We start from the raw sequence: 53,831 nt of genomic DNA, 5'->3' as shown, positions 1-53,831 counted from the left end.
CCACCATGGACACATCCAGCCCATCCAGGGCCAGGACGGTGCAGACAACCATCAGCAGGAGCCACTGGGCACGGGTCCAGCGGACGGCCGTGGCGAGGGGTCCGGCAGTTCGTTCGAGGGTGGTGGGTGATGTCATGTTCAAAAATCTATATGACGCGTCATTCAATGACAAGGAATATGACGCGGAATATTATGACGTGGACTTTAGTTCGTGTCTCGGCTAAAATCAGTCCATGGCTTCGACGACGGACCGCCTGCTGGTTGAGCAATGGCGCAGCATCCAGGACGCGTACTTCCGCACATCGTGCGCCCTTGACCGCGCCCTTGAGGCCGAGTTCAGCATCGGCCTGAACGAGTTCGAGATCCTGGACCTCGTGGCAGAGGACAGCAAGGCAGCGTGCCTGATGAAGGAACTCGGCGAGCGCACCCCCATGAGCCAGAGCGCCGTCTCCAAGGTGGTGGACCGGCTGGAGAAGGCCGGGCTGCTGACCCGACAGTCCTGTGCGCACGACCGCCGTTCGCTCTATCTGGAGCTCACCGAGGCGGGCCGGAAGCTCCACCAGGCCGCCGCCGTCGAACACCGTGCGCTCCTGAAGGAAAACCTGGCCTGACCCCTTCTTACTGCTCCTTGACGGGGCTACCTCCTGCGCGTAAAACCAGCCGTATCGGTCCAGATGCGGGCCGTTGCACAACGAGGTGTGAGGAGCAGAGATGGCAGTCGCGGTCATTATGGAATTCAAGGGCGCCACGCTGGCGCAATACGACCAGGTCATCGAAAAAATGAACCTGACCAAGGGCGGCCCTGGTCCCGCCGGCGCCCTTGGGCACTGGGTGGCGGCAACGGACGATGGGCTGCTCGTCACGGACCTCTGGCAATCCCGCGAGAAGTACGAGGCCTTCGCGCGGGACCAGATCGGTCCGTACAGCGCAGAGGCCGGGATACCGGAGCAGCCGAAAATTACCTATCACGAAGCGCACAACTACTTCACTCCTGGCGCTGACGCCTGACAAGTGACGGACGGCGCGGCGGCGGTGCCTGACCCACGGGCGCCGCCGTCGTCAATCCCCGGGCGGTACCGGGCTGGTGGCGTGGCCCAGGATGTGGGCTACCGGCGGCGTCACCGACTGGACGGCGAAGCCGAACCGCTGGTTGTCCTGGATGGTGAATCCGGCCGCGGTGATGGCGCCGAGCGTGTCCCGGTTGGGGTGGCATCCTCCGGCCATGCGCTGCCACACCGGTGTGAGTAGGTCTTCGACGGCGGCCAGGACAGGGCGCTCGGAACGGACGTGCTCGTAGTAGGCCAGGGTTCCGCCGGGGCGCAGGACGCGCCGGATTTCCGCAAGGGCGGCAGCCTGGTCGGCGACGCTGCACAGCACGAGGCTGGCGACGACGGCATCCGCACTGCCGTCGTCGGCCGGGATGCGCTCGGCCGCGGCGGGCCTCACCGTCACCGGCACGCCGGACGTGGCGGCGCGGTGCAGGGCAAGGCTTCTGAGGTAGTCATCGGGCTCGAGGGCCAGGACGTGGGTGACTGCCACCGGGTAGAGCGCAAAGGCCGATCCGTCCCCCGCGCCAATCTCGATGACCGTCCCGTGCAGGCCGGCCAGCATGCGGCGGCGGTGTTCTGTGGCGCCACGGCGGTTCATCCGCCCGACGGCGCGGGCGTAGGCGCGGGCGAAGCGGGGATGCTGGAGGTGCTTCAGCGTATTGCTGCCGTCCCCTGCACTGTCCATGCCGTTCACACCTTCCGCAGCATCGCTTCCATCTCGTCGAGGAGCCCGTCAACACCCGGGGAAGCGGCGATCGCGGCCCCGATCCGCTGGCTGCCGGCCCGGTACCGGCCGTCGGCCAGCACCTTTCGCACGGCGTGGCGGATGGCCGCCGGCTTGGGCCGTCCCGTTTTGAGATTGATTCCGACGCCGGCCCAGGCCACCCGGGCGGCCCCCTCCGGTTTGTCCTCGGTGTCCCCCGCAACCACGATGGGGACGCCGTTTTCCATCGCGTAATGGAGGCCGCCGTAGCCGCCGTTGGTGATGTAGACGGCCACCTTCGGCAGGAGTTCCGCGTCCGGCAGGAACTCGGCGGCGCGGGCGTTGGCCGGGAGCGGCGGCAGGGCGGACAGCGGGCGGCGGCCGGTGCTGACGACGACGGTGACGTCCTCGTCCGCGAGCCCTTCGAGCGTGGGGCCCACCAGGGCGGTGAAGTCCTCGTTGGATACGGTCCCCTGCGTCACGTAGACCACCGGGCGGGAGCCGTCCAGCTCCCACCAGTCCGGTTTCGGGGTCACCGAAGCCGAGGCGGCGTGCCGGGACATCGGCCCGAAGAAGCGGAGGTTGTCCGGCGCGTCCGAGCGCGGGTACTCGAACTCCTGCACGGTGAACTGGGCGATGAGTTCCGCGCGGCGGGCCCAGTCGAGGATGAACAGCCCGTCCAGCCCCACGCCCACGAGTTCGCGGGTGAGGGCGTCCACCTGCTGCTGGCTGTCCTTCAGCACGACGTCGGAAACCATCCAGTTCAGCACGCGGTTCCGCAGGCGGGCTGCCTTTCCCTTGCCGGGTGCCAGGCCCGAGCCATAGGGGGCGCAGTCCGGGCTGGACAGTGTCAGCGGCAGGATTCCGCAGGCGATGACGGCGGGGCGCTGGTGGCGCGGCAGCCTGGACAGGGTGGCTGCACCCATGAAGGTGACCTCCGCCAGAACGGCGTCCGTGTGCTCGGCGGCGATCGCCGCCTCGAGCGGAAGGTACTGGCCGCGGGCCGGCTCGATCACCAGGCCGCGGATGCCCTCGCGGATCGCCTGCACGCCGGTGGCCGCGCTGGGCTCTGTACCGTACTCCGCGCCGGGACCCAGCGGAAGGAACTCGGCCCCGACGGCCTTCACCGCGTCCTGGTAGGCGGGACCGGTCAGGAACCGCACCCGGTGACCGCGGTCAATCAGGTGGCGGGCGACTCCGAGCATGGGCGAAACGTGGCCGTCGTGGGGGCCGCTGCAAACGATGACTGATGACATGCTCGGAGCTTATGGCCTGCGGGGGCCCGGGGATAGGGCAGGGACCGGCCATTTCGGCCCGGTCACTTCGCCTGTCCCTCGATCAGCGCGCCCGGTTCTCCAGCGCCACGGCAGCGACGGTCCAGCGGCCATCGAGTTGCTGGCTGAAACGCCGCGACCGCCGGGTGCTAAGAAGCTCCCTGGCAGTCGCAACGACTGGCGAGTCCGGACCGGCGATTACCGGATCATCTACGAAATCCGGGATGCGCAACTAATCGTTCTAGTCGTAGCCGTCGGTCACCGCCGGGAAATCTACCGACACTGAATCATGGCACCGCCGACGTCGGCCAGCCTCCCGCCGTCGAACGTATTCCTGACCCGGCCAGGGCGTAACCGACGCCTTCAGTCCTCGAAGTGGGTGGCCGCCGCCGGCGCGCCGGAGAACCCCCCGACTATCTCCTCCGCGAGGGCGCGCAGCTTCTGGTTCCGTGTGCTGGAGCCGCGCCGAAGGATCTCAAAGGCTTCGTCATGGGAGCAGCGGTTCTGGGCCATGATGATCCCGCAGGCCAGATCGATCGCGGTCCGGCCTTCCATGGCTGCCCGGAGGTTCTCGGCCAGCTGGTCGGCGGCGGCTATCCGCAGCGCCAGATGGAGCGCCTGCCCGGCCATGACGGCGAAAACCTGGGCGTTTGCGATGGCGTCCTCGGTGAACAGACCGGTGGCCGGGGCGAAAAAGTTCAGAACCCCGGCGGCGTCCGGCCCCAGCTTGAGCGGAATGCCCAGCGCGCTGCGGCACCCCGCCGCCTCGAGGGTCTCGCGGTACTGCGGCCAGCGTCGATCCGTGGCGACATCACCGAGGAGCACCGGGGCCCCGGTCTCAAGCGCTTCCTCGCAGGGCCCCTGGCCCAGGCGCTGTTCGATTTCGTCCAGCACCACTGCCTCGTCGCTGCTGCCCGCGATCGACGCGCTGCGCTTCCGCCGGTGCAGGGTCACGGCGCACTCGATCCGGTCGCCCGTGGAACGCGACATCATTGCGGCCGCGAAACCTGTCATCCCGTCCAGGAACCCTTTGATGTCCTCACTATTGGTGATCAGGGCATGCAGCTGCTCAAAGTCGTCCGACTGATCTCCGGTGCTCATACCCTAAAACGTTAAGAGCCGCGGCACAGCAGAACAAGGCCACCCTCGGCACAAGATCGCCCCTGGGCGAGCAACAACCGCGTCGCCGGCGGCATTGACAGGCTCTGTCATGGCCCACTTCAGTTGTGTCGAATGTGGCATAGATTGGTTTCCGTGAACTTCAGCTGGGGACGGACAACAATAGCGGTGGCAGCGGGCCTGGTGCTGGCAGGGTGCTCCCCTGCGCCGGAAACCCAGAAGGCTCCGTCGCCGACTGTGGCCGCGTGCGAGGTGACGTCCGGAGCCAAGCTGGCGCCGGCGTCGGGCATTCTGTCCGGGGTGAACCTGGACTGGGAGCACGAGACGCTGCAGCAGTACGCCGGCGGGCTGGGCCGCAGGCCCGCCGTGGTGGTCAGCTTCACGCAGTTCCCGTTCACGGCCGCCGACGAAGCGAACCTCGAGGCGGCCTACGGGCAGGTGCGGGGCGACGGTGGCATCCTGCTGCTGACACTGGAGCCGCGGAAGGGCCTCGCCGCCGTGACGCAGGCGGCGACGGACAAGCTGGCCGGCACGCTGGACCGGTTCAACAAAGCCGGCGTTCCGGTGATCGTCAGGTTCGCTCATGAGATGAACGGTTCCTGGTACGAATGGGGCCAGCAGCCGGCGGAGTACAAGGCCGCGTTCCGGCGGGTTGCCGGCTCGATCCACCGGCTCGCGCCCGGCAGCGCCACGATGTGGGCGCCGAACTACGGCGGCGGCTACCCGTTCACGGGCGGGGCGCACCAGGCGGTCGCCGGCACCGCTGCCTACACGGCGCTGGACACCGACAAAAACGGTGAAGTGACCGGGGCGGACGACCCCTACGCGCCCTATTACCCGGGCGACGACGCCGTGGACTGGGTGGGCATGTCGCTCTACCACTGGGGCAACACCTACCCCTGGGGCGCCAACGTGGTGCCCGAGCCCGGCAAATTCCTGCAGCAGCTGACCGGCACCTACAACGGCGCAGGCGGAAACGACCTCGCCGTCCCCGACTTCTACGGCGAGTACGGCAAGCGCCGGGGCAAGCCGGTGGCGATCCCGGAGACCGCCGCACTCAGTGTTCCAAGCCGCGGCGGTGCCAAGGAACTGGCCATCAAGCAGGCCTGGTGGCGGCAACTCTTCGACGCGCGGATCCCGAAGGACTACCCGCAGCTGAAGATGATCAACTGGTTCGAATGGAACAAGAACGAGGTGGAGGTCAAGGCCGTGGTTGACTGGCGATCCGCCGGGACCCCTGCGATCGCCAAGGCCTACACCGCGGATCTTCCCGACTGGTTCCAGTTCGCCCAAGAGCCCAAGGAATGCACGCCGGCGCAGTGACTTGGTTTATGGGGCCGCTTTTGTGCCTCGGCGGAGGCCGCGGACGGTTTTCAGGATGAGGACGATCCCGTAGCCGATGAGGACGACGGCGCCGACGCTCAGCCAGAGGCCACGGTCGCTGTTGCCCACGGCGTTGGCGAGGAAGCCTGCGTAGGGCACGGCGTAGAGAAGTTTGCCCTGCACCTGCACTTCCCGGACGGGGTTGGGATCGTCGACGTCGTTGTTGTCGCCCTTGGTGATCAGGGTCTTTTCGCCGGTCTGGGCGGAGCCGAACCCGACGATCCTGTGCGTCTCCACAGCCGGCTTGCCGGACTCCAGCTGGAAGGTGACGATGTCACCGTAGGTCAGTTCGCTGTACGCTGCGGGCCTGGCCACCAGGAACGTGCCCGGCGGGTACTTCGGCGCCATCGAGTTGGTCAGGACCGTGTAGGTGTGGGAGCCCGTAACCCGCGGAACGATGATGAGCACCAGGGCGGCAAACACCATGACCGTCAGCACAACGATGCTGGCCAGCCGTCCCGCCGCCGACCACGCGCGTTTCCCACGCGACGGCGCTGTCCCTTCCGGGCCCGCGCTGTCCGGGGTGGCCGCTTCCCCTGCCGGCTGGCCCTGTCCTCCGGGTACTCCCCCGCGATCCGGATTGCCCATGAACGGAAGCGTATCAAGACGCCGTCCCCGGGCTGCCCAGTCCGGGCTGCCCAGTCCTGGCTGCTCGGGCGGGGCTGGCCAGTCCGCGGGGCCGGCTCAGAGCTGGGAAGCGGTGAGGGGAACTGTGATGGTCACGGACTGCCCCTTCACACTCGTCGGGGCGGACGCCGAGAGCGTCACCTCAAAACACATCACGGTGGTTCGGGTCTTGGCCACGGGTCCCGAGGTGATTCCGGCACCGGCCGGCACCTGATATCCGGCGGCGGAGGTGCAGTCGGCGGGAAGGGAGGCGTTCTTGACCCTGACCGTCAGATAATCGGCCAGGGTGCCGGACCCGGCGTTGACCTTCTGGGGTATCCCGGCGGTGAGGCTGATGCTGAACGGGCCGCCGGCGTCGGAATTGTTGGCCGCGGTGACGCTGGCGTACGCGGCAGACCCCGGGGTCAGCGCGGACAACCCGTTGGTCTGCGTGGTCAGCGCCAGGGACGCCTGCTGCCCTGCCGGCGTCGTCATTGTCATGCTCTGGGTTGACGGTGCGCCGGTGATGGTCACGTCGAAGGATGCGGCGTTGACGGTTCCGGGCGCCGCCGGGGCGGTGGCGTTCCACAGCGCATAGCTGCCCTGGACCACCAGCAGGCCCAGCAGCACCGCGGCGGCGGTCAGCGCCGCCGCCTGCAAAGCCCGCGGAATGCGCATCACCCCTCCTGCCGCCTCACTGTTTGTCCGGCCGGGAACTGGCTGTCCCCGGTTTAAAGCCTGTGGGCGGCCATCCGCCGGCCGGACTGGCCGGCCGCACCGGATGGCCGCGATCAGGTTCTTGCTCCGTTAAGCCTAGGACAGGCCGGTCTGGGTGACCTGGTTCAGGTCGAAGGCGACGTTGCCGAAGTCGTAGGACTTGGTCACGTCTGAACGGTTCGCGGTGCCGGACTTGAATTCGAACGTGATGGTCGCGGTGACCGTTCCGGACGTCTTCAGCGGATTGCTAACAACCGTCGTAGAGGTACCCGCCGTCAGGACCGGGGCGGAGACGATGACGTTTGCGGCGTTGAAGCCGTTGTCCGCGCCGGTGCCTGTTGCGGTGATGTCGGCGGCCATCTTGTTGCCTGTCAGGGTGACGTTCAGGACCTGGCTGTAGGTGAGCTTGTCGCCGGGGACAACCCTGTAGTTGGAGATGGTGACCGGGTTGCCCAGCCGGTCCGTCCAGACGCCCGTATCTGCCGCGACGTTCAGGTCGCCGGCGACGATGGTGCCGGGGGTGGCGGTCTGGGATGCGTTCCAGGACGCCAGGGTGCCGCCGCCGCCCAGCAGCAGTGCCGCGCCAACGGCGATGGCGGCGGTTCCCTTGATCAGTGCGCTGTTCTTCATGATGAGACCCTTCGGGTGAATGCTGAGTGGATTTCCTTCTGAAATGAACAATGCCGTGGCCGGCTCAGGGATCCATGCTGAAGACCGTCAAGAGTTACTCAAGAATTCAACCAATGCGCGTCACCTCGTTAGCTTCCCTGGACCTCGTCTGATCCTGTGCCAATCCTGTGGCTTACCCGCCGGCAGTCCTGAGCTGGAGGGAGAACAATGGGAGGCGAAATCGTCGCAGCCAACCGAGGAGCAGAATGAGCCGTGTGGACCGGGTACCGGGAGCCAGGACTGCGATGATCGCATTCGGACTGACGGTAACGCTGGGTGCCGGCGGCGCGGCCGCGCACGCCCTGTGGCAGCAGTCCGCCACGGCCACCATGACAGTCTCTGCTGCATCAGTCTGGCCCGGCCCGGCCGTGACCGCGCTGACGTGCGCCAACAACGCGAGCCAGAAGATCGCGACGCTGACACTGCAGCTGCCCCAAAGCGCGGCCGTTACCTACGGGGCGCTCCAGAGCAACGGCTCCATCCCCAAAACGTATACCTGGGGAACAGTCAACGCCGGTGCACCCGGGTCCAGCATCAGCCTGGACATCAACTCCCAGATCATCAAGGACAGCCCGGCCGGAGCCCTGACCTTCAAGGTGACGGCCGCCTACGGTGACGGGACCACGGCATCAGCCCAGCTCGTCCTCACACTGTCCGACTCGAACAACAAGATTGCCTGCCCCTGACCGGCCGCGGCTTCGGCGGTGGCCAAGGCGCCGCCGTCGTGCTTTCGAGCCGCGGACTACCGGCAACCAAAGAAGGTCAGGACGTGCAGCAAGAAGCAGGCTCGAACAGGCCGGCCTGGAGTTTTTGTCCATTTGTCGCGACTTCCGGGGCGTTTAACCCCCATTATCTGGACAAAAACTCCTGACGTTTGGGGACGGACGACGGCGGCCGGTCACCTTGGGGACAAAAGGTAACCGGCCGCCGTCGTTCTCAGAGCTTCCGGCCGCCCTGAGCGGCGGCCGGAAGCTGGCTAGGACAGACCCGACTGGGTGATCTGGTTCAGGTTGAAGGCGACGTTGCCGAAGTTGTAGGCCTTGGCCACGTCGGAGCGGCCCGTGGTGGTGGACAGGAACTCGAAGGTGATGGTGGCCGTGACCGTCTGCGTGGTCTTCAGCGGGTTGCTGACAGCCACGCCGCCCACCGTCAGGGCGGGCCCGGTGACGGTGACGTTCCCGGTGGTGAAGCCATCCGCAGCGCCGGTGCCGGACGTGGTGATGTTGGCCGCCATCTTGTCGCCGGTCAGGGTGACGCTCAGGACCTGGGTGTAGGTCAGCTTGTCCCCGGGCACAACCTTGTAGCTGGCGATATCGATGGTGGCGTTATTCCGGTCCTTCCACACGCCTGCCGCTGCGGCTACGTTCAGGTCGCCGGAGACGATGGTGCCGGGGGTGGCGGAAGCGGAGGCGTTCCAGGAGGCCAGGGTGCCGCCGCCGCCCAGCAGCAGCGCGGCGCCAACTGCGATGGCGGCGGTTCCCTTGATCAGTGCGCTGTTCTTCATGGTGAGACCCTTCAAATCTTGCGGGTGGATTTCCTTCTGAAAAGAACAATGCAGGGGCAAACTCAGGACTCCATGCGGCAAACGGTCAAGAATCAGTCAAGAAAAAACAGCCTGTTTTCGGGTGGTATCTTGAGTCACCGCCACATTCGGGCGGACACACTTTGGCGCCTGCCGCGTACTCCGACGTGCGTTGCCGGCCGCCCGTGCAACCGGAAGCTGGGGCTTGTATGCACTTTTTGAAGAAACTGCGCGCTTTGAAGAAATGGCGCGCCGGCAGCGGTGCGCTGGCCGTTGCGGCCGTTGCCGCAGTGCTGGCCGTGACCACGGCGGTGCCGGCCGGCGCAATCACCGGCGACTACGTCAAGGACACCGAGCACCCGTTCGTGGGGCTTATTGTCTTCTACGGTCCCGACGGCGGATTCCACCATAGGTGCTCAGGATCCCTGCTGACGCCGACGGTCTTCCTGACCGCCGGGCACTGCACCGCCGGTGTTTCCTCGGCCCGGGTCTACTTCCAGCAGGATGCCGGCGTGGACTGGAGCCCGGAAACCGGGACGGATCCGGACACCGGCTACCCGGGCGCCTGCGCGGAGGGAACCCTCGGAACCCAGTGCGCCACCTCGCACAAGATGTACAACTACGGCTACACCAGTATGGACGCGGTCCCCGAGACCAAGGACGCCGGCCTGGTGATCCTGGACCAGCCCATCGTGCTCAGCGAATACGGCCGCCTCGCTGCCGCCGGGACCCTGGACGCACTGGCCACCAGACGCGGGCAGCAGGAAACCACCTTCACCTCCAGCGGCTTCGGGATTTCCGCGGCCGGCCCCGCAGCAGGCGAGACCTCGTTCCGGGAACGGCTGATGGCCCAGTCCAAGCTGACCAACCTCAACAGCGCCAGCACCGACGGCTACAACGTCCAGACCAACGGCAACGGCAACGGACTGGGCGGCACCTGCACAGCCGACTCCGGCGGACCGCTGTTCTACGGCACCGCCGAGTCCAACATCATCACCGGCATCACGTCGTTCAACCACAACCGGTACTGCAAGGGGACGAACTTCTCCTACCGCACCGACCGGCAGGAGGTCATCGACTGGATCCGTGCCACCACCGGAAGCGAGTTCGGCCGGATCGACTTCGCACCCGCCCCCTGACCCGGCCTGAACCGACCCGACCCAAACTGGCAGCCATCCGCCTGCCGGCCAACCGCCGTCGGACGCGTTCGACGTTGGACGCGTTCGACGGCGGACGTGTTCGACGCTGGACGCGTTCGACGGCGGGCGCCCACCCGCCGTCGGACTGCTCACCTTCTCAACGCGGCCCGGCCACGGGCCTATGCCAGGAACTCCGCGGCCACTTTGGCCGCCACCGTCCGCACCGCGTAAACGGGTGCGAACACCGGCCGCTTCGGCAGCGGAGGTTGGGGCGCCGGGTGCTCGTGGGCGCCCGGCAGGGCAAGGCGCTGCAAGGCAATCCGCTGCCACGCCCACGGCAGGAAGTAGTTCCGTGCCCAGGCCAGGTCCCCGGCCCTGGCGTCGCGCCAAGTGCTGTCCGGTAGGGCCTTGGGCACCAGCGGCTGGAGCGAGTGCTGCACCTGAAGGGTGTCCAGCACCTGCATGGCGATGGTGTGGTGGCCCAGCGGCGAAAAGTGCAGCCGGTCCGGGTCCCACATCCGCGGATCCCGGAGCTGCCGCAGGGTCCACAGGTCCACCAGCAGGCAGTCGTGTGCGGCGGCGACGATCCGGATGTTCTCGTTGAAGATGGCCACCCTGGAACGGCTCCGTCCCAGGAACGGCGTGTGCCGCCAGTCCGGCCCGGCGAACAGCATGATCGTGGCGCCAGTGCCCCTCAGCCGTTCTACCCCGGCCTCCAGCCTGGCCGCCAGCTTGTCCGGATCGGTGCGGTGGAACACCATGTCATTCCCGCCGGCCGACAGCGTGATCAGGTCCGGTTTCAGCTCCAGTGCCGGCTCCGTCTGCTGATCAAGAATCTGGTCCAGGAGCAGGCCGCGAATGGCCAGGTTGGCGTAGGCGAAGTCTTTCCGCTCCGCGCTGAGCTCCTCAGCCACCCGGTCCGCCCAGCCCCGGAGCCCTCCGGCGCAGCGTTCCTCGGGGTCGCCGACGCCCTCGGTAAATGAATCTCCGATTGCCACATACCGGCTCCAGGGGTGTGGGGCCGTCGCGTCCGCAGCGGAGTTTCGGGGTCCAAAGTGGCCGATGTGTTTCATCGCCTCGTCCTCTCCCTTGCGCCCCTGGCGCGGTACGCCTGTGGCGTTATCCAAGGAACGTCCGAGCCCCGCGGGAAATTCCTAAAAAGTCCCGCGACTTGTGAATATTTTCCTTCCCCCACCCGCGCGAACGAACAGTTAAGCCCCACTTCAACGAGGAACCGGGGCTTAACTGTGCGTTCGCGCTCCACCCGGGTTAGTCCATTCGGTGTACTATTTGTGCTTCGATGCCATTTCCGTGCGCGTGTCCCAAGGAGCAACCATGAGCCTGCCCGATCAAGCGACACGCCCCCTTGAACCGGCGGGCCCTGCTCCCGGCCGCGACGCCGCGCTGGGCTGGCTGCTCGGAATCCTGGCGGGACTGCTGGGCCTGGGACCCTGGCTGATCACCGGGCTGCAGCTGCCGCTGCAGAACCTGTGGGGCATCGAGGTCCTGCCGGAACAGATGCCGGTCTCGCTGCTGCCGCTGAGCCAGTACGAACTCACGGCACTGGTGGTGCTCCTCACCACGGGCGGCGCGGCGGCCGGACTTGCCGTGCGCATTTGGAACCCCGCCCGACGGCGGCTGGTGACGTGGTGCGCGGCGGCCGGCGTTCTTGCGGTCCAGTTCACGGCGGCCGTCCAGTCATTCACCGTGCTCGACGGCGGCCTGACGGACGGGACGATGGCAGGCATCTATTTCGCCGGGCTGCTGGGCGGCGTCATCGCGTGCATCGCCGCGAGCCTCGTGGCGTTCGTGCTCCTTGCTTCGAGGCGAAGGGCCCTGGTTGCTCTGGGCGCCGGCCTGATGGCGGTGCCGCTCACTTCGTGGGCGATGGAGTGGGTGGTCGGTTCCGTTGGCCAGACCAACATCCCCGTTTTGGTGCCTTCAGTGGCGCGCTGGGTCCCGGCGATCCTTGTGGGCTGCGCCCTGGCGTGGTGCGGCCTCCGCCCTGCGCGGCGGGCCGTTGTGTGGCTGGCCGACCTCGCCCTGCTGTGGGTGGTCCCGGCCCTGTTTATCTCCGTCAACTACGTCCTCGGGACACGCGCGCTGGCCGGCGACCTGCAGGAGATGCTGCTGATGAGCCGGCAGATCCTGGCCGCAACCCTTGGACCCGACGGCGGCGCGCTTCCCACCGTCCTGCTGGCCCTGGCCATCGCTATGGCCGGGCTGGGCATCCGGTCTGTTGCGGCCCGGCGCCGGCCCGGCAATCCGTCCGTCAATGAGGCTGGCCCTCAGTCCGGCGATCAGGCAGGTACCCAGGCTAGCCCCACCCCATAGGTCGCCGGCTCCCCCGGTGTTAGATTCAAGGTGCCTTCGCCCCTCTGACCTGCAAGGAGCTTCCTGTGTTACTGATCGGCGGCCTTCCGGCCCACATTCTCCTGGTCCACGGCGTCGTCGTCTTCGGGCCGCTCGCCGGCCTTGGCGCCGTGGTTTACGGCCTGGCACGGCCGACCCGCCGGTACCTCGCCTGGCCGCTGGGCGCGCTTGCGCTGATCCTTGCACCGCTGGCGCTGATCACGGCTGCCGTCGGTGAGCAGCTGCAGTCAACCCGGGGTGCCACGGACGCCATCGCGGCCCATGCCCGGCAGGGCGACATCCTGAAGGTGACCGCCGTCGTCTTTTTCTTCCTGGTGCTGCTGATGCTCGCGGCAACCTTCACGCCGCTGGCCGGGCGCATTCCGGCGCTGGCCGCACTCCAGCGGTCCCGTCCCGCCCGCATCGTGGCGCTGACCCTGGGCGTGCTCGCCGGCCTCTTCGTCATCTACCAGAGCGTGATCACCGGGCACTCCGGTTCGTTCTCCGTGTGGGGTGGGTAGGGGCAGGGACTTGCCATCTTTCCGTTGACGGTTCCGCGCGCGTAGCCGAAACTTAGGCGATGAGCGGCAGCGATGAAGAGAAAGAGTCCACCATCGATCAGGTGGTGGAACGGCTTGCCGGGCGCTTCCCGGATGCCGACCGTGGGCTGATCGCAGGGATAGTGTCCGAGGAGTATGAGGCGCTCGATTCCGGACGCATCAGAACATTTATCCCCACTCTGGTGGAGAAGGGTGCGAAGACCCGGCTCCGCCGTGAATTCGCACCTGAGGGTTCCGGGGCCGGCACCTAAGCTACGGCGTGAAGCGGGCATTGCAGGATGCGCAGCTGGTCAAGATCGAGCAGCTGGCGCGTGCCGGTCCGGGCATCATCGATCCAAAACAGCTCCAAGGCCGGAACCACGGCCAGGACCTTGCCCCGGTGAATCAGCGTTCCGTCCCGCCACGCCTCGACCCGTTCGCCCGGGGACAGCTCCGAACACGCGCGGATCTCCCTGTACATGGCACTCACGAGCAGCTCCTTTCAGCGCCCGACCGGTCAAGTCCCAGTAAACAGGACCCGGGTTTCTGCAACGTGTCGCCGGGGTGACTTTCCTGCGACCGGGCCGGCGCCGCCGTCGAAAACCGGCTGGCCTAACGACGCTGACTGTTGAGGTCCCCAAGCTACTCCCAGCTTTCTCCAAGGCAGGCGAGACAGATTTGGCTTACGCAGAACAGGCCAGCCGTCAGGGCAAGATGGCTGGCCCGGTCGCCGGGCCCGGAACGTCCCCCATGCATTCCGGGCCCGGCGGAAAGGGCCTTCCCGAACGTACGCCGGGGTACCGCCGCCGATGCGGCACGCCTAGGGTTTTTCCAGGGTTGACTGGCGAGAATTTTTCTTGCCGGACACTCGTCTGCCGCGCGACAACCGGCTGGCACCGGGAACGGCGGAGCCCTCCCCGGGCCCGGTGCCTTACAAACCGGCACCTCACAAAAACCCGGTGCCCCGCGGCTGCTTGGATGCGCCTTACACCCCGGCCCAGCGGCGGAGCGTGCTGTTGACCAGGCCGATGAGGACGGCCGTCCACCAGCAGGCCTGCGAAACACTGAGCGCCACCATGAGGCGAAGCCGCAGCCTGCGGCCGAGTTCCCCGAAGCGGGTGTGCGCGGGCAGGGCCAGCAACTGGTGCATCGCCGGCGCGATGCTCAGGCCGTTGAGCATGAGCACCAGGACGCAGGCGAGCTTGATGGCGGTGACCGGATTGGTCAGGTCGGGGTCGATGAGCGCGCCCGACACCAGCAGGAGGGCCAGCCCACCCCAGATCAGCGGCTTCGAGGCGGCCTCCAGCTTTCCGGATTCGTGCATCTGCACCTTTCCCAGCAGCCACAGCAGGCCGAGCCAGTCGACCACCAGGATGGTGCCGAAGGAAAGCACCAGGGCAAGGATGTGGACGGCGAGCCCTATCCGGTGAAGTTCCGGCCCGCAGTCGACGAAGTGCCCCACGAGCAGTGAGGCCGTCCATCCTGCCGTGCACAACGCTCCGAGCAGAACCAGTCGGAGCCGCAGGCTTTTCCGACCGGCCGTGGCTTGCATGACCTGCCGTTCGTGAAGGGCTTGCGGTCCGTGGGCGGCCTGTGGTTCGTGAAGCGCCGGGACGGGCGGTGCTGCTGGGGACATGGAGCTGCCTTTCACGGGGACGCCGGCGGTGCGGGCCGGCGGTTGGCCGCCGCGCTGCGATGCGCAGGCGGCCGTGCGGGGAGAGAGTGATGGTGCATAGTTGGCTTAGTTAGGTAAACCTAAATCGGGAGATTACAGCCCGCGGGCGGAATTAGGCAAACAAAATGTTCGCTAATTTCTCCAGTGGTTTTCCTAAGTCCGGGGATTTCCGAATATGCGGTCGACGGCGGCTTATCTTCCGGGTGCTCAGCGGAGCAGGTCCTACCGGTTGACGGTGACGCTCTCCGTTGGGACCGGCGGGAGCGGCAGCCGCGCAACCGGCGTCGGACTGGCAGCGGGTCCCAGGTCAACCACAATGCCAGGCAGTACCGTGGCCGGCGGTTGGGCGCAGGCTTCATTCCAGACCTGGCCCCCTGCCACGGCGAGTACGGGAATGAACAGCAACGGAAGCCACTTCCTCACCACACACCGCCCTCCGCTAGCAATTGCCCCCAGCCTCGCGGTTCCACCATGGAAAAAATGAAACCCGAACGGCCCCCACGCCGCTGCCGGACCCCCTGACTCGGGGGTGCGCCCGCTAGGTTTTTCTAGGCACCCGCCGCCATGGCCGGCGCGGCAAGCCCACGTCCAAATCCCAAGCGCCCCCTGCGGCTCGGAGTTTTCGTCCAGATATCGCGACTTCGGGGCCCCTGAAGTCGCGGTATCTGGACGAAAACTCCATCAGGACGGGCATGGTCACCGGCGGGGGTTGAACCTGTCGGGAGGGTTTCCAAGGTTTCCGCAGGGTGGGCATGAAACGATAGCGCGCCCGCGGATCTTGGATAAATCTTGGATTTCCCCTGTACGTTTCCTAGATAAGGGCTGCCTAACCTTGACGCATGCCCACCACACGCAACGTCGCCTGGGATGGGCGCCTCCAGGCTTTCAAAGGCAGGGACACCACCCACTACGTCACCGCCGCAGCGGATCTCGCGAAAACCTGTGCACACTGCCGGGTACCTCTCGAGTCCGATGAACCGGTGTCCCTGCTCGTGGACATAACGCAAAGCACGGCGCCGGACGGCACTGAATACCTCACCTTCACCGACGCCGTCTGCCACCGGCGGTGCAGTGGCCCCGCCCTGGCCGTCCGGCAAACACCGTGGCAACCGGATACCCTGTCTCCAGTCGCTGCCCGGGTACTCCTGACCCAGGAATCGAACGGCGGCCGGACCAGGGTGGTCCCGGCGCTGGCCTTCACCTTCATCCCCGTCCTGAGCTTCCGCGAAGACGGCGGAGAACTGACCTCAGCCCTGGTCTCGCTCCTGCTCGCCCACGGCTTCCAACTGGCCATGAGCGCCGACTACGCCGCCATCCTGGAGCAGGCCGCCGAACCCGCTGCCAACTGCCGGATCACCGTCACGCCGGATGGCTTCCTGAGGCTCAAGCTCGACGGCGAACTCCTCTACCGGGAACAGCTGCACCTGGGCAGCGCGGACGACGCCGAGTGGCTCCAGGCCGCAGCCCACGGCGGCCACATCCTCGTCATCAGCGGAGACAACCTCGGCATCACCGAAACCGGCCTCGACATCAGTCCCGCGGCCAGGCACGGCACACTGGTCATCGGAACCGTCCCTGTCAGCGGCGGCGACGCTTTCGCTTCGGCAAGAAAGCACCCCAGGTCCGGCGACGCGCAAAATTCCTAGCGCAGCGGGAATTCCCTGCGCGCACGTAAATGTGCGCGTCGCCAGGTGATTTCCGCATCGGATGGCACGGTCGGAAGTGACAGGCTCAACCGGTGGACCCCAAAGAGATGGTCAGGTCCGTCTGCGCCGCCGAGTGGTCCCGGTTCCTGGCCACCATCACGATCGAGTACGGCCCCCTCCGCAGCTGCCCGCTGCCGGTCCGGGTGAATCCGTTCGACTCGTAGAACACTTCGGCCGACGCCAACACCTGGTCCGCACCGCCCGGGACCGTCAGCAGCACCGTCCGCGATCCGGCGGTGCCGCCGGACCCCTGCCGCTGGCCGGGCGGAAGGGGAACGTCCGCCGGCCAGCCGGCGGGCAGGGCGGGCAACGTGCGGGCGCCCTCTCCCCCTTCGCCGTCACCATCTGAACCACGACGCCGGCCGCCGTCCGAGGCGGGCGGCACACCCGCCGTCGTACTTTCCTTAATAGCGGACGACGGCGGGACCGCTGCGGGCGGCTGCCCGTCCTGTCCCGACGGCGCCGCGCTGCATCCCGCGAGCGCGGCTGTGGCGAGGACCGCCGAAGCGAGCCCCCGCCACAGAACCGGCTGGTGGTTCATTGGAGCCGGCCGCTCACCACGGCGACGGCACCAGGGCCGCCGTGTTGCCGGTGCCCTCGCCGTTCACGAGGAACGGCAGGTGCCAGAGATCGTTCGGCACGATCGGGTCACCCGGCATCACGTTCTCCGGGAAGATGTACTCGAACACCGGCGCGATGTACTGCCCCGGCTGGAGCCCGTTGGCCCGGGTGGGCGCATTCTTGAAGCAGTTGTCCAGCGCCGCCTGGTTGATCGTGGTGGTGGCGACGTTCACCGGCGTCGGCAGGCACAGGCTGCGCACACCCACCCGGACGGTCCGGTCCGGCTGGCTGAGCAGCCCGTTGGGCGCCTTGGTGGCCCGCAGGCGGGCCCGCTGCGGCTGCGCCCCGGTGTTCTGGGTGGTGATGCCGCCCGTGGGGCCGCTGAGCGGAACGCCGTTCTCGCCGGTCATTTCAAACGGCGTGATCCAGCGGTTGCGGACCGAGCCGTCCGGGTTGTGGTCCTCGTAGTAGATGTCGACGGCGGTCTTCACATCAGTGGTTTCGGCCTCCAGGAAGATCCGGTCCTGGGTTTCCTGGGCGGCGCCGTTGACCGCCGTCGCGAGCGGATCAGCGGTGCCGACGCCGAACTCCCCGATGGCAACGTAGCTGGGCTGGGAGCCGGGCTGGGTGTAGATGCCCAGGTTGGCCTCCACGGTGTGGGCCGAGATGTAGTCCTCGGTGCCGTGGAAGAGTGTGCCGGAGTAGTCCACGTAGTCGCCCACCTCAAACGGCGCCTGCTGCGACGCGTCCGGGCCCGTCGTCGGAAGTCCGGTGAAGGCCGGCATCACGTACTGCGAGCAGTATTTCTGGCCGGGCGCCGGGGCGCTGAGTTCGCCGCTGGCCGGCAGCGCGACGCCGGCGATGCTGAAGTTGCGGCAGCCCGGGGCGAGCGGCCGGTTCTTCTGCGGGCAGAGCGGGTCATCCTTCACGCTGGGGTCGGTGCGGGGCACGCACATGGGGTAGCCGGTGGCGGCGTGCACCGTGGGGTTGTCCTGGTCCACACTGAACCGGTTGTCGGGCGACTGGCCGCTGCTGAACCGGCCCGTGTCCGCGCCCGTGCTGTCGTGCAGGCCGGCAATCTTGGGGTCGTTCAGCTGCACGGTCACGGTGCCGCCGGCCGCGTTGGCGATCTTCAGGGCGCCGTTGGCGTAGTCGATCCCGGTGATTTCACCGCGGCCGGTGTTCGCCGACTGCTGGGAGACAAAGGCCATGCCGGCGATGTGCTTCGTTCCGACTATGTTGCCCACGGCCCTCAATTCCAGTCCGTCGGTGCCCAGCGGCGCGCTGCCGCCTGTGCCGTGGACGAAGTCCGCCCAGCTCAGCGTGTTGGCCGGCATCTGGACGATGAGGTTGCAGGGAATGGTGACGACGACCCCGTTGATGGTGACGGTGCCGCCGAAGTCGGCCGGGTCCGCGGTGGGGCAGGCCGCGCCGTCGACGGTGGCGTTGTGTGCCAGGCCGGTGTCGTCGTAGCCGTGCAGCTGGGCCGCGGGGACGGAGAAGGCCGGGTTGGGCAGCGTGGGCACCACCCACGGGGAGACGATCCCCTTGGGCGGCTTGGCTGTTCCGCCCTTGGCCAGGGCGGTGCCGACGCCGCCGGTGGCGATCAGGCCGGCGGCGGCGCAAAGAATGGTGAGTTTTCGGAGCGTGGTGGGCCGAACGTTGGTGGTCCTCATGGCTGGTCCTTTCGGAGGTGCCGTTGTTCCTGTGCAGAACTGTTCCTGTGCGGACATGCAGAAGGGGGTTCCTGCGCTCATGAGGGTGCGTGAGGTGATGACATGCTCTGGCGCGTGACCCGCGGTGGGGCGGGCCGGCGTCGTACGTTCTTCTTTGCCGGGGCAGCAAAGGCAACATTTGGTTGCCGAGACCAACCATCTCCCCGGCGGGTTGGGAAAATCTTGTCCCCGTGGCCGCCTCTTCCCCCGCTAGATGGTGGCCCACCCAACTGACTCGCAGTAGATGTCGTTTTGAGGGCTGAAAACGACAACAACTGCGAGTTAGTTGGGCCTGTGGAACAATCGAAGTGCCCCTTGAAAGGAGCCATTCACCCATGCGGCAGCCGGACCAGGGACGACGTCTACCCTCCGGCAACCGGACACCCGCGCGGTGGGCCCGGGTGCTGCGCGGCTCCCCCGCCACCCTCACCTTCGTGACTCTGTTGTGGGCCACGGGTTTTGTGTCCGGCAGCGTCGCCTCCGGGCCAACGCCGTCACTGCTCCCCCACGTCGCCGCCACGCCGCGCTCGGTGCCGGACCACTGGTGGGCCCTGCTGCTCTCTGCCTTCTGGGAGCGGGACCTCGTAGGGTACATCGTGGGCACGCTTGCGGTGCTGCTCGCCGGGCTGCCTCTGGAGCGCCGTCTTGGATCCCTGAAGTTCGCCTCGGCGGCGCTGGCCGGGCACGTGCTGGGAATCGTGGCCACGCTCGGGTTCCTTGCCGCGGCCCGCGGTCTGATGGGCAGCTGGATCCGGGACCTCAGCGGGCACTTCTTTCTGGGGCCGAGCGCCCTGGCCTGCGCGGCTGCAATGGCCGCGACCGCGGCCCTTTCCACGCTGTGGCGGCGCCGGATCCGCGTGGTCATTCTGGCCGTGCTGCTGCTCTTTGCGATGTATGCCGGCGGCGTCGAGGACCTGGTCCGTCTCGGTGCTGCGGCGGCCGGCGGACTGCTCGGTCCCGTACTGCAGGGCCGCCGGCCGCGCTTCGGCAGGCCCGCCGTCTCCCGGCACGAGGCCCGGATCCTGGTGGCGCTGCTCCTGACGGTCGCGGCGATCGGGCCTGTGGTCGCGGGACTGGCGCCGCACGCCGTCGGACCTCTTTCTGTGCTCAAGTTCCTGTTCACCAACATCCAACCGGTGGACCCCGCGGCGCTGCAGGCGTCCTGTTCCCGCCCGGCCGACCTCAGGGACTGCGCCGCCGCCCAGCTGCAGCTGCGGGCCGGTGCCGGCGGCATTTTCATGGCCATCCTGCCGTCATTCCTCCTGCTGCTGTTCGCGGACGGTCTCCGGCGCGGGCGGCGCTTCGCCTGGGCGGGCGCCCTCCTGATCCAGGCCTCCCTGTCCTTGCTGGCCGCCGTCACCATCGCCGGTGTGCTGCTGCCGCCGCCAGGTCCGGGTTTGCCTTCCCGCGAGGGTGTGGGCGGGATCGAGCTGTCGGGCTATTCGCATCCGCTCAGCCTGGTGCTGCCGATGCTGCTACCGGTCTTCCTGACCGTGCTCCTGCTGGCCGGCCGGAACCTGTTCCCGGTGCGGGCTCCCCGCGGAACGTACCTGCGGCTGGCGCGCCGGGTGGTGATTGCCCTGGTGGGGCTGAGCGTTGCGTATGTGGGCCTGGGCCTCCTGCTGGCCGGCGGATTCACCCCCGCGCCCGGACCGCTTCAGCTTCTGGCAGACGTTCCGGACCGGTTCCTTCCCCTCGGCTTCCTGGTGGACCGCTCACCGGCGTTCTTCCCCGAAAGCACTGCCGCCGTCGTGCTTTACGAAAGCATCGGCGTCGTGTTCTGGGCGTGGACCGGAGCCCTGCTGCTCCGGACGTTCCTGCGTCCGGCCCACGGCCGGCACAGCGCGGACGAGGAGCGGGCGCGGCGCATCCTCAAGTCGCACGGCGGCGGCTCGCTCTCCTGGATGACCACCTGGAGCGGGAACAGCTACTGGTTCTCTGACTCGAGCTTCATCGCGTACCGCGTGCGCAGCGGCGTGGCCGTGGCGCTCGGGCCGCCCGTGGGGCCGCGGGCCGACCGGGAAGCGGCGTTCACGGAGTTCGCCCGGCACTGCAGGTTCAGCGGGTGGACGCCGTGCTTCTACTTCGTGTCCGAGTCGCTGCGGGGACTGGCCCTTTCGCTGGGCTGGGGTTCGGTGCAGGTGGCGCAGGAAACCGTGCTGCGGCTGGACGAGGTGTCCTTCCGGGGCAAGAAGTTCCAGGACATCCGCACCGCGCTGAACCGGGCGGCCAAGGAGGGAATCCGTGCCGAGTGGACCACGTTTGCCCGCGCGCCGATCGCCGTGCAGGCCCAGATCGAGGCGATCTCCGAGGAGTGGGTGGCGGACAAGAAGGTCCCCGAGATGGGCTTCACGCTGGGCAGCCTGGATGAGCTGGACGACCCCGAGGTCCGCTGCCTGCTGGCGATCGACGCCGACCACACCGTGCATGCCGTGGCCTCGTGGCTGCCGGTGTACCGGAACGGATACGTGGTGGGCTGGACGCTCGACTTCATGCGGCGGCGCGGCGACGGGTTCCGGGCGAGCATCGACTTCCTTATCGCGTCGGCCGCGCTGAGCCTGCAGGACGAGGGGTGCGAGTTCATGAGCCTGTCCGGGGCACCGCTGGCGCGGGTGCCTGTCGCCTCTGTTGCGGGCGGGGCGTCGGCTGGAACCTACGGCGGCGGTGCCAATGCGGACGGCGGGCTGGACCGGATGCTCGACTGGCTGGGGGCAGCATTGGAGCCGGTGTACGGGTTCCGGTCCCTGCTGGCGTTCAAGGCCAAATTCAAACCGGACTACGAACCCATGTACCTGCTCTATCCGGACGCGGCAGCCCTGCCGGCAATCGCCAACGCCATCACCCGGGCATACCTGCCCTCGATCAACCTGGGCCAAAGCCTCACCCTGATGCGCGGCCTCCTCAGCCGCCGCTGACCCCAACTGAGTAGCAGATCAGGGCGTTCCCAGCGCCGAGAAGGCCCTGATCTGCTACTCAGTTGGGCCCGGGGGCTACCCGAGCGCGACGCCCGTGTGCCGTTCCAGCGCCTCGAGCAGTTCCGCCTGGAACGCCGCGTCCTCCACGGCCGGATGGGGCTCGCGGCGCTGCTGGTGGAACCAATACCCTCCGGACACGCGGCCGCCGGCAGAATCGGCAGAGTCGGAAGAATCGCGGGTGGCCAGCCATACCTGCGTGACGTGCCCCAGCTCCAGGTCATCGGGCGCGCTGCGTCCGCCCATGCGCGTGGGCACCCAGCCCGGATCCACCGCGTTGCTTTCAACGTCCGGCCAGCGGCTGGCCACCGCGGCCGAGAGCGCCGTGACGTACAGCTTGCTGTCCGAGTAGGCCGTCGGCCGCACGCCCGCGTTCGTCCAATCGATGCCCTCGAGGTCGGGCGTACCGGACCGGTGCATGCCGCTGCTGATGTACACGACGCGGCGGGGCCGGGCCATGAGCGCGGTCAGCACGTACGGCGCAACGGTGTTCACCGAAAAGATCCCACTGCCGCTGTACACCCCGGCGTTATGGATGACGGCATCGAACGGGCCGTACTCGCCCGTCTGTTCCGCCACACGCACCGTCTCGGCGACGTCGGCCAGATCCCCGACGACGGTCCCCACCGCCTGCTCCCGGACCGCGCCGGCGTCCGCCAAACGCGACGTATTCCGCGCGTGCAGCACCACGTCATGGCCCTGCTGCATAAGCGCCCTGGCGGCATTCAGCCCCAGTCCGCCGGCAGAACCGGTGATAAATATTCTCGCCACTCCAGGTACTCCATTCCCCGGCAGCCGCCGGGCCACAAAGCCTACTCCCACAGTAAAGGCGGCATCCCGGCCTCTGACAGGCCCTGACAGGGACTCCCACGTTTGACGGCGGGGCTCATAGAGTAGGTATCAACAAGTCCCCCGCTGCCCACCGGCCGGAAATTGCCGTGCGCAACAGGGAAGAGACTTGGGGGCCCTGTGGTTACCCCTACCAGCAGGGCCTGCCTCACGCCTCGGCGATGGGGTTTAGTAGATGGAAGAGACGGCCGATCCCTTTTCATCTGCGGCCCGTTCCACCCACACCGACACATAGGAGAACCATGCCTACCGTCAACGCATACGCCGCGCCCTCCGCTTCCGAGGACCTCATCCCCACCACCATCGAACGCCGCGACGTCGGCCCGCGCGACGTCCTCATCGACATCAAGTACGCCGGCATCTGCCACTCCGACATCCACACCGTCCGCGGCGACTGGGGCCCGCAGCAGTACCCGCTCGCACCCGGTCACGAGATCGCCGGCATCGTCACCGAGGTGGGCTCCGAGGTCACCCGCCACAAGGTTGGCGACCGGGTGGGCGTCGGCTGCATGGTCAACTCCTGCAAGGAGTGCGCCAACTGCCTGGCCGGCGAGGAGCAGTACTGCCTCAAGGGCAATGTGGGCACCTACGGAGCCGTCGACCGCGACGGCACCATCACCCAGGGCGGCTACTCCACCCACGTGGTGGTGGTCGAGGACTTCGTCGTCACCATCCCGGAGGGCATCGAGCTCGACGTCGCGGCTCCCCTGCTGTGCGCCGGCATCACCACGTACTCCCCGCTGCGCCACTGGGGTGCCGGCCCCGGCAAGAAGGTAGCCGTCGTCGGCTTCGGCGGGCTCGGACACATGGCCGTCAAGCTCGCCGACGCCATGGGCGCCGAGGTCACCGTCCTGTCCCAGTCCCTGAAGAAACAGGAAGACGGACTGCGTCTGGGCGCCGACCACTACTACGCCACCAGCGACGCCGGCACGTTCGAAACCCTCGCCGGCAGCTTCGACCTGATCATCAACACGGTCAGCGCCTCGATCGACATCAGCTCCTACCTGCAGCTGCTGGCCCTCGACGGCACCCTGGTCAACGTAGGCGCCCCGGCCGAGCCGCTCCCGGTCAACGCGTTTGCCCTCATCGGCGGACGCCGCTCCTTTGCCGGCTCTGCCATTGGCGGCATCCGCGAAACCCAGGAGATGCTCGACTTCTGTGCCGAGCACGGCATCGGCGCCGAGATCGAGGTCATCCCGGCCGGCAAGATCAACGAAGCCTACGAGCGCGTCCTCGCCTCGGACGTGCGCTACCGCTTCGTGATTGACACCGCCACCCTCTAAGGCGATTAACGCTCGACGGCGGGCCGGTCCCTTAACGGGCCGGCCCGCCGTCGGCGTTAACCCAAGTAACTCCTGTGCGAAACCTGCGGCGGCATTGCCTTCTTCTTGAGTCTGGGGTTACATCATCCTTCAACAGGATTGGATGGCGCGAACACCGGAACGACGAGGAGGTCCGATGGAGTTGGTGCGGCAGTGGGGCGACACAGCGGAGACGGAAGCCGTGGGCGCTTTCTGGCGGTGGTGGTCAGTGGCGGGTGCCGGCCTTATCACGGCAGCCGTCATGACAGGCGTCTACGGCGACCTCCCGGAAATGATCGGGGCCATGGTGATGGCGATTCACCCCGAGCTGCGCTGGGAGACCGGCCCGGGCGCCCGTTCCCGGCACCGGCTCTGCGTCTCCGGCGGCGGGGATCCGCGACTGCGGGTCCTGGCAGAGCGATGGCGGCGGGCGGCTCCCCGGCCCACTGAGACCTGGGAATTCGCCGCGGCCAGGGAGCCCCAACCAAATATGCTCACCGGCACCCTCGAAGGCCTGGACCAGCCGGTGGATCTGGGCCTGGCCCGGATTGCGGTGGACTGGGACCCACGTCGAGCCTTGGCCGAACTCACCGTCTTCCACCCGGCCTTCAAGGGCATGGGCACCAACGACTGCCGCCAGGCGGCGCGCCTGCTGGTGGACTGGCTCCTCGGCGAGGACGACGTCCAGCGATGGGTGGGCGCTGTTAGCGTCACCCGGACCGATCCGCGCGACAGCCAGCCCGCCGCCGTCGTTCCCGAATTCTTCCAGGCCGTGGCAACCCGGACCGCGGACCCCCGGTGGACGATGCGGGAGGCCAAAACATCCTCGGGGCACCGGGTGATTGTCTGCGCGCTGCGGCCGTTGCGTTGGGTCGACCACCCGCTGCTGGACCTGCACACCGCTGTCCGGGTCAGGTACCGGCGGACCGGGAATGACGGACTGCCGGACGACGGGCTGCCGGACGGGGAGGCGCTGCTGGGACTCCTCCAACTCGAAAAGGACCTGGAGTCGGTGCTCGGGCCCCGGGGCAGGATGGTGGCTTCAGAAACGTCCAACGGGCTGCGCGTCCTGCACTACTACAGCGATTCTGAGGACCAGAACGGACGGGACAGCTTCGACCGGTTTGCCCGGTCGCGGAAGGATGTGCAGGTTGACCACACCCATGATCCGGGGTGGGGGCGGGTGCGGAAATTTATCTAGGCCACGCAAGTCGTTCGAGTGCGGGGTGCGCGTAGCGGCAGCCGGATCCGGCTGGGTGGGGGAATGCTCGCGGGTCCGGCTGCCATGCCCGGCGTCGGATAGGCGCTGCCCGCCGTCGGGACCCCTCGATTCTGGCCGCACGGTCTTGGGAAAAGCTGGGCCCCCGAACCGAACCGGTGCTTCAGGCCGCCAGTTTTGGGGGTATCCACGTTTGGCTGGGAAAGCGCCAGCTCCTCCCTTCTTTTTGGATCGGGGGAGGACGATAATAAAGTCGACCACCGGGGCTGGGCCGGCGGCGGTGCCGCCTGTCTGAGACCAGGGCGGCCCCCCCAGCCGCCGCCGTCCCTTGAACTTTCCCAACTGACTCGCATTAGTTGTCGTTTTCAGGGCTCAAAACGACAACAACTGCCAGTCAGTTGGGCCGGGGGCTCAGGCGTGGGTAGGTTCCTCCACCAATGCAGTTGCGATGCTGTCCGCGTCCTCCAGCGCGGCCAGGTAACGCTCGGCATCGAGGGCCGCTGCGCAGCCGGTGCCGGCTGCGGTGATCGCCTGGCGGTAGCGGTGGTCGACGGCGTCCCCGCACGCGAACACGCCGCTCAGGTTGGTGCAGGTGGTGGGCGAATCCACCTTGATGTAGCCCTCGCCGTCGAGCTCCACCTGCCCCGCAACCAGTTCGGTGCGCGGCACGTGCCCGATCGCCACGAAGAGCCCGGTGGCTGGCTGCTTCCGTTTTTCGCCCGTGCGCGTGTCGGTCAGGGTGACGCCGCTGACCTTGCCGTTGCCGTGGATCGCCGTGACGGCCGAGTTCCACGCGAACGTGATCTTCGGGTTGTCCTTGGCCCGCTGCGCCATGATCCGGGAGGCTCGCAGCTCGCCCTTGCGGACGACGACGGTCACGGACTTCCCGAAGCGGGTCAGGAAGGTGGCCTCCTCCATCGCGGAATCACCGCCCCCGACCACGATGATGTCCTGGTCGCGGAAGAAGAACCCGTCGCAGGTGGCGCACCAGGACACCCCGTGACCGCTGAATTTCTTCTCCTCAGCCAGCCCCAGTTCCTTGTACGCCGAGCCGGTGGCCAGGATCACCGCCGGGGCCTCGTACGTTTCGCCGCCGCCGGTGACCACGCGCTTGAGGTGACCCCTGAGCTGAACGGAAGTGGCGTCGTCGAACAGCACCTGCGCGCCGAACTTCTCCGCCTGCTGCTGCAGGCCGTCCATCAGCTCCGGCCCTTGAATGCCGCCGGGAAAGCCGGGAAAGTTCTCCACCTCCGTGGTGTTCATCAGCGCTCCGCCGGCCGTGACCGAGCCTGCCAGGACCAGCGGCTTCAGGCCGGCCCGGGCGGCGTAGATCGCGGCCGTGTAGCCGGCGGGACCGGAGCCGACGATGATCAGCTGTTCGGTTCCTGCCTTCCCGGTGGCTGCATCATCTGTGCTGGCATCCTCAGGCTTCGCGTTCTTGCTCACTGCTGGCTCCTTCTGTTCAGGCTTCGTCACGGAAACTGTTACTGGGCGTCGGCGTGCCGGGCGGGCGGCAGCTCGGTGACCAGGGCCTCGACGCGCGTCCGGATCTCGTCGCGGACGGGGCGGATCGACTCGATCCCCCTGCCCGCGGGGTTGGCGAGCTGCCAGTCTTCGTAGCGTTTGCCGGGGAACACCGGGCACTCGTCTCCGCAGCCCATGGTGATCACGACGTCGGCCTCCTGGACTGCCCCGGTGGTGAGGGCTTTGGGGACGGCCCGGGAAATATCAATGCCGACGTCCGCCATGGCCTCGACGACGGACGGGCTGACCTCGTGGGACGGCCGGATGCCGGCGGACCGAACCTCGATTGCTCCCCTGGACAGGCTGGTGAGAAACCCGGCGGCGATCTGGGACCGGCCCGCGTTGTGCTCGCAGACGAAGAGGACGGAGGGCTTCCTGGCTGGGTCGGCGGTCATGGCGGTCTCCTGAAGTAGGCGGTCGGAGCGCGGAATCGCCGGAGGAAGCGGTTCGTGCCCACAGACCTGCGTACTCAAGTGCAACAAGAGCGGGCAGTTCAATCAAGAGGCCTCCGGGAAAGCCTGGCCGCGGAAGGGCCTGCCAGTCTGGAGTTTTCGTCCACTTGTCATGACTTCGAGGGCCTCCAACTGGCGATATCTGGACAAAAACTCACGTCCTGGCCCGGCCCTCGTCAGCGCGGCGCCTTTCGTGGGACGATGCGGCATGGACAGCAGCGCGGCGGGCCACATCGTCCTCCTCGGGGACTCGATTTTCGACAACAAGGCGTACGTTGACGGCGGGCCCGACGTCGTGGAGCAATTGCGCGGCGACCTCCCGCCGGGGTGGAAGGCAACGCTGCTGGCGGCCGACGGCGACGTGATCGCCGGGGTCCACCGCCAACTGCTTGCCGTCCCCGACGATGCCACCCACCTCGTTGTCAGCGCCGGAGGGAACGATGCGCTCGGCTTCGCCCACCTGCTCGAAGCACCCGCACGATCCGTGGCGGAGGCCGTGGCCATGTTCGCCGATGCCCAGGACCGGTTCGCCGCCGACTATGAGCTGATGGTCGACGCGCTTTCAGGGACCGGACTGCCCGCGGCCGTGTGCACCATCTACGACACGCCCTCCACCGGACCCTTCTACCGGATCATCAGGACCGCCCTCACGGTTTTCAACGACTGCGTCACCAGGGCCGCCTTTGCCCGCGGCCTGAGCCTGCTGGACCTCCGGATCATCTGCAACCACGACGGCGACTACGCGAACGCGCTCGAACCCTCCGTGCAGGGCGGCGCCAAAATTACCGGCGCCATCGCCGCACTGCTGGACCCTGGCCGCCAGGTGCCGCGGTCCACGGTCATCGGCGGAGGGGGGCCGTGGAGTTGCGGACCACCAGTTGCGGTGTGATGCACCTGTCCGCGATGGGGGCCGCGGGGTCATTGAGCCGCTCCAGAGCAACGCTTCCGGCAATTTTCCCGAGCTCCACAGCATGCAGGTCCACCGAGGTCAGGTCGATGCCGTGGAGCCGGGCGGTCCGCGAGTCGTCGTAGCCCACCAGCGACAGGTCCCCGGGAATCGTCAGCCCCATGGCGTAGGCGGTTTCCCGGACACCGAGCGCGAACTGGTCGTTGTGCGTGAACACGGCCGTCGGGCGGTCCGGCCCGCCCAGCAGCTGCCCCGCCACACGTTCCGCGGCCTCCTGGGTGAAATCATCGGCCGCCACGGTCTGCGGGGTCAGGCCGGCGGCCCGCATCATCCGTTCGTAGGTTTCCCGGCGGACGGTGTGTCCGTCAATATGCGGCCCGGCCAGATGCGCGATCCGTGTGTGCCCGAGTTCAAGGAGATGCTCGACGGCGGCCCGCGCGCCCGCACGGTCGTCCGGGTACACGCTGTCCACCCCCTCCACCCGGCGCGTCACGCTGACCACCGGTACGATCTGCGCCAGCTCCCTCACCCGGTCATCGGGGTCCAGCAGCGTCGCGGCAATAATGATCCCCACCCGTGCCTCAATGAGCGAGTCAACGGCACCCTGATCCTCACCGCCGATCGAGCGGGAGACGCTGAGGATCAGCCGGTTGCGCGCCTGCGGCAGCGCCAGCCGCACGCCGTTGAGGACATCCGAAAAGACCTCGTTCCGGAGGTCAAGGAGGTAAAGCCCGACGGCGGTGCGCTGCTTGCTGGCCAGGGCGGCGGCGGCCGCGTTGTGCCGGTACCCCAGACGCCTGGCGGCGTCGAAGATCGCCTGTTTGGTCTCGTCGCTGACGCCCGCGGCGCCACGGAAGGCGAAGGACACCAGCGTCCGGGAGACCCCGACTTCGCGCGCAACGTCGGCCTGGGTGGCTGGCCGGCGCTGCCGCTGAATGCTCATGTCGCCATCCTCCCACGAGGCGAAACGGCGAAGAACTAAGTCATTTGTAAGTTTGACCTTACATTTAAGCCTTTCGCGCGTTAGTCTTGAATGTGACAGCGGGCACACGTCCCGCAAACTTGAGACAAAGGAGTCCTTATGTCTGCAACCCAAGCCCAACGCGACGGCGCGCATACGCCCTCGCTGCCGCCGCTCACGAACGGCCCGCACCGCAAGCGCCTCGGCATGGTCGCCACGATCGCAACCTTCGGCGGCCTGCTGTTCGGCTACGACACGGGTGTCATCAACGGCGCACTCCGGCCGATGACGGCCGACCTCGGCCTCACCCCGATCACCGAGGGCATCGTCACCAGCTCCCTGCTCTTCGGCGCCGCGGCCGGCGCCGTGGGCGGCGGCCGGCTGGCCGACACCTGGGGCCGCCGAAAGACCATCATCCTGCTGGCCGTCCTGTTCCTCGTCGGCGCCCTGTCCTGCGTGTTTGCGCCCAGCTTCGAGGTCATGGTCGTCGGCCGTATCATCCTTGGCCTCGCCGTCGGCGGCGCCTCGTCCGTGGTCCCGGTGTACCTCGCCGAACTCGCCCCCTACGAAATCCGCGGCTCGCTTGCCGGCCGCAACGAACTCATGATCGTCATCGGCCAGCTCGCCGCATTCGCGGTCAACGCCATCATCGGCAACATCTGGGGCGAATTCGGCGGCGTCTGGCGCATCATGCTCGCCGTCGCCGCGGTACCGGCAGTCGCCCTGTTCCTCGGCATGCTCCGGATGCCGGAATCCCCGCGCTGGCTCATCTCGCGTGGCCGCACCCAGGAAGCCCTGGCCGTGCTCAAGACCATCCGCTCATCGGACCGCGCCGAAGCGGAGATGGCCGACGTCAAGCACCTGGCCGACGAGGAAAAGGAAATGAACCTGTCCGGCTGGGGCGCACTGAAGAACAAGTGGATCCTGCGCATCCTGCTCGTCGGCATCGGCCTGGGCGTGGCACAGCAGCTGACCGGCATCAACTCGATCATGTACTACGGCCAGTCTGTGCTGGTTGAAGCCGGTTTCGACTCCCGCGCCGCCCTCATCGCCAACATCGCCCCCGGCGTCATCGCCGTCGTCGGCGGCGTCATCGCACTAACCATGATGCAGCGGGTCAACCGCCGCACCACCCTGCTTCTGGGCTTCACGCTGACCACCATCTGCCACTTCCTGATCGGCATCGCCTCCATCGCCCTGCCCGTCGGAAACCCGGCGCGCCCCTTCGTGATCCTCTTCCTGGTGGTGGCGTTCGTCGGCTCCATGCAGACGTTCCTCAACATCGCCGTCTGGGTGATGCTCTCGGAGATCTTCCCCCTGCACATCCGCGGCTTCGCCATCGGCGTCTCCATCTTCTGCCTCTGGATCGCCAACGCCTTCCTGGGCCTGTTCTTCCCCACCCTGGTGGCATCGGTCGGCATCACCGGAACGTTCTTCATGTTCGGTGTGGTGGGCATCCTGGCCCTCATCTTCATCTACACCCAGGTTCCCGAGACACGCGGCCGCACCCTCGAAGCACTCGAGGAGGACGTCACCACCGGCGCCATCTACCTCGTCCACAAGACCCCGGCGACAGCCGCCCACTAACAGCTCCCGCACTCCCCCGCCCGGCGCCATAGCCGCGCAAGCAAACGAGAAGCCGAGTCCCGGCCGCCGGATCCACCCGAATCCGGCGGGCGGGCGTCTGCGTTTTCGTCGCTTACGTACCGGCGGGCTGGAACAGTTCGACGACGTTGCCCGCCGGATCCTCCAGCAGGATCTGCTGGCCGCCGGGCCCCTTCACGATCTCGTTGCGGAACGGAACGCCCGCGGCCCGCAGCCTGTCCACCTCGGCGGATATGTCACTCACGATGAGATGGATCCGGTTCCATCCGCCCGGTGCCGGGACCGCGCCGCCGGGCATTGGCCGGCCCGCCGAGCTGGTGGGTCCGCTCAGCAGCAGGCGTAACTGACCGCGCACGACGTCGGCAAACGCCGGTGCCGCGTTCATTCTCACGGTGAAGCCGAGGTGCTTCGTGTAGAAGCCTACGGCGGCGCCGACGTCGTCCACCATGTACCTGACGCTGACAAGATCCTCGGGGTTGTTGGAGTCCTCAGGGTTGCTGGACATGTTCCTTACTCCTCTTTGGTGAAGCCCCGATTTGGATGGAAGCCTCCTGAGATGGGATCCGGATCAGACGTGCTGATCCACGATGACCGGGTTGCCGTCGGGGTCCACCACGATGAAGCTGCCGGGTCCGGTTCCGTCGCCGGCTTCAGCAGCGAACGGAATGCCCTGGTCCTTCAGTTGGCGTTGGAGATCGCGCACATCGGTGAACGAGTCGAGCTGCTGCGCGTCCTGGTTCCAGCCCGGGTTGAAGGTCAAGGAGTTCTTCTCGAACATGCCCTGGAAGAGGCCGATCACCGTCTGACCGTTCCGCAGGATCAGCCAGTTCTGGTCGATATCGCCGCCGGACCTGGTGAATCCCAGCTTCTCGTAGAACGCCGCCGACGCCGCGATGTCCTTGACGGCGAGGCTGAGTGAGAAAGCGCCGAGTTGCATGTGCTGCTCCAGTCTCCGGAACCCTCCGGACATGAATGTTTCCGATGGTACAGGCGGCCCGTCCGACTGTCCCAGACAGCACTCTTCCAGAAGCCCCTGACAAAAATCGCCCCCGGCACAAATTCACGGGCATAGCCTCGGGCGGCCGCCGGGAGTTCAGTGGTCGGTTCGGCAAGGCACAATTAGCTTGGAACTCAAGATGACCGAAGGGATCGGCTGTGGAGCTGGGTCAAATATCCGCGGTGCTCGCCTGTGCCGTGCTCGCAGGGCTGGCAGTTTTTCAGGTGCTGCTGATGGGCGGCGTACCGCTGGGACGTCTGGCCTGGGGCGGACAGCACAGGATCCTGCCCGCGAGGCTGAGGATCGGCAGCGCGGTGTCAGTTCTGCTCTATCTCGTGTTCGGGCACGCGGCCCTGGCGAGAACCGGACTGGCACCCGCGATCGGCAGCGACGCCTGGTACCCAGTGTTCACCTGGGTCCTGACGGCATACTTCACCCTCGGCGTGCTGATGAACGCCATCTCCCGCAGCAAACCGGAACGGCTGGTCATGACCCCGGTGGCGCTCCTGCTGGCGCTGCTTTTCCTCTTCCTCTCCATCAGCTGAGCCTCCGGGGGCCGGTGTGGGCGGCACAACACTTGCACAACACCCAGTCAGTGGCCTGAGTCAGTAGCGTGGTTGGGTGCGTTTGTTCAGCTCCGAAGTACTCATCCAGGCCCGGGCCGCGAGTGTCTGGCACGTCATCACCGACGGCGGAAACTTCGGCGTCTGGGAGTCGGGAATCCTGGAGGCCGACGGCGCTGTCCGGGCTGGTGACACCGTCCGGATCACACCTTCCGGAGGCCGGCGGTCCGTGAAGCTGCGTGTCCGGCAAGTCAGCGGAAACGTCATGACCTGGCACCGCCGCCTGCCGTTCGGGCTGTGGAGCAGAACCCGCACTTTCACGCTTACGCCCCAATCGCGGCAGACCCGCCTGACCGTCGTCGAAAAGCACCGGGGTCTGCTGCTGCCCTCCTCGAAGCACGCAAGCGCAGACCTGTTCCTGGACAGGTTCACCGACGCCGTCAGGCGCCGCTCCGAGATACTCGACCGCGCGACTCCTGAAACCCGCCTGATGCAGCACCGCTGAAGCCGCGGGCATCCTCGGGCAACGCCAAGACACGGGGAGCGCTAAAAGGCCTCCGTGTGCTCGAGCTCCGGCAGGACCACCAGCGGGTCTCCGGCAAAATGCAGCCTGCGGGACGACTGCCCATCGAGCCAGGCGAAGACGACCGAGCCGTCAAGGGGCACTCGGCCGGCAACGCCGGCCCGGGCGGGGCGGCCCCGTTTCCGGATCCCCGTCTCCGTCCCCGGGGTTAGCATCCCCCACACTGCCGGAAGGTCGGCGTCGTGATCGTTGCCAGCGTTCGCGTCCATGCATCTATGGAACCAGCTCGGGGTGAACAGGCTGTGAACGTGGCCCGTGCAACACGCCGCCCTATCTGTTTCCGCGGTCGAGGAGGGGCGTTGCCGGGTCCGGCGCGCGAGGGGGTACGTCCGGACCCGGCAGTTCTGAAGGTTCGGGGCGCGGATTCCCGTGCCGGACCCAAGGAACTCCAAAGTTCTTCCAAGGACGATAACGGAAACTTCCATCAGGGCCGGCGGCGATGGCCCCCGGTCCACCCTCCGTGACCTGGCTGCCAAACCCAGTCCGCCGCCGGCCCGGGGACCCGCTGATTGAGCTGCGAACGCGTCCGGAACCAGGAGCGCAGATCCCACCGGCCTGCTGTACGTTATGGCCATGGGGCATGGAGCAACGGACAAGCGCGGGACAATGGCCGATGTCAGTTTGGCCGTCGCGGAATTCACTCACGCGCACTGGTTTTTCGGGAACCTCTACGAGGCCGTGGTCAAAGTCCCCCACCGCGTCGCCGGGTCCGAGGACGGCCCTGAGCTGCGGAGGTCCCCGCTGGGGTCCGGCAGCCCCGGACGCTACTACGCGCCACTGGCTCCCGCGACCTTCCCGGCCGTAGCGCTGGCACTTGCCGCAGGATGGAACCGCCCGGGCAGCCGGCCGTAGCTGGCGACGGCTGCCGCCGCTTCGGCGGCCGGCGCGGCAGCAACCGCATACCTTCTCCGGTCCGTGAATCCTGCGCTGTTCTTCGAGCCGCGCCCACCCAGCGACATGCGCTGTAAGCCCCTGCTGGCCAAGTGGTACCGCGTCAACGCCATCCGCCTCGCTGCCAGCGCGGTGGCGCTCGTGGCGATTGACCGCGCGCGTCTGGGCAGCTCGAGATCGGCATGCACGCCCGGGTCCTGAGGCATTCCCTGTACAACACTCCCTACTGCGCGGTAGGTTCAATACAGGACCCTGCGTTTTTCTGTATGGGAAACCCCTCCCGACGTTGTGCACCGCCTGGAGGCAATGCCGCTGCAGCCTCACGGCGGCCACCCCGCACCCTGAGGAAAAGAGCCTGCCATGGCCACCTCGCATTTCCAGCAGTTCCTTCACGACGCCACCTCCCCCGCTCCCGACACCGACAGCCCGCTGGGGCCGGACTGCCTCTACGGGCTCTACACGAGCTGGTGCCTGATCCAGGGAGTGACGCCCAAGACCGACTCGTCCTTCCGGGCCGGCATGCGCCGGTGCCGGGTCAACCTCCGCGGCACCAGGCGGCGGATGAAGGGACGCGCCGCAGCCGATTACATCCTGGCCAGCTACCCGATCGCCGGCTGACCGTGTCGCTCAAATCCCCCGACTTCCGCTCCGACGGCGCCGGACGGGCGCGCGTTTCACCCGTGACGTGTACCCGCTGCGGCACCAACCGCCACCTGACCGTCAGATCGGTGATGAACATCCCGGACTGCCCCACCGACGTCGTTCTGGTTGCCTACACCTGCGGCCGGTGCCGGCGCTTCCGTGAACATCCTGCCCAGGTAGCCGAGCTGTCCGCAGTCCTGGGCCGCCGGGAGCAAAAAGGGGACGTGCTGATTTTCGGCGGCCACTACATGCACTGCGGACAACCGATGGCCAAGGCAGGGTCGGAGGTCCGCCGGCTGTCCGCGCCGCTGACCACCGAGGGCCCGGCCGAGGACACCCTGGACGTCTACCTGTCCACCCGCGTCCTGAGGTGCACATGCGGTTTCCAGATGGAACTGCCCGAATGACGGGAATCGTACAGTTGAAGGACAAATCTACGCGCGGGTAACTTAGTGCGGGGCCCCATCCTATTCCCCCATGCGGATGGTCGTCCCCGGGAAGCCCCGCACCGCCTTCACAATGGTGCGGGGCTTTTTCGTGCCCCGGCATGCACGTCTTGAGGTTTCCGCCCTACACTGTGCACACACCTACTACAGGCCGGGGGGCACGTTGGGTTCACGGGGGCTGTGCCTGGTCATCGAGGATGACCGGGATATTCGCGATTTGATCAGTCTGATCCTGGGACGGCTCGGCTTTGACGTTCAGGCGGTGGGCAACGGCGTTGACGGGGTCGCCGCGGCATGGGAACACCACCCCGCCCTGGTGACGGTGGACCTGAACCTGCCGGACATGGACGGCCTGGAGGTGGCGCGGCATATCCGCGCCCGCTCCGAGGCACCAATGCTGTTCATCACCGCCCGGGCGGAGCTCGACGACGAGATGGCCGGCATGGCGTCGGGAGCCGCCGCCTACCTGATCAAGCCCTTCCGTCCGAGGCAACTCACGGAGACGGTCAATAAGCTCTGCCCCGTGGGTCCGCTGACGGCGCACGGCCTCGAGTCGCGCGCCTAGCGCGCTCAGGGGAGCCGCCGCCGGCCGGCTGCCAGTCAAAAGCAGCGGCTGCACGGCAACAGCGGCAGCCGGCCGGGCCGACGTCGTGCTTTCCCGTCCCCGCGTCCTATATCCGCAAGTGGCACTTCGGTTCCATAATGTCCCCATAAACTTCGGGGACCCTCGCGCCGGCGTTGCCGGCGAGGCGCCGCAGGGTCCCAGGTGGCCGCCCGGCTGTCGGCGAAACGGGCGGTGACGCGGTACGGACACGGACTCCCAGTCCGTTCCCGGCACCGATCAGGGGACCATCGCCATTAACTCAAGAGCGCCATCAACTCAACGAGGAGTGAACTGTCATGCTCAAGGACATAGCCGTCACCGCCGTCCTTCCGGCGAAGGACGTAGGCAGGGCAAAAGGTTTTTACCGGGACAAGCTGGGACTGGAGCCGGTGGAACCCGCGGACGACAACGTCATGTACGAATGCGGCAACGGGACCAGGTTCCTGGTGTACCAGACCGACAACGCGGGCAGCGCCAAAAACACCCAGATGGGCTGGGTAACGGACGACGTCGAACGGGACGTCCAGGAGTTGCGGGGCCGCGGCGTTGTGTTCGAGGAATACGATTTTCCGGGGCTGAAAACGGAGAACGGGATTGCCACCTCGGACGGGGGCAAGGCCGCCTGGTTCCTGGACACTGAAGGCAATATCCTGAGCATCTTCGAACGCCCGTAGTTCCGGTACGCCCAGTCCCGGACTCGGGCAACCGCGCTACGGCTGGAATCGGAAAGGGGACGGAACCACGCTGTTCCGGCCCCTTTCCGTCTATTCCGCGGCCCCCCGGGCGGTGAAATGGTCCACCCGCCCCGCGACGCTCCGGCCCCTCTGCGCCTGCCGGAGCAGAGGACCCCCAATGGAGAGGATTGAAAAAACGATGAATTCATCAATTCCTCAATTACGAGTCTCGCCCAGGGCCGCCACTCCGTCAATAGACCAACCTTTAGGGCACACACAGAAACCGGTTTCGACAAGCTCAACCAGCGGCTACCGGGTTTCGCCTGCCTGGCGAGAGGTCACTCGGTTCCGCGCTCCGCCACTGCTTCGCTGGAGACCTCGGCGAGTGTGAGGCTGCGCTCCCGGGCCTCGGTCAGGAGTCCGGCCAGCGCCTGTTCGGAGCTCCGCCCTGTCCGGGCACTGACGGACCGGACGGCGTCGGTTATCAGGGCGCGCCTGCCCAGGGACTCCGCCAACTCGGCGGCAGACTCATCCGTCAGCGTGCCCCCACCGCCCGGGCCAAGGCCAGCGCCGTCGGATCCCCAACGGGTCGCGCCCAAGCCGGCCAAGCCGCCCGCGTCGGCCGCCGCACGCGCAGTCAACACGGACTCGGCAGCGGCGAGCAGGTCTGCAATCTCGGGATAAGCCAGCCAGTACTGCAGCCGTCCGTGTGCCCGGCGGCCAGTCACCAGGTGCTGGGCCCGCAACTGGGCGAGTTGACCAGCCAGATGTGATGCCTTCAGCCCCGTGGCCGAACACAGCTCCGCCACGGAAGCCGGGCCCGACGCGAGCATGGCCAGAACGCGGACCCTGGCCGGATGGGCCAGCACCTTAAACAGTTCGGCCTCACCGGCCGCGACCCGTTCCCCGAGTCCTCCACGTTCCGTCACCATTGCCCCAATCTGACAGATACATACGTGTTCTTAACCGATTATCCCCTCACAAAGCCCATGCCGAGGCAATGGGCGTGGGTTTTTTCGGGCCACCACGCCCACCCATTAATTCGTTACCAATCAAGGGCCGTTACCCCTCGCGGCAGGCGCCTTGCACTGAAATAATTGTCTTAAACGTTTTCCACGCGGCAGTCTGCCACCGGGACGGCACTCTGCGCACTCAGGAGAGGAATTAAAGCGTGCCTGTCTCAGCAGCCACTCTTGCACGGTCCGGATCCTCCCGCCGAGCCGGTCAGGTCCCCGCGGGCTCTCCCCCCACGTCCTAGTCGGGCTCCGATGCAAGCCAACCTGCCCCTCGCTGACGAACTCGCGGCGCTCACCGCCCGGATCGCCGACCTTTTGCTGACCCACGAAACCGTCGACGAAGCCGTTTCCGCGCTGGCCCAGGCCTTGAAGGAAGCCATTCCGGGGACCCTGGGAGCAGGAGTCAGCCTGATGGATACGCGCGGCCGGCGCACCAGCACGGCCTTCACTGATCCCGATATCCTGCAGGCAGACCAGTTCCAGTACGACCTTGGACAGGGGCCGTGCCTGACCGCCTGGGCACAGCAGGCGACAGTTACGGTCGAGGACTGCCGCACCGACCACCGCTGGCCAGCCTGGAGCCGCGCCATTGCCGGCCTGCCCCTTCGCTCGGTGATCAGCACGCCGCTATCAACTCCCGACGGCGCCATCGGGGCGCTGAAGGTGTACTCCCCCATTCCAAACGGATTCGATTCCAGGGCCATCCGCCTGATCGAGCTGCTGGCGCGGCCCGCGGCACTCATGCTTGCCAATTCCCAGGCCCGCGACACCGCCCAGCGCCTCAGCGACGGGCTCATCGGCGCCCTCGGCGCCCGGGATGCAATTGGAACGGCCACCGGGATCGTCATGGAGCGCCTCCACATCAGCCGCGACCAGGCCCTCGCCACCCTCATCAGCGCTTCCCGGCGGCGGGAGGAACCGCTGCACCAGCTCTCCCTGGACATCATCGGCGGCGGCGAGGTGTAACCGGCCGTCATAAAACTGCCTCCAAACGGGCCGCGACGGCCCGCGCAGGAGGGGGCCGCCGCCGTCGTCCATCACCTAACTACAGCGGTTCCGGACGGGTTAGATCGGCCGTGGCTACAGCATTTCTCCCCTCGGCGCAATTTTGGCGCGCGGGCCAGTTCCAAGGAAAATAGCCAGTCAGCACACCAATGCACGTCCCGCTTACTTCAGGAGACAGAGAACCATGACTAACAACATTGCCCCGGATGCCGGGCTGAACGCAGCCATGGCCGCTTTGGACGACCTGGACCTCACGCCTGAGGGACTCGCCGACGCACCGGCGAGCGAACTGGATCCGGACACGCTCGTCCACCCGGGCCCGTAGGTCAGGTTCCGCAGAAGGTCCGGTACGGGCCAAAGCTTTCCGGCGCAGCCTCCGCGTAGCGTTCGACGCCGGGACGCTCGTTATAGGGGTCCGTCACCGCTTCCAGCAATCGCCTGAGCGGTCCAAGATCACCGCCGGTCGCAGAGCTAAGTGCTTCCTCAACAAGGTGGTTGCGGGGCACATACGCCGGGTTGACCCGGTCCATCACATCCGCGTCCGGATCCATGGCCTGCCAGCGTCCGGCCCAGGCGACGAATACGTCCGGTCGCGGGAACAGGTCCCGTGCCGGTCCGCCATTGCCGCGGGCCGCGGTTCCGAGACGCCGGAAGAACGATGTGTAATCGACGCGCTCCTCTTGGAGCATGGCGAGCAGTTCGTCAATCAGGGGCGAAGCCACGTCATCGTCGACGCCGCCGTCCAACCCGAGCTTCGCCTTCATGCCGGCCAGCCAGGCGGCGCTGTACTGCTGGCGGAACGCACCCAATGACTCCTGGGCCAGCTCGACCGCACGTTCCTCATCATCGTCGAACAGCGGAAGGAGCGCCTCGGCCAGGCGGGCAAGGTTCCACTCTGCGATGAGGGGCTGGTTGGAGTAGGCGTAACGGCCATTCTCGTCGATGGAGCTGTAGACGGTGGCGGGGTCGAACGCGTCCATGAAGGCGCACGGGCCGTAGTCGATGGTCTCCCCCGAGATGGCCATGTTATCCGTGTTCATGACGCCATGGATGAAGCCCACCAGCATCCACTGGGCCACCAGCGAAGCCTGCGCGCTGATGACCGCGCTGAGCAGGGCGAGATACCGGTTCTCCACATTGGCGGCGTCGGGATAGTGGCGCGCAATGGCGTGGTCGGCCAGGCGGCGCAGGAGCCCGTCGTCACCGGCGACCCGGGCGTACTGGAAGCTTCCCACGCGCAGGTGGCTGCTCGCGACCCGCGTGAGCACCGCCCCCGGCAACACCGTCTCCCGCTGGATGGAACGGTCGGTGGCTACGACGGCGAGTGACCGGGTGGTGGCAATGCCCAGGGCGTGCATCGCTTCACTGACGATGTATTCACGCAGCATCGGCCCCACGACGGCGAACCCGTCGCCGCCCCGGGCGAAGGGGGTGCGGCCGGAGCCTTTCAGGTGGATGTCGCGGAGGCGGCCTTCGACGTCGGAAATCTCACCGAGCAGGAGCGCGCGGCCGTCACCCAACCTCGGCGCAAACCAGCCAAACTGGTGGCCGGAGTAGGCCTGCGCAACGGGAGTGGCGCCGTCGGGCACTGCATTGCCGATCAGCAGCGGAAGCCCTTCCGGGCTCCGCAGGAAGTCCGGGTCCAGGCCCAGCTCGGCGGCCAGCGGCTCATTCAGGACGAGCAGCCGCGGGGCAGGGACCTCCTCCGCCTTCCAAGGAATGGCCATCTCGGCAAGCTCCGTGGCGAAGCGGCTTTCAAAGGTGACGGTTGATGCGGCTGCAGCGCTCATCTTTCAAGCATACGTTCGGCCTTGGGCCCCAAACGCCCCATCAGATCCCGCCGCCTTTCTCCAAACGCCCCATCAGTGATGAAGCGTTGGCGGGTTGTCTTCCGGGACTGATCGAGCTGGCACGCTACATCCGTGGCCTTCGGACGTAGCGTTCCTCATCCGGCGCTCGCCCCGGCCCCACCGCTCGTATCTCACGTGACACAAAGGGAGTAGGCTCAAAATGAAGGCGAAGCGCCTATGAAGAGCAAGGACTCCTGCCGGCCAGGACCTTGGGGACGCGGTCGATCTTTTCGTCACGACAGGCCGCAGACGCAAGCCCGCGGCCATTCCCGGACCCTTCGTCCGGTTGCAATTAGTGGATCGGAGGATCCGGCTCTCAGGAGATTGAGGCATGCGATGGCCACCGCCGAGTCCGGCCAGCCGCCGACGTCCGGGCAAATTCCCTCGCCGACGCTGGAACAATTGCAGGACCTGCTGCTGGAAAGCCCGGGGTTTGATGACTTCCTCCTCGAGCTGGCAGTTTTCTCTGCATCACAACTCGCCGTGCCAGAGCCGATGTTGTGCGCGATCTCCGTCGAGCGGGACGGACGACTCATCACCGTAGCAAGCAGCAGCGAAAGCGCCAGGCAGATGGACGAGAAGCAGTACGGCTTCGACGACGGCCCCTGCCTGACTGCCTTAAGGGAAGGCCGGACGGTGCTGGTCAGGAACCTCGAAACGTCCGAACGATGGCACCAGTACTGGCAGGCGGTTACGGCCGACCGCGTCGTATCGGTCCTTGCCGTGCCCATTGATGCCGGGCCCGACGCGGCTGCTGCACTGAACTGCTATGCCCGGAGTACAGCAGCTTTTGACGCGGCCACCATCACCGCAGCCGAAACGTATGCCTCGTCCCTGTCCCGCGTCCTCCGCCTGGCGCTCCGCGTCCACCGCCTGGCGCTCCTTCCGGAAGGCCTGCACGGCGCCCTGCAGTCCAGGGCAGTCATTGACGCGGCCCTGAGCCTGGTGATGGCCCAGACCCGCGGCAGCCGCGAGGAGGCCGCCGCGGTTCTCCACCAAATGGCGCTCTCCAACAAACAACAGCTGAAGCAGATTGCCACAGACATCCTCAACGGGGCTCAGCTACCAGAGCAGGCAAACCGTGACGACACCACGCCCGGGTGACCGGACCGGCGGCCTCGAACCCCGTGACTATGATGGAGAACATCTGCCGGACGTACCGCCCAGAGGGATGTTCCCGAACCCGATGAGATGTGAGGCCACCCCGTGACGCGGAAGAACCCAATGGCAGCGGAACTTCCTGAGATGTTCGCTTGGGTTTCGGGCCTGCTGTTGACGGAGCCGGTGGTAGACCGCGCCGTGGCCAGCCTGGCCCAGGCCGCGCACGAAAGCCTCGCCGGCAGCATTGGCGCAGGCGGCACACTTATCGACGACCAGGGCCGGCGCACCAGCACGGCCTCCACCAGCAGCCTCGTCCAGGAAGCCGACCGGCTGCAGTACGACTTGGGCGAGGGGCCTTGCCTCACGGCATGGGCCAGTGCCCAGCCGGTGCTCGTGGACGATGTCCGCACCGAGCAGCGATGGCCCGTCTGGAGCGAGGCGAGCGCCGGCACGGGGGTGCTGTCCTGCATCAGTGTTCCTCTCCTCGTGCCAGACCTCGGCGGACGCAACAGGCCTGAGGCCATCGGAGCCCTCAAAGTCTACGCAGACCGGCCGCGGGCCTTCGATGAACACAGCGCGCAGGTCCTGACCCTCCTTGCCGGTCCCGCCGCGCTCATCCTGTCCAACCTGCAGGTACGGGAGCGCGCCGCCCACCTCAGCGACGTCCTGAAAGACGCCCTGCACAGCAGGAGCCTGATCGACATAGCCAAAGGCGTGCTGATGGAACGGCTGCAGGTGGGCGAGCGGGAGGCCCTGCAAGCCATGATCAGCCGCGCCCGGACAGAGGAGATCCTCCTGAGCGCGGTGGCCCAGCGGATACTCGAACCCACACCGGAATCCGACGCCGGACACCATGAGCGCTGACCAGGACGGCGAGGCGCAAAGAAACCGGACTGCCCGGGCCTTCCGGCAAGCCCAGCTGGAGGTCGACAAACTCTGGATGCACTATTTCAGCATCGGCGGTGACGCAGGCGCCATGGAGATCGAGGCCTACCTCCACGGTTCCTACATGTTGCGCCCCATCCAGCGGGACCTGCTGGACCACGCCATCTATGAACTGGGCAGTGCGTTCGAGAACTGACGCGTCCGTCGAAACAGGGGCAACGCCCCGCCGTCGGGCTTCTGCCTGATCGCCGTCCCGCAGGCTGAGCGGGCGCGCCTCCTTGACGGCGTTGTCGGCACGGACTAAACAATAAGTAGCCTTATTATTGTCGCTGTTTCCCTTGAAGGAGGGCCGCCCGTGAGCGAAGACCGTGAAAACGCCTAGCGCCGTCAGGGGCCTGCGGCTCGGCGTCCTCGTCCTGCTCGCGCTTTCCGGCGGCGTGCTTTCCGGGTGCGCCGCTGACGGAACGCAGGCCGCAGAAGCAGCCGAAGCCTTCCACCGGGAAGTAGCCAGCTCCAACATGACGGCGGCCTGCTCGCTGCTGCAGCCCGGGACACGGGAGGAGACGGCGCGGTCCAGTGACGCCGGCACCTGCGAGAGCCAGCTGGAAAAGGCGAAAATCCCGGACGCGGGAAAGCTGCTGGGCTCAGAGCAGTTCGGCCGTGACGCCTTCGTCGAGTTTGAGCACGACACCGTCTTCCTGGCCGCCTCCAACGCCGGCTGGAAGGTCACGGGCGCAGGCTGCACCCCCAAAGGGGAAGAAGAGCCGTACACCTGCGAAGTAGGAGGCAAATAGAATGCGCTGGAGCTTTGCCCTGTATCTCATCCTGATCTTCGGCGGACTGGCCTACCTGGCCGCCGTCGGGCTTGTCCGGGGATAGGCGGACCGTGAAGAAAGCACTCAGAAACAACGGTCTCAGCCTCTTCTTTGGCATCATTTTCCTCCTGGCCCTGCTGGGCCAGGCGCTCACCGGCCATGCCCTCTTCAACCAGGAGCAGGTGGCCTCCGGACTGGAGGAAATCAGTCTCGGACAGTACCTCACGTCGTCGAATTTCGCCGTGGACGTCTCCGAAAACTGGCAGTCCGAGTACCTGCAGTTCCTGCTGTACATCTTCGCGACCATCTGGCTGGTCCAGAAGGGGTCTCCCGAGTCCAAGGAACTGAACGAACGCGGCCCGGAGTCGGACAAGGAACAGCTCGTGGGCGAGTACAGCAACGCCAAGTCGCCCAAATGGGCCCGCGTCTCAGGCTGGCGACGGACCGTGTACTCCAACTCCCTCGGGGCGACCATGGGCCTGATCTTCCTGCTGTCCTGGCTGGTCCAGTCCATTGCGGGCAGCAGCAACTACAACCAGGAGCAGCTCAGGAACTTCCAGCAGCCCGTCAGCTGGGCAGAGTACATCGTCTCGCCGGAGTTCTGGAACCGTACCCTGCAGAACTGGCAGTCCGAGTTCCTCGCCGTCGGTTCCATGGTTGTCCTGTCGATCTACCTCCGCCAGCGCGGCTCACCCGAGTCCAAGCCCGTGGGCCGTGCGCACGACGACACAGGCACTACCGGCTGACGGGCACTACCGGCTGACGGGCGGCGCCGGCGGGCGGCGCCGGATGCCGGCCCTACAGCCCGTCCACCGCCCAGCCTTCCTGGTAATCCGGATGGTCCTTGTAAACGGCGGCCAGGGACATGAGGACGTACTCGCTCGTGGCGCCGATGGCGGTGGGAACGTCGGTGACGAGCGGGACGTTGCCCAGGATCGTCCGTTTGGCCGCGCATTCGGAAAGCACGCGCCCGGGACTGAACCAGCCGACGACGGGTCCCGCCGATCCCTCCATCTCCAGTCCCCGCCGGGCATCCGCCTCGTCCTCGGCGATCCGCGCTTCCAGAAAATCGATCAGGTCGGCCATGTGAAGTCCCTCGCATTCATTTTGGGTGGGTGGATGGTGCCGGCGGTGTTGACCGTCAGTCGCGCCGGAATGGTGTCAGGCGTCCTCCTTCGGGCGGTGCCGCTTCTGCGGGGCGAGCGGAACAACAACCACCGGCCGGGTCTGCCGGTGTGTGAGGTGGACGGCCACCGAGCCGAGCAGCAGCTGCTCCAGCCGGGCACCCACCCTCCCTTCGCGGGTGCCCACCACGATGACCGAGGCATCCGCCGAGTCGGCCAGCCGGGCCAGTGCCCGGGCGGGTTCACCGACCAGGGTCAGCAGCGACCACCGGATCCCGGCCTTGCCGAGGACAGCCTGCAGGTGCTCCCTGAGATGGGCGCTGGTTTGCTCGGCGTCGTCAACGGTTCCCTCCTGCCCGGCTGACTGCAGGAGGTCCTGGTCGTCGCGCTCGTTGCTGAGGTAGGAGGTGATATCCACATAGGCACAGATGAGCTTGACGTTCAGGGAGTAGGCCAGCCGGGCGGCACTTTGCACGACGGCGGGTGGTTGCCCGGGAACGACGCCGGCCAGCACCGGGCCGGCAATCCGTTGCGGGACGAACCCGTCCTCCCGGCTTGGGAGCCCGGCCTCCTTCGCTGGCTCATTCATGAGTGATGCCATTCCACGCTGTCCTTACGGCAGATCGGGGTGACTCTCATTGCCAGCCTACTAGGACCCTCTGGCACCGGCGGGCAACCTGGTGGAGGATGGGCGCATGGCGGAACGTGGAGGTCGCACGCAGTTTGCCGTGGCCGGCTGGCTCTTCGGGTCCGTCAGTGTTGTCCTGGGCCTGGTCATCCACGCTGTGTCCGGGCATCCCGTGCCAGCGGTGCCGATCGTCGTCGCCACCGCCGCGCTGCTGAGCCTGCCCGGCGCAGTCGTCACCCGCATCGGTGTGCCGAACTGGGCGTTGCTGGTGCTGGCCGGCGTGGGACAGCAGGCCATTCACTGGGCTTTCGCCTTCTTCTCCGATCCGGTGGCGACCGCCCTGGGCGGCCACGGACACTCGGACCCCGTCCAGTTCACCGGCCCCGGGCTGCTGCTGGCCGGCGTGCCGACCCAACCGCTGCACGTGTTGCTGTACGCGCACGTCGCGGCGGCGCTGCTGACATTTCTCCTGATTCAGCGGCTAAAAACATCGGCCCCGAAGCGGTTCAGCCCGGGCGCGGCGGCGTACCCCAGATAGGGCAGCCCGAAGACATCCTCGATGCTGGCCAGCAGGCTGTAGTGGTTGTACAAACGGTCGGAGGTGGCGCCTGCCCTGGCCAGCGGTGACAGCACCAGCGTCCCGATGAGTCCGCCGGCCGCTCCCCCGGGCAGTGCAGCATCCGCGCTCTCCTTCCCCTCCGCCTCGTCGAAGGTGATGACCAGCATTCCGTCCTGTTTGTAGGCCGGGGAGGCCATGATCTCCGGTACATGCTTGCGGAGCCATACATCGGCCGAGACCAGGCCGCCCTCCCGCCCGTCAACGCACGGGCTGTCGTGCCCGTCGTTGCACAGGTTGGGGCTGATGTAGGACAGGTTCGCAGTGGTGGCCACGGTCTTCAGGTCACCGGAGAGGCTGGAGAGGCCGACGTCGTTGCGCTCGCATTCCGGTGACGACGTGATCCCCGCGAAGTACACGAACGGGTTGTGCCGGGTCGCGTACTGGTCGCCTTCCTGCGCAGCGTGGTTCGGATCGTCGGCACCCAGTTCCGGATGCAGGCACGGGGTTCCCATGTCCTCCATGTACCCCTTCCAGGTCTTCCCGGCCGCGCTCAGCTGGCCCGCGACCGTCTGCACCGACTCGGGATACACACAGCCGCTGCCCTGCTCCTGGCCCAGCGACGCTGTGCCGCTCGAGTCAAAGGTCTCGTAGACCGGACAGTCGCCTTTGGTGGCTGAGTTCGGGCCCTGGCCCGAGATCTGGGCGATGTAGTTGGGAAGCGACGCGTGCCCGATTGCGTAGTACCGGCTCAGCAGCACGCCCTGCGGGCGCAGGGTCTGGGACAGGTACTCTGCGTCCGACTGGTCGTTCCAGACATCCCGGAAGGACTTGTTCTCCAAGTTGATCACGAACACATGCCCCGGCTTTGCCGCCGCCGTGGGTGCGGGAGAGGGCGACGGCGGCAGCCCCGTTCCGCAGGCAGCAAGCCCCGTGAGGGCCACCGCCAGCAACGCGGCGGGGATGAGCTTCCGGCCAGCCGGCCGGCGCCGGCCCCACCCACGCCGGTGCCACCTATGAATCAGAGCAGCTCTCATTGGATCCTGCCTTCTGCAGCAACGTCGGTTCGCGGTCCCGGGCCAATAGGTCTGCATTCCATGCTGGCACTGCTAGCCCGGCAGCAGCATGGGGGAAAGCTGGGAGTTGTTTGGGAGGGCGCACCATGGTTCTCCGGAACGCCGGGCGGCCCACGTGTTAAGTTGAGTCGGTGGGACAGACCTGTCCTGCGCACCAGCCTGAGAGAGCCAATACGTGGAATCGCCTTCGCCAGTCCGAATCCTGACCGTCTGCACTGGCAATATTTGCCGCTCCCCCGTGGCGGAGCGCCTGCTTCAGGCCGGCCTGGACCAGGTGCTTCCCGGCGGCTTCCAGGTGCGCAGCGCCGGGACCCGCGCCCTGGTGGGCGACCCGATCCAGCCGCTTTCCGCGGACATCATCCACACGTTCGGCGGCACGGCCGAGGGCTTCGCGGCACGCCAGCTGTCGGGCAAGATCCTGCGGAACGTGGACCTGGTCCTCACCATGACCTCCGGCCACCGGGGAGAGGTGCTGCAACTGGATGCCTCGCTGCTGAAGCGTACCTTCACCATCCGCGAGTTTGCCCGGATGCTCGATGTTCTGGAGGAGCGCGGGGACCAGACGCCCCGGACCGGGAGCCTCAACGGTGAACGGCTCGCGGCCAACACCAAGCTCTGGCACAAGCTTCCTGCCCGGGCAGCCTCCGTCCGGCACCTCGCGCTGGCCCCCGATGCTGGGGACAACGACGTCGTCGACCCCTACCGCCGCAGCGCCGACTACTACCGGCAAATGGAAGACGAACTTGCCCCGGCGATCATCTCCATCCTGCGTTTCGCCCGGCTGAACGCCCCCTCCTAAGCCGGCCGGCCGCCGTCGTTCTCACGGGCGGTTTTTGGTGGTACCGTCCGATCATGAAATCCCGGAACAGTCCGGGAGCCGGGGGCAACGGCGACCCCGCTCCGGGCGCCGATGGCGGCGCCAAACGCAAGCGGACCATACGCAACGTAGTTTTGGTATCGCTGCTCGCAATTGCGCTGGTGGCCGGCGGCTTCCTGTTCAGCCTGGCCCAGATCTGGAATACCCAGACCGCCAAGACGGATATCAGCGCGGCCCCCGAGAGCCCTACGCAGACGGCCACCACCAAGCCCTCGCCCACCAAGAAGCCCGCACCAAAGCCGGTGGAACCGCCACCGCCGCCCACGCTGCCCATGAACATCCTGCTGATCGGCAGCGACCACCGCAAGGGTGATGCCCCGGCGCCGAACGGCCTCCCGAACCAGCGCGCGGACGTCCTCATGCTGGTGCATCTGGCGGCCGACGGGAAGCACGCCTACGGCATCTCGCTCATGCGCGACCTGTGGGTTCCGATCCCCGGCTACGGCGAAGCGAAAATCAACTCCTCGCTCGAACAGGGCGGAATGCCGCTTGCGGTGAGGACCGTGGAGTCGCTGTTCGGGCAGAGGATCCAGCACGCCGTGATGATCGACTTCGAAGGCTTCAGGGGCATCACCGAGGCGCTCGGCGGCGTGGACGTCAACAATCCGGTGGAGTTCACCGCCAGCTTTGACACGCACCAGCACTTCCCCGCCGGGGTGAACAAGCTGCAGGGCCAGCGCGCCCTCGAGTTCGTCCGCGAGCGCTACGCGTTTGCCGACGGCGACTTCCAACGGGTCGCGAACCAGCAGCTGTTCCTGCGCTCCACCCTGGCCAAGCTGCTCTCCGCGCGCACCCTGACCAACCCGGTGACGCTGTACAAGCTGGTGAACACGGCGTCGAAGTACATCACCGTGGACAAGGGGTTGAACGCGACCGCCCTGGCCAGCCTTGTGTACAGCCTGCGTAATGTCCGGATGCAGGACGCGGTGTTCTTCACGCTTCCGACGGCGGGATTCGGAGCCAGCACTGATGGACAGTCAATCATCCTTCCGGACTACGGCGCCGCTGCCGCTGTGGGCACCGCCCTGGGGAAGGACCGGCTGGGGCAGTACGCCGCGACGCTGGGCAAGTGATGCCTGCTTGGCTTCGCTAGTGACGATCTGTGTGAGGGGTAACCGGTGAAAAAGCTGATGTGGGTCATCGCCGTCGCTGCGGTGCTGTTTTTCCTCGTGGGCCTAGCCATCAAGGCGGTGGCCTTCCTGCTGTGGGTGGCGCCTTTCCTGCTGCTGGCGGCCCTGCTGGTGTTCTTCCTCAACCGCTCGGGCGGCAAACGCATCCCCTGACGCCCCCTCACGTCCCGCCGCCTTGGGCCGGACGCCCCCTCACGTCCCGCCGCCTTATCCCGGACGCCCCCTCACGTCCCGCCGCCTTATCCCGGACGCCCCCTCACTACCTGCCGGTTTGGGCCAAACCCTTGCGGTCGTCAAGTGCAAGAGCGTTTCCCGTTTGGCTGCAGGAGGTGAGGAAGCGTTTCAAGAAAGGCGACGGAACCTGATAGAGCGTGTGGGGTTTCCGTGGCGGCTGATTAGTCTGCTGACATTCCGGGTACGGCACTAGTAACGTGGAAAATTCGCAGGCCTCGGCTGAACGGGAGTGCAATCGTGGGACAGAACGGAACCACCGCTGACGGAACGCACAAGGATGCCCCGGTGCCCGCGGCGTGGACTGCCGGCGCCGTGGAACTCATCCTGATCCGCCACGGCGAGAGCCAAGGCAACGTGGCCGCCACCGACGCCACGGTTTCCGGCGCCGAGGTGATCGCGGTCCCCGCCCGTGATGCCGACGTCGAGCTCTCCTCCACAGGGCGGGAGCAGGTGACGGCCCTGGGCCGCGCTCTGGCGGCGGTGCCGGAAGACCGGAGGCCCGACGTCGTTATCTCCTCGCCCTACATGCGCGCCTACCAGACGGCTGAGATCGCCGTGGAGACGGCAGGCTGGCCCGTCCCCGTGCGCTCGGACGAGCGCCTCCGCGACCGCGAGCTGGGCATCCTGGACATGCTCACCGCCTTTGGCGTGGAAACCCGGCTTCCCCAGGAAGCAGAACGGCGGCGGTGGCTGGGCAAGTTCTATTACCGCCCGCCGGGCGGGGAATCGTGGGCGGACGTGGCCCTGCGGCTCCGTTCCCTGATCGGCGAACTAAACGCGCTGGGCAGTGGCCACCGGGTGATGCTGGTCTGCCACGACGCCGTCGTCATGCTGTTCCGCTACATCCTCGAAGGCATGTCCGAACGGGAGCTCTTGGACGTGGCGGCCAGCACTCCGGTCCTGAACGCCTCGCTGACCCGCTATGTGCGGCCGGAGGGTGTGGGGCCGTGGACCCTGGAGAGCTTCAACATGGCCGACCACCTGATGGAACAGGGCGTCGAAGTGACCGAACATGCCGGTGACGCCAATGTCCACCCGCGCTGAACACACCGACACTCCAGCAAAAGATTCCACCAACGCTGGCGCCACCCTTGTCACGCCGACGCTCCTGCGAAGCTGGCCGCTGCCCTCCGCGGGGTCTGACAAATACTCCCGCGGCGCGGTGCTGGTGATCGGCGGCGGGAGGCGCACGCCGGGTGCCGCGTTGCTCGCCGGCACGGCCGCACTTCGCGCGGGAGCTGGCCGGGTGACCTTGGCCGTGGCGGAGTCAGTGGCGGTCCAGCTGGCCGTGACGCTGCCGGAGGCGGGGGTGATCGGGCTGCCCCAATCCGAGGCCGGTTCGGTGGGTGACGCCGGGCTCGAGGACCTGCTGCCGGACTTCGACGCTGCAGATGCCGTGCTGATCGGCCCCGGACTGGACGACATCGGACAGACCGAGGCGCTGCTCCGTGGGCTGCTGCGGCACGAATCCTCCAGGGACCCGGGCCAGGGCGCCGGTCCGACGGTGGTGCTCGATGCCTACGCGCTGGGTGCCCTCCCCCGGCTGGTTGATGAGCTGGGCCCCTGGGCGGGCCGCCTGATCCTCACGCCGAACCCCACCGAGGCCGCGATCCTGCTGGGCCGGGACACCGGGAACCTGGCGGCCGACGTCGTCGAACTCGCCGGAAAATACCGCGCCGTGGTGAGCTGCCAGGGCGTGATTGCCGGGCCACCCGGCGTCGGCAACCCCGACGGCGGTTCCTCCGACGGCGGTTCGTCCGCCTCTGATTTCCCTGACACGGGGAACCACTGGGAAATCACCACTGGCTACGGCGGGCTGGGAACGTCCGGCAGCGGCGACATTCTTGCCGGCGCCATCGCCGGGCTCCGGGCACGGGGAACCAGCGACGCCCAGGCCGCCTGCTGGGGCACCCACCTCCACGCCGCGGCGGGCGACAGATTGGCCAGCCGGGTTGGCGGCCTTGGCTATCTGGCGCGGGAACTGGCCGACGAACTGCCGCCGCTCATGATGGAACTGGCCACCTGAGCTACTTCAGGGACTTCAGGATGGACCGCAGGGACGCGGCGGCCTTCGTGGCTGCGGCCTGCGGCTGCGCCCGGCCCGCTGCGACGTCGCTGACGGCCTTGGCAATCGGCAGTTCGGCCATCGCAGCACCGGCCAGATCGCCATGGCCCTGGACAATCCCCCAGTGTTCCAGGTCGTTGGCCCCCTGCAGCAGGGTGGCGAGGACGTCCTTGGCATAAACGCTGCCGAACCGCTCGGTCCTGCCGGCCGCCACGGGGATGGACATCCAGGCATCCGCGTACTCGGCCGGGTTTACGGTGCTGCCCGAGCGCACGGGAACGCGCTCCTCCGGGGCAACCGCGAGCCAGTCGGCATAGCCGTGTGTCAGGAAGTATTCCACGAAGCGGCGGGCAGGTTCCGCGTCTGAATCAGCCGTCACGGTCCACGAGATCACTTCGCCGAAATGCGCGGGCCGTTGCGCGTCCGGCCCCTGGAGTCCTGTCACCACTCCCGTGTTCCGCGCCAGGAACAGCGGGTCCTTGGTGCATTCGGAGCAGCTGGGCCGCGCATCGGCCCGGGTGCCGGCCAGCTCATCCAGCATGTTCGTCGGCCAGATGGCCATGGCCGCCTTCCCGGCGAAGTAGGCGGACCGCACTGTGTCGATGTCTTGTATGCCGGGCACGGAATAGTTCTTGAGCAGGTCCCGGTAAAAGCCGAGCGCTGCCACGCACTGGGGACTGTCGAACGCAATGCCGCCCTTGGCATCCACCATCTGGCAGCCGTTGCCCAGCGCTATGTGCTCGAACGACTGCTGCGTGAACGCCTGGCCGGTTCTGTTGGCGGCGACAATTCCTGCGAGCGCCGGGGAATCGAGCTTCCTGGCCGCGGCAAGAATGTCCGCGTACGTCCGAGGCGCCTTGAGACCAGCCTGCGCGAAGAGGTCCTTGCGGTAGTAAATCAGCTGATGCCACGCGGAGCCCGGAACGGCCAACTGCTGGCCGTTGTCGCGCGTCAGCTCGAGCGCCCGGGCGGCCCACGTCTGTTCCCCAAGGCTTTGCACTATGGCCGCGTTCGTCTTGTAGTCGATGTGGCCGGACGTCGCCATGGTCCGGACCTGCCCCAGGGACAAGGAAGCCATCACGTCGGGCAGGTCACCGGAGGCGGCCGATGACGTCATGACCTGGTTGAAGCGGTGCGGAGGAACGCCCATGAGGTCGACCTTCACTCCGGTGGCAGCAGTGAAACCGTCAATGACGACGTGAAGCTTGGCCATCCGGTCCGGCAGCGTCTCTGTGGTCCAGACGGTGATGTTGTGGTGGTCGATGTCCGGCGTGGGCGCGGGCGGCTGCCCATTGCCGGGCGTGCAGGACACCAGGAAGGCCGCCGCCAAGGACACTGCCGCAAGAACGCCCGCCCTGACTTGGCCTCTGGTCCTATTCACCTGGCGCTCCTGCCGTCCCTTGTCCGCAGCACCGACCCACGCAGGGCGTGGAATCCCGCGTACAACTAGGAGACCTGTTTGACAAGCGTAACCAATAGGTGCCCGGCTGTCTGCAGGATCTGGCTTTCGCAGCAAATGAGGGCGCGCGAAAGGACGGCCTCCGCTCATCGAGCCGGAGACCGTCCGCGAGAGGATCCGGATGCTGCTGCCGTGCGCTGTTTGGCGCGGTGGCGTGCTCCCGGGCTAACCGCCCCTCCTGGCAGCCAAATTGAGCCCCGGGTCCTCCCGTTCACCGCCAGCCGCGTCGGCTGGCTGTAGATGTTTTATAGCACCAGCCCCGCCCCGTCACAAGGGGGGATCCGGAACGGTTTTTTCCTCCGGTTTTCGGGCGGTCAGGGCATCGATTTCAGGGCTTACGACGGCGGCCGGGCCGGCTCATCGGACGGCGTCCCGGCCAGCTTGGGGTGCTATTGCTCGGCCCTGCGGGCCGGGAGTATTTTAAGCGTGGGATTGAGCTCAAGCAGCAGGGCGCCGATGCCCCCTAACCAGGAGCACGTCTATGACGACTATCTCCAACGCCCACCTGCCCGGCGAAGCGCAGCGCCCCTCCGGCGTCCCCTTGTGGTGTTCCCAGTGCCAGACGGATGAACACCTGATCGTCGAATCCATTGAGGCCCTGCATCCCCCTCAGGACGGCATTGTTGATGTGTCCTACACCTGCGTCGAATGCGACCGCTTCTACGCCCACCCCGCCGGCGTGCACGACGTCGCAGGCGTCCTGAACCGCCACGGCCAGGTGATGGGAGTCCTGCAGTTCGGTGGCGAATACTTCCATTGCGGCATGCCGATGGCCTCGGTCAGCTCGGGTACCAGCAGCATCTACGGCACAGAGCTCGGCCGCCACCGCACCATCCACGACGTGCACCTGCCCACCCGGCTGCTGCGCTGTGGCTGCGGGTTCCAAATGGAAGTGCCCGACTGAACGAAGTGCGGGACTGAACGAAGTGCGGGACTGAACGAAGTGCCTCCGAGTTTTTGTCCAGATAATGGGCTTTCGTGGCCACTTTGGAGCCATTATCTGGACAAAAACTCGGGAGAAGTGGTGACAGGGAATGGCGGCGCCCCCAGGAGCTGTGCCGCGACACCAGCAGAGGTCCACGGTCCCGCCACGGCCATTAACCAGTAAACCTTTTGCCGGGCTGCCGCAGGCGCTATCCTGATGCCGTCGGTTCTGTGAACCGCTCACGGTCCGGCCAGCACCCTCGCCCTACACGGGGCGTCGAAGCGCGATGCCGGGGAGTGGCAGACGATGACCGCATATCAGCAACCACCAAGCACCACCGCCACTGAGGCACCCAGGGTGGTGCCCCTCCGAAAAGGCAACATGGTGGTCAAGTGGATCACCTCCACTGACCACAAAACCATCGGGTACATGTACCTGATCGCGTCCTTCGTGTTCTTCTGCCTCGGCGGCGTGATGGCGTTGCTGATCCGCGCCGAGCTCTTCGAACCCGGCATGCAGGTTCTGGTGACCAAGGAGCAGTACAACCAGCTGTTCACCATGCATGGCACCGTCATGCTGCTGATGTTCGCCACCCCGCTGTTCGCCGGCTTCACCAACGTGATCATGCCGCTCCAGATCGGTGCACCGGACGTCGCATTCCCCCGGCTGAACGCGCTGGCCTTCTGGTTCTTCCTGTTCGGCTCAACGATTGCGGTGTCCGGCTTCATCACTCCGCAGGGGTCCGCCTCCTTTGGCTGGACGGTGTACGCGCCGCTCAACAACACCACGTTTACGCCGGGCATTGGCGGTGACCTGTGGGTCTTCGGCCTGGCGCTGTCCGGCTTCGGCACCATCCTGGGCGCGGTCAACTTCATCACCACTGTGGTCTGCATGCGGGCACCCGGCATGACCATGTGGCGCATGCCGATCTTCACGTGGAACGTTTTCATCACCTCGGTCCTGGTGCTCATGGCGTTCCCGCCGCTGGCAGCAGCCCTCTTCGCCATCGGCGCGGACCGGCGTTTCGGCGCCCACATTTACGACCCCGAGAACGGCGGGGCGATTTTGTTCCAGCACCTGTTCTGGTTCTTCGGCCACCCCGAGGTGTACATCATCGCGCTGCCGTTCTTCGGCATCGTGTCCGAGATCTTCCCGGTCTTCAGCCG

The 53,831-nt window shown here is 67.0% G+C and carries 63 protein-coding genes (1 of these 63 running past the window's edge); 37 read left to right on the top strand and 26 right to left on the bottom strand.

Annotation, left to right across the window (positions count from 1 at the left end):
• Window positions 1-136 carry the 5' portion of an MFS transporter gene (locus tag ACFRAU_RS21825; protein WP_378001451.1) on the bottom strand. It extends 1,316 nt beyond the left edge of the window, so 136 of the gene's 1,452 nt are visible here — the first part of the coding sequence; its start codon is at window positions 134-136; its stop codon lies beyond the left edge, outside the window.
• 97 nt (window positions 137-233) lie between these two features.
• On the opposite strand from ACFRAU_RS21825, the gene ACFRAU_RS21820 reads away from it, so the two are divergent.
• On the top strand, window positions 234-611 hold the full coding sequence (locus ACFRAU_RS21820) for a MarR family winged helix-turn-helix transcriptional regulator (RefSeq protein WP_377993459.1): 378 nt from the start codon (window positions 234-236) through the stop codon (window positions 609-611).
• A gap of 100 nt (window positions 612-711) precedes the next feature.
• Window positions 712-1,008: a hypothetical protein gene (locus ACFRAU_RS21815; protein ID WP_378001450.1), complete on the top strand. Its 297-nt coding sequence runs from the start codon at window positions 712-714 to the stop codon at window positions 1,006-1,008.
• Window positions 1,009-1,059: 51 nt separating this feature from the next.
• On the opposite strand, the gene ACFRAU_RS21810 is transcribed toward ACFRAU_RS21815, so the two are convergent.
• Window positions 1,060-1,734: a class I SAM-dependent methyltransferase gene (locus ACFRAU_RS21810; RefSeq protein ID WP_378001449.1), complete on the bottom strand. Its 675-nt coding sequence runs from the start codon at window positions 1,732-1,734 to the stop codon at window positions 1,060-1,062.
• A gap of 5 nt (window positions 1,735-1,739) precedes the next feature.
• Window positions 1,740-3,008, bottom strand: coding sequence for a glycosyltransferase (locus tag ACFRAU_RS21805; protein ID WP_378001448.1), 1,269 nt, complete (start codon window positions 3,006-3,008; stop codon window positions 1,740-1,742).
• 130 nt (window positions 3,009-3,138) lie between these two features.
• On the opposite strand from ACFRAU_RS21805, the gene ACFRAU_RS21800 reads away from it, so the two are divergent.
• Window positions 3,139-3,312 (top strand): type II toxin-antitoxin system RelE/ParE family toxin, encoded by a 174-nt coding sequence (locus ACFRAU_RS21800; protein ID WP_378001467.1) that lies wholly within the window; start codon window positions 3,139-3,141, stop codon window positions 3,310-3,312.
• 77 nt (window positions 3,313-3,389) lie between these two features.
• Here ACFRAU_RS21800 and ACFRAU_RS21795 read toward each other — a convergent pair whose 3' ends face one another.
• Window positions 3,390-4,127: a GAF and ANTAR domain-containing protein gene (locus ACFRAU_RS21795; RefSeq protein ID WP_378001447.1), complete on the bottom strand. Its 738-nt coding sequence runs from the start codon at window positions 4,125-4,127 to the stop codon at window positions 3,390-3,392.
• Between the two features lie 153 nt (window positions 4,128-4,280).
• Between ACFRAU_RS21795 and ACFRAU_RS21790 the strand changes: the two genes are divergently transcribed.
• The gene (locus ACFRAU_RS21790; RefSeq protein WP_378001446.1) at window positions 4,281-5,468 is read left to right on the top strand and encodes a glycoside hydrolase family 26 protein; all 1,188 of its coding nucleotides are present in this window, start codon (window positions 4,281-4,283) and stop codon (window positions 5,466-5,468) included.
• A 6-nt stretch (window positions 5,469-5,474) separates the two neighbouring features.
• Here the strand turns inward: ACFRAU_RS21790 and ACFRAU_RS21785 are convergent, their stop codons facing one another.
• The 3 genes from ACFRAU_RS21785 to ACFRAU_RS21775 form a co-directional block, all read right to left on the bottom strand.
• Window positions 5,475-6,116, bottom strand: a complete 642-nt coding sequence (locus tag ACFRAU_RS21785) for a signal peptidase I (protein ID WP_378001445.1) — start codon at window positions 6,114-6,116, stop codon at window positions 5,475-5,477.
• Window positions 6,117-6,212: 96 nt separating this feature from the next.
• Entirely contained in the window at window positions 6,213-6,812 is a 600-nt protein-coding gene (locus tag ACFRAU_RS21780; RefSeq protein ID WP_378001444.1) for a hypothetical protein, read from the bottom strand.
• Window positions 6,813-6,947: 135 nt separating this feature from the next.
• On the bottom strand, window positions 6,948-7,481 hold the full coding sequence (locus tag ACFRAU_RS21775) for an alternate-type signal peptide domain-containing protein (RefSeq protein WP_378001443.1): 534 nt from the start codon (window positions 7,479-7,481) through the stop codon (window positions 6,948-6,950).
• A 245-nt stretch (window positions 7,482-7,726) separates the two neighbouring features.
• On the opposite strand from ACFRAU_RS21775, the gene ACFRAU_RS21770 reads away from it, so the two are divergent.
• Window positions 7,727-8,206 carry a hypothetical protein gene (locus ACFRAU_RS21770; RefSeq protein WP_378001442.1) on the top strand — a complete coding sequence of 160 codons (480 nt, stop codon included), beginning with the start codon at window positions 7,727-7,729 and terminating at the stop codon, window positions 8,204-8,206.
• Window positions 8,207-8,496: 290 nt separating this feature from the next.
• On the opposite strand, the gene ACFRAU_RS21765 is transcribed toward ACFRAU_RS21770, so the two are convergent.
• The gene (locus ACFRAU_RS21765; protein WP_378001441.1) at window positions 8,497-9,024 is read right to left on the bottom strand and encodes an alternate-type signal peptide domain-containing protein; all 528 of its coding nucleotides are present in this window, start codon (window positions 9,022-9,024) and stop codon (window positions 8,497-8,499) included.
• Window positions 9,025-9,278: 254 nt separating this feature from the next.
• On the opposite strand from ACFRAU_RS21765, the gene ACFRAU_RS21760 reads away from it, so the two are divergent.
• Window positions 9,279-10,181 (top strand): trypsin-like serine protease, encoded by a 903-nt coding sequence (locus ACFRAU_RS21760; protein WP_378001440.1) that lies wholly within the window; start codon window positions 9,279-9,281, stop codon window positions 10,179-10,181.
• A gap of 179 nt (window positions 10,182-10,360) precedes the next feature.
• Here ACFRAU_RS21760 and ACFRAU_RS21755 read toward each other — a convergent pair whose 3' ends face one another.
• A complete protein-coding gene (locus ACFRAU_RS21755; RefSeq protein ID WP_378001466.1) occupies window positions 10,361-11,173 on the bottom strand; it encodes an SGNH/GDSL hydrolase family protein in 813 nt (270 codons plus the stop codon).
• Between the two features lie 343 nt (window positions 11,174-11,516).
• Here ACFRAU_RS21755 and ACFRAU_RS21750 point away from each other — a divergent pair, with 343 nt between their 5' ends.
• The 3 genes from ACFRAU_RS21750 to ACFRAU_RS21740 all read left to right on the top strand — a co-directional run bounded on the left by ACFRAU_RS21750 (window position 11,517) and on the right by ACFRAU_RS21740 (window position 13,344).
• Window positions 11,517-12,515 carry a hypothetical protein gene (locus tag ACFRAU_RS21750; RefSeq protein WP_378001439.1) on the top strand — a complete coding sequence of 333 codons (999 nt, stop codon included), beginning with the start codon at window positions 11,517-11,519 and terminating at the stop codon, window positions 12,513-12,515.
• 65 nt (window positions 12,516-12,580) lie between these two features.
• Window positions 12,581-13,054, top strand: coding sequence for a hypothetical protein (locus tag ACFRAU_RS21745; RefSeq protein WP_378001438.1), 474 nt, complete (start codon window positions 12,581-12,583; stop codon window positions 13,052-13,054).
• Between the two features lie 59 nt (window positions 13,055-13,113).
• Window positions 13,114-13,344, top strand: coding sequence for a three-helix bundle dimerization domain-containing protein (locus ACFRAU_RS21740; RefSeq protein WP_377997993.1), 231 nt, complete (start codon window positions 13,114-13,116; stop codon window positions 13,342-13,344).
• Here the strand turns inward: ACFRAU_RS21740 and ACFRAU_RS21735 are convergent.
• Both ACFRAU_RS21735 and ACFRAU_RS21730 read right to left on the bottom strand, forming a co-directional pair.
• Window positions 13,341-13,553, bottom strand: a complete 213-nt coding sequence (locus ACFRAU_RS21735) for a hypothetical protein (RefSeq protein ID WP_378001465.1) — start codon at window positions 13,551-13,553, stop codon at window positions 13,341-13,343. The genes ACFRAU_RS21740 and ACFRAU_RS21735 overlap by 4 nt on opposite strands.
• Window positions 13,554-14,057: 504 nt before the next feature.
• On the bottom strand, window positions 14,058-14,708 hold the full coding sequence (locus tag ACFRAU_RS21730; protein ID WP_378001437.1) for a hypothetical protein: 651 nt from the start codon (window positions 14,706-14,708) through the stop codon (window positions 14,058-14,060).
• 878 nt (window positions 14,709-15,586) lie between these two features.
• Between ACFRAU_RS21730 and ACFRAU_RS21725 the strand changes: the two genes are divergently transcribed.
• Window positions 15,587-16,393 carry a hypothetical protein gene (locus ACFRAU_RS21725; protein ID WP_378001436.1) on the top strand — a complete coding sequence of 269 codons (807 nt, stop codon included), beginning with the start codon at window positions 15,587-15,589 and terminating at the stop codon, window positions 16,391-16,393.
• An 85-nt stretch (window positions 16,394-16,478) separates the two neighbouring features.
• Here ACFRAU_RS21725 and ACFRAU_RS21720 read toward each other — a convergent pair whose 3' ends face one another.
• Both ACFRAU_RS21720 and ACFRAU_RS21715 read right to left on the bottom strand, forming a co-directional pair.
• Window positions 16,479-16,994 (bottom strand): hypothetical protein, encoded by a 516-nt coding sequence (locus ACFRAU_RS21720; protein ID WP_378001435.1) that lies wholly within the window; start codon window positions 16,992-16,994, stop codon window positions 16,479-16,481.
• Window positions 16,995-17,007: 13 nt separating this feature from the next.
• A complete protein-coding gene (locus ACFRAU_RS21715) occupies window positions 17,008-18,690 on the bottom strand; it encodes a hypothetical protein (RefSeq protein WP_378001434.1) in 1,683 nt (560 codons plus the stop codon).
• 374 nt (window positions 18,691-19,064) lie between these two features.
• Between ACFRAU_RS21715 and ACFRAU_RS21710 the strand changes: the two genes are divergently transcribed.
• The gene (locus ACFRAU_RS21710; RefSeq protein WP_378001433.1) at window positions 19,065-21,644 is read left to right on the top strand and encodes a bifunctional lysylphosphatidylglycerol flippase/synthetase MprF; all 2,580 of its coding nucleotides are present in this window, start codon (window positions 19,065-19,067) and stop codon (window positions 21,642-21,644) included.
• Between the two features lie 75 nt (window positions 21,645-21,719).
• Here the strand turns inward: ACFRAU_RS21710 and ACFRAU_RS21705 are convergent, their stop codons facing one another.
• Window positions 21,720-22,472: an SDR family NAD(P)-dependent oxidoreductase gene (locus tag ACFRAU_RS21705; protein WP_378001432.1), complete on the bottom strand. Its 753-nt coding sequence runs from the start codon at window positions 22,470-22,472 to the stop codon at window positions 21,720-21,722.
• 320 nt (window positions 22,473-22,792) lie between these two features.
• On the opposite strand from ACFRAU_RS21705, the gene ACFRAU_RS21700 reads away from it, so the two are divergent.
• Window positions 22,793-23,833, top strand: a complete 1,041-nt coding sequence (locus ACFRAU_RS21700; protein WP_378001431.1) for an NAD(P)-dependent alcohol dehydrogenase — start codon at window positions 22,793-22,795, stop codon at window positions 23,831-23,833.
• A gap of 175 nt (window positions 23,834-24,008) precedes the next feature.
• A complete protein-coding gene (locus ACFRAU_RS21695) occupies window positions 24,009-25,052 on the top strand; it encodes a hypothetical protein (protein ID WP_378001430.1) in 1,044 nt (347 codons plus the stop codon).
• 429 nt (window positions 25,053-25,481) lie between these two features.
• On the opposite strand, the gene trxB is transcribed toward ACFRAU_RS21695, so the two are convergent.
• Both trxB and ACFRAU_RS21685 read right to left on the bottom strand, forming a co-directional pair.
• The gene (gene trxB, locus ACFRAU_RS21690; protein ID WP_378001464.1) at window positions 25,482-26,444 is read right to left on the bottom strand and encodes a thioredoxin-disulfide reductase; all 963 of its coding nucleotides are present in this window, start codon (window positions 26,442-26,444) and stop codon (window positions 25,482-25,484) included.
• A 110-nt stretch (window positions 26,445-26,554) separates the two neighbouring features.
• Window positions 26,555-26,989, bottom strand: coding sequence for an arsenate reductase ArsC (locus ACFRAU_RS21685; protein ID WP_378001429.1), 435 nt, complete (start codon window positions 26,987-26,989; stop codon window positions 26,555-26,557).
• 265 nt (window positions 26,990-27,254) lie between these two features.
• Between ACFRAU_RS21685 and ACFRAU_RS21680 the strand changes: the two genes are divergently transcribed.
• Window positions 27,255-27,935, top strand: coding sequence for a GDSL-type esterase/lipase family protein (locus ACFRAU_RS21680; protein WP_378001428.1), 681 nt, complete (start codon window positions 27,255-27,257; stop codon window positions 27,933-27,935).
• Here the strand turns inward: ACFRAU_RS21680 and ACFRAU_RS21675 are convergent.
• Entirely contained in the window at window positions 27,886-28,896 is a 1,011-nt protein-coding gene (locus tag ACFRAU_RS21675; RefSeq protein WP_378001427.1) for a LacI family DNA-binding transcriptional regulator, read from the bottom strand. The genes ACFRAU_RS21680 and ACFRAU_RS21675 overlap by 50 nt on opposite strands.
• A gap of 138 nt (window positions 28,897-29,034) precedes the next feature.
• Here ACFRAU_RS21675 and ACFRAU_RS21670 point away from each other — a divergent pair, with 138 nt between their 5' ends.
• Window positions 29,035-30,501, top strand: coding sequence for a sugar porter family MFS transporter (locus ACFRAU_RS21670; protein ID WP_378001426.1), 1,467 nt, complete (start codon window positions 29,035-29,037; stop codon window positions 30,499-30,501).
• A 112-nt stretch (window positions 30,502-30,613) separates the two neighbouring features.
• Here ACFRAU_RS21670 and ACFRAU_RS21665 read toward each other — a convergent pair whose 3' ends face one another.
• A complete protein-coding gene (locus ACFRAU_RS21665) occupies window positions 30,614-31,024 on the bottom strand; it encodes a VOC family protein (RefSeq protein WP_378001425.1) in 411 nt (136 codons plus the stop codon).
• 63 nt (window positions 31,025-31,087) lie between these two features.
• Entirely contained in the window at window positions 31,088-31,456 is a 369-nt protein-coding gene (locus ACFRAU_RS21660; RefSeq protein ID WP_378001424.1) for a VOC family protein, read from the bottom strand.
• Between the two features lie 218 nt (window positions 31,457-31,674).
• Here ACFRAU_RS21660 and ACFRAU_RS21655 point away from each other — a divergent pair, with 218 nt between their 5' ends.
• Window positions 31,675-32,061, top strand: coding sequence for a hypothetical protein (locus ACFRAU_RS21655; protein WP_377997600.1), 387 nt, complete (start codon window positions 31,675-31,677; stop codon window positions 32,059-32,061).
• Window positions 32,062-32,137: 76 nt separating this feature from the next.
• Entirely contained in the window at window positions 32,138-32,584 is a 447-nt protein-coding gene (locus ACFRAU_RS21650) for an SRPBCC family protein (protein WP_378001423.1), read from the top strand.
• 41 nt (window positions 32,585-32,625) lie between these two features.
• On the opposite strand, the gene ACFRAU_RS21645 is transcribed toward ACFRAU_RS21650, so the two are convergent.
• Window positions 32,626-32,871, bottom strand: coding sequence for a hypothetical protein (locus ACFRAU_RS21645; protein ID WP_378001422.1), 246 nt, complete (start codon window positions 32,869-32,871; stop codon window positions 32,626-32,628).
• A gap of 364 nt (window positions 32,872-33,235) precedes the next feature.
• Between ACFRAU_RS21645 and ACFRAU_RS21640 the strand changes: the two genes are divergently transcribed.
• From ACFRAU_RS21640 to ACFRAU_RS21620, 5 genes are all read left to right on the top strand, one after another.
• Window positions 33,236-33,514 carry a hypothetical protein gene (locus tag ACFRAU_RS21640; protein ID WP_377997597.1) on the top strand — a complete coding sequence of 93 codons (279 nt, stop codon included), beginning with the start codon at window positions 33,236-33,238 and terminating at the stop codon, window positions 33,512-33,514.
• A gap of 399 nt (window positions 33,515-33,913) precedes the next feature.
• The gene (locus ACFRAU_RS21635; RefSeq protein WP_377997595.1) at window positions 33,914-34,171 is read left to right on the top strand and encodes a hypothetical protein; all 258 of its coding nucleotides are present in this window, start codon (window positions 33,914-33,916) and stop codon (window positions 34,169-34,171) included.
• 2 nt (window positions 34,172-34,173) lie between these two features.
• Window positions 34,174-34,602, top strand: coding sequence for a hypothetical protein (locus tag ACFRAU_RS21630; RefSeq protein ID WP_377997594.1), 429 nt, complete (start codon window positions 34,174-34,176; stop codon window positions 34,600-34,602).
• Between the two features lie 256 nt (window positions 34,603-34,858).
• Window positions 34,859-35,206, top strand: coding sequence for a response regulator transcription factor (locus ACFRAU_RS21625; protein ID WP_377997593.1), 348 nt, complete (start codon window positions 34,859-34,861; stop codon window positions 35,204-35,206).
• Window positions 35,207-35,541: 335 nt separating this feature from the next.
• Entirely contained in the window at window positions 35,542-35,919 is a 378-nt protein-coding gene (locus ACFRAU_RS21620) for a VOC family protein (protein ID WP_378001421.1), read from the top strand.
• Window positions 35,920-36,257: 338 nt separating this feature from the next.
• Here the strand turns inward: ACFRAU_RS21620 and ACFRAU_RS21615 are convergent, their stop codons facing one another.
• A complete protein-coding gene (locus tag ACFRAU_RS21615) occupies window positions 36,258-36,851 on the bottom strand; it encodes an ArsR/SmtB family transcription factor (protein ID WP_378001420.1) in 594 nt (197 codons plus the stop codon).
• A 336-nt stretch (window positions 36,852-37,187) separates the two neighbouring features.
• On the opposite strand from ACFRAU_RS21615, the gene ACFRAU_RS21610 reads away from it, so the two are divergent.
• Together ACFRAU_RS21610 and ACFRAU_RS21605 are read left to right on the top strand one after the other, a co-directional pair.
• Window positions 37,188-37,901, top strand: a complete 714-nt coding sequence (locus ACFRAU_RS21610; protein ID WP_378001419.1) for a GAF and ANTAR domain-containing protein — start codon at window positions 37,188-37,190, stop codon at window positions 37,899-37,901.
• 223 nt (window positions 37,902-38,124) lie between these two features.
• Window positions 38,125-38,265, top strand: coding sequence for a hypothetical protein (locus ACFRAU_RS21605; RefSeq protein ID WP_378001418.1), 141 nt, complete (start codon window positions 38,125-38,127; stop codon window positions 38,263-38,265).
• Window position 38,266: 1 nt separating this feature from the next.
• On the opposite strand, the gene ACFRAU_RS21600 is transcribed toward ACFRAU_RS21605, so the two are convergent.
• Entirely contained in the window at window positions 38,267-39,730 is a 1,464-nt protein-coding gene (locus tag ACFRAU_RS21600) for a YdiU family protein (RefSeq protein WP_378001417.1), read from the bottom strand.
• Between the two features lie 396 nt (window positions 39,731-40,126).
• On the opposite strand from ACFRAU_RS21600, the gene ACFRAU_RS21595 reads away from it, so the two are divergent.
• From ACFRAU_RS21595 to ACFRAU_RS21575, 5 genes are all read left to right on the top strand, one after another.
• A complete protein-coding gene (locus ACFRAU_RS21595) occupies window positions 40,127-40,894 on the top strand; it encodes a GAF and ANTAR domain-containing protein (RefSeq protein WP_378001416.1) in 768 nt (255 codons plus the stop codon).
• Between the two features lie 120 nt (window positions 40,895-41,014).
• Window positions 41,015-41,755, top strand: coding sequence for a GAF and ANTAR domain-containing protein (locus tag ACFRAU_RS21590; RefSeq protein ID WP_378001415.1), 741 nt, complete (start codon window positions 41,015-41,017; stop codon window positions 41,753-41,755).
• Entirely contained in the window at window positions 41,745-41,972 is a 228-nt protein-coding gene (locus ACFRAU_RS21585; RefSeq protein WP_378001414.1) for a hypothetical protein, read from the top strand. The genes ACFRAU_RS21590 and ACFRAU_RS21585 overlap by 11 nt, the downstream gene beginning before the upstream one ends.
• A 172-nt stretch (window positions 41,973-42,144) precedes the next feature.
• Window positions 42,145-42,570, top strand: a complete 426-nt coding sequence (locus ACFRAU_RS21580) for a hypothetical protein (RefSeq protein WP_378001413.1) — start codon at window positions 42,145-42,147, stop codon at window positions 42,568-42,570.
• 92 nt (window positions 42,571-42,662) lie between these two features.
• Window positions 42,663-43,337 carry a DUF6766 family protein gene (locus ACFRAU_RS21575; protein ID WP_377997583.1) on the top strand — a complete coding sequence of 225 codons (675 nt, stop codon included), beginning with the start codon at window positions 42,663-42,665 and terminating at the stop codon, window positions 43,335-43,337.
• 52 nt (window positions 43,338-43,389) lie between these two features.
• Here ACFRAU_RS21575 and ACFRAU_RS21570 read toward each other — a convergent pair whose 3' ends face one another.
• Both ACFRAU_RS21570 and ACFRAU_RS21565 read right to left on the bottom strand, forming a co-directional pair.
• Complete coding sequence (locus tag ACFRAU_RS21570; RefSeq protein ID WP_377997582.1) at window positions 43,390-43,677, bottom strand: DUF6221 family protein; 288 nt, start codon at window positions 43,675-43,677, stop codon at window positions 43,390-43,392.
• 75 nt (window positions 43,678-43,752) lie between these two features.
• Window positions 43,753-44,304 carry a universal stress protein gene (locus ACFRAU_RS21565; protein WP_378001412.1) on the bottom strand — a complete coding sequence of 184 codons (552 nt, stop codon included), beginning with the start codon at window positions 44,302-44,304 and terminating at the stop codon, window positions 43,753-43,755.
• Window positions 44,305-44,410: 106 nt separating this feature from the next.
• On the opposite strand from ACFRAU_RS21565, the gene ACFRAU_RS21560 reads away from it, so the two are divergent.
• Window positions 44,411-44,881: a hypothetical protein gene (locus ACFRAU_RS21560; RefSeq protein ID WP_378001411.1), complete on the top strand. Its 471-nt coding sequence runs from the start codon at window positions 44,411-44,413 to the stop codon at window positions 44,879-44,881.
• Here the strand turns inward: ACFRAU_RS21560 and ACFRAU_RS21555 are convergent.
• Window positions 44,818-45,936, bottom strand: coding sequence for an alkaline phosphatase family protein (locus ACFRAU_RS21555; protein WP_378001410.1), 1,119 nt, complete (start codon window positions 45,934-45,936; stop codon window positions 44,818-44,820). The genes ACFRAU_RS21560 and ACFRAU_RS21555 overlap by 64 nt on opposite strands.
• Before the next feature lie 214 nt (window positions 45,937-46,150).
• Here ACFRAU_RS21555 and ACFRAU_RS21550 point away from each other — a divergent pair, with 214 nt between their 5' ends.
• From ACFRAU_RS21550 to ACFRAU_RS21530, 5 genes are all read left to right on the top strand, one after another.
• Complete coding sequence (locus tag ACFRAU_RS21550) at window positions 46,151-46,774, top strand: low molecular weight phosphatase family protein (protein WP_377997578.1); 624 nt, start codon at window positions 46,151-46,153, stop codon at window positions 46,772-46,774.
• 53 nt (window positions 46,775-46,827) lie between these two features.
• Window positions 46,828-47,925: an LCP family protein gene (locus ACFRAU_RS21545; RefSeq protein WP_378001409.1), complete on the top strand. Its 1,098-nt coding sequence runs from the start codon at window positions 46,828-46,830 to the stop codon at window positions 47,923-47,925.
• Window positions 47,926-47,970: 45 nt separating this feature from the next.
• The gene (locus ACFRAU_RS21540; protein ID WP_378001408.1) at window positions 47,971-48,135 is read left to right on the top strand and encodes a hypothetical protein; all 165 of its coding nucleotides are present in this window, start codon (window positions 47,971-47,973) and stop codon (window positions 48,133-48,135) included.
• Between the two features lie 366 nt (window positions 48,136-48,501).
• Window positions 48,502-49,260, top strand: a complete 759-nt coding sequence (locus ACFRAU_RS21535; protein ID WP_378001463.1) for a histidine phosphatase family protein — start codon at window positions 48,502-48,504, stop codon at window positions 49,258-49,260.
• The gene (locus ACFRAU_RS21530; protein WP_378001407.1) at window positions 49,244-50,242 is read left to right on the top strand and encodes an NAD(P)H-hydrate dehydratase; all 999 of its coding nucleotides are present in this window, start codon (window positions 49,244-49,246) and stop codon (window positions 50,240-50,242) included. The genes ACFRAU_RS21535 and ACFRAU_RS21530 overlap by 17 nt, the downstream gene beginning before the upstream one ends.
• A gap of 1 nt (window position 50,243) precedes the next feature.
• Here the strand turns inward: ACFRAU_RS21530 and ACFRAU_RS21525 are convergent, their stop codons facing one another.
• The gene (locus ACFRAU_RS21525) at window positions 50,244-51,662 is read right to left on the bottom strand and encodes an ABC transporter substrate-binding protein (RefSeq protein WP_378001406.1); all 1,419 of its coding nucleotides are present in this window, start codon (window positions 51,660-51,662) and stop codon (window positions 50,244-50,246) included.
• Window positions 51,663-52,221: 559 nt separating this feature from the next.
• On the opposite strand from ACFRAU_RS21525, the gene ACFRAU_RS21520 reads away from it, so the two are divergent.
• On the top strand, window positions 52,222-52,644 hold the full coding sequence (locus tag ACFRAU_RS21520; protein ID WP_378001405.1) for a hypothetical protein: 423 nt from the start codon (window positions 52,222-52,224) through the stop codon (window positions 52,642-52,644).
• 327 nt (window positions 52,645-52,971) lie between these two features.
• Window positions 52,972-53,831, top strand: an 860-nt coding sequence (locus ACFRAU_RS21515) for a cbb3-type cytochrome c oxidase subunit I (RefSeq protein ID WP_378001404.1), incomplete at its 3' end; no start/stop codon positions are given.

Source organism: Arthrobacter sp. NPDC056691, assembly GCF_042791415.1.
GTDB lineage: Bacteria > Actinomycetota > Actinomycetes > Actinomycetales > Micrococcaceae > Arthrobacter.
Note: the sequence above shows the minus strand (reverse complement) of the source record. Positions and strands in the feature narration are given on the sequence as shown.

Bases quoted from the DNA above. Each gene is read 5' to 3' on its own strand.
- ACFRAU_RS21820 (WP_377993459.1), top strand. From the start codon at position 234: ATGGCTTCGACGACGGACCGCCTGCTGGTTGAGCAATGGCGCAGCATC.
- ACFRAU_RS21815 (WP_378001450.1), top strand. From the start codon at position 712: ATGGCAGTCGCGGTCATTATGGAATTCAAGGGCGCCACGCTGGCGCAA.
- ACFRAU_RS21810 (WP_378001449.1), bottom strand. From the start codon at position 1,734: ATGGACAGTGCAGGGGACGGCAGCAATACGCTGAAGCACCTCCAGCAT.
- ACFRAU_RS21805 (WP_378001448.1), bottom strand. From the start codon at position 3,008: ATGTCATCAGTCATCGTTTGCAGCGGCCCCCACGACGGCCACGTTTCG.
- ACFRAU_RS21795 (WP_378001447.1), bottom strand. From the start codon at position 4,127: ATGAGCACCGGAGATCAGTCGGACGACTTTGAGCAGCTGCATGCCCTG.
- ACFRAU_RS21785 (WP_378001445.1), bottom strand. From the start codon at position 6,116: ATGGGCAATCCGGATCGCGGGGGAGTACCCGGAGGACAGGGCCAGCCG.
- ACFRAU_RS21780 (WP_378001444.1), bottom strand. From the start codon at position 6,812: ATGCGCATTCCGCGGGCTTTGCAGGCGGCGGCGCTGACCGCCGCCGCG.
- ACFRAU_RS21775 (WP_378001443.1), bottom strand. From the start codon at position 7,481: ATGAAGAACAGCGCACTGATCAAGGGAACCGCCGCCATCGCCGTTGGC.
- ACFRAU_RS21770 (WP_378001442.1), top strand. From the start codon at position 7,727: ATGAGCCGTGTGGACCGGGTACCGGGAGCCAGGACTGCGATGATCGCA.
- ACFRAU_RS21765 (WP_378001441.1), bottom strand. From the start codon at position 9,024: ATGAAGAACAGCGCACTGATCAAGGGAACCGCCGCCATCGCAGTTGGC.
- ACFRAU_RS21750 (WP_378001439.1), top strand. From the start codon at position 11,517: ATGAGCCTGCCCGATCAAGCGACACGCCCCCTTGAACCGGCGGGCCCT.
- ACFRAU_RS21740 (WP_377997993.1), top strand. From the start codon at position 13,114: ATGAGCGGCAGCGATGAAGAGAAAGAGTCCACCATCGATCAGGTGGTG.
- ACFRAU_RS21735 (WP_378001465.1), bottom strand. From the start codon at position 13,553: ATGTACAGGGAGATCCGCGCGTGTTCGGAGCTGTCCCCGGGCGAACGG.
- ACFRAU_RS21730 (WP_378001437.1), bottom strand. From the start codon at position 14,708: ATGTCCCCAGCAGCACCGCCCGTCCCGGCGCTTCACGAACCACAGGCC.
- ACFRAU_RS21725 (WP_378001436.1), top strand. From the start codon at position 15,587: ATGCCCACCACACGCAACGTCGCCTGGGATGGGCGCCTCCAGGCTTTC.
- ACFRAU_RS21720 (WP_378001435.1), bottom strand. From the start codon at position 16,994: ATGAACCACCAGCCGGTTCTGTGGCGGGGGCTCGCTTCGGCGGTCCTC.
- ACFRAU_RS21715 (WP_378001434.1), bottom strand. From the start codon at position 18,690: ATGAGGACCACCAACGTTCGGCCCACCACGCTCCGAAAACTCACCATT.
- ACFRAU_RS21710 (WP_378001433.1), top strand. From the start codon at position 19,065: ATGCGGCAGCCGGACCAGGGACGACGTCTACCCTCCGGCAACCGGACA.
- ACFRAU_RS21700 (WP_378001431.1), top strand. From the start codon at position 22,793: ATGCCTACCGTCAACGCATACGCCGCGCCCTCCGCTTCCGAGGACCTC.
- ACFRAU_RS21695 (WP_378001430.1), top strand. From the start codon at position 24,009: ATGGAGTTGGTGCGGCAGTGGGGCGACACAGCGGAGACGGAAGCCGTG.
- ACFRAU_RS21685 (WP_378001429.1), bottom strand. From the start codon at position 26,989: ATGACCGCCGACCCAGCCAGGAAGCCCTCCGTCCTCTTCGTCTGCGAG.
- ACFRAU_RS21680 (WP_378001428.1), top strand. From the start codon at position 27,255: ATGGACAGCAGCGCGGCGGGCCACATCGTCCTCCTCGGGGACTCGATT.
- ACFRAU_RS21675 (WP_378001427.1), bottom strand. From the start codon at position 28,896: ATGAGCATTCAGCGGCAGCGCCGGCCAGCCACCCAGGCCGACGTTGCG.
- ACFRAU_RS21670 (WP_378001426.1), top strand. From the start codon at position 29,035: ATGTCTGCAACCCAAGCCCAACGCGACGGCGCGCATACGCCCTCGCTG.
- ACFRAU_RS21665 (WP_378001425.1), bottom strand. From the start codon at position 31,024: ATGTCCAGCAACCCTGAGGACTCCAACAACCCCGAGGATCTTGTCAGC.
- ACFRAU_RS21660 (WP_378001424.1), bottom strand. From the start codon at position 31,456: ATGCAACTCGGCGCTTTCTCACTCAGCCTCGCCGTCAAGGACATCGCG.
- ACFRAU_RS21645 (WP_378001422.1), bottom strand. From the start codon at position 32,871: ATGGACGCGAACGCTGGCAACGATCACGACGCCGACCTTCCGGCAGTG.
- ACFRAU_RS21640 (WP_377997597.1), top strand. From the start codon at position 33,236: ATGGGGCATGGAGCAACGGACAAGCGCGGGACAATGGCCGATGTCAGT.
- ACFRAU_RS21635 (WP_377997595.1), top strand. From the start codon at position 33,914: ATGGCCACCTCGCATTTCCAGCAGTTCCTTCACGACGCCACCTCCCCC.
- ACFRAU_RS21620 (WP_378001421.1), top strand. From the start codon at position 35,542: ATGCTCAAGGACATAGCCGTCACCGCCGTCCTTCCGGCGAAGGACGTA.
- ACFRAU_RS21615 (WP_378001420.1), bottom strand. From the start codon at position 36,851: ATGGTGACGGAACGTGGAGGACTCGGGGAACGGGTCGCGGCCGGTGAG.
- ACFRAU_RS21610 (WP_378001419.1), top strand. From the start codon at position 37,188: ATGCAAGCCAACCTGCCCCTCGCTGACGAACTCGCGGCGCTCACCGCC.
- ACFRAU_RS21605 (WP_378001418.1), top strand. From the start codon at position 38,125: ATGACTAACAACATTGCCCCGGATGCCGGGCTGAACGCAGCCATGGCC.
- ACFRAU_RS21600 (WP_378001417.1), bottom strand. From the start codon at position 39,730: ATGAGCGCTGCAGCCGCATCAACCGTCACCTTTGAAAGCCGCTTCGCC.
- ACFRAU_RS21595 (WP_378001416.1), top strand. From the start codon at position 40,127: ATGGCCACCGCCGAGTCCGGCCAGCCGCCGACGTCCGGGCAAATTCCC.
- ACFRAU_RS21590 (WP_378001415.1), top strand. From the start codon at position 41,015: ATGGCAGCGGAACTTCCTGAGATGTTCGCTTGGGTTTCGGGCCTGCTG.
- ACFRAU_RS21585 (WP_378001414.1), top strand. From the start codon at position 41,745: ATGAGCGCTGACCAGGACGGCGAGGCGCAAAGAAACCGGACTGCCCGG.
- ACFRAU_RS21570 (WP_377997582.1), bottom strand. From the start codon at position 43,677: ATGGCCGACCTGATCGATTTTCTGGAAGCGCGGATCGCCGAGGACGAG.
- ACFRAU_RS21565 (WP_378001412.1), bottom strand. From the start codon at position 44,304: ATGAATGAGCCAGCGAAGGAGGCCGGGCTCCCAAGCCGGGAGGACGGG.
- ACFRAU_RS21560 (WP_378001411.1), top strand. From the start codon at position 44,411: ATGGCGGAACGTGGAGGTCGCACGCAGTTTGCCGTGGCCGGCTGGCTC.
- ACFRAU_RS21555 (WP_378001410.1), bottom strand. From the start codon at position 45,936: ATGAGAGCTGCTCTGATTCATAGGTGGCACCGGCGTGGGTGGGGCCGG.
- ACFRAU_RS21545 (WP_378001409.1), top strand. From the start codon at position 46,828: ATGAAATCCCGGAACAGTCCGGGAGCCGGGGGCAACGGCGACCCCGCT.
- ACFRAU_RS21530 (WP_378001407.1), top strand. From the start codon at position 49,244: ATGTCCACCCGCGCTGAACACACCGACACTCCAGCAAAAGATTCCACC.
- ACFRAU_RS21520 (WP_378001405.1), top strand. From the start codon at position 52,222: ATGACGACTATCTCCAACGCCCACCTGCCCGGCGAAGCGCAGCGCCCC.